General features: G+C 57.6%; 47 protein-coding genes (2 of these 47 cut by a window edge). 25 read left to right on the plus strand and 22 right to left on the minus strand.

Going from position 1 to position 57,671, the window contains the following annotated elements; translation table 11 throughout:
* Window positions 1-194: the 3' portion of an IS30 family transposase gene (locus HA399_RS10735; RefSeq protein ID WP_404324953.1), read on the plus strand. Its footprint begins 130 nt before the window's first position; only the last 194 of its 324 coding nucleotides appear in the window; its start codon lies beyond the left edge, outside the window; the stop codon is at window positions 192-194.
* Window positions 195-362: 168 nt separating this feature from the next.
* On the opposite strand, the gene HA399_RS10740 is transcribed toward HA399_RS10735, so the two are convergent.
* From HA399_RS10740 to HA399_RS10780, 9 genes are all read right to left on the minus strand, one after another.
* Window positions 363-1,799: an O-antigen polymerase gene (locus tag HA399_RS10740; protein WP_404324954.1), complete on the minus strand. Its 1,437-nt coding sequence runs from the start codon at window positions 1,797-1,799 to the stop codon at window positions 363-365.
* Window positions 1,800-3,186: 1,387 nt separating this feature from the next.
* Window positions 3,187-4,425: a lipopolysaccharide biosynthesis protein gene (locus HA399_RS10745; RefSeq protein ID WP_404324955.1), complete on the minus strand. Its 1,239-nt coding sequence runs from the start codon at window positions 4,423-4,425 to the stop codon at window positions 3,187-3,189.
* Window positions 4,413-5,054, minus strand: coding sequence for a hypothetical protein (locus HA399_RS10750; protein WP_404324956.1), 642 nt, complete (start codon window positions 5,052-5,054; stop codon window positions 4,413-4,415). The genes HA399_RS10745 and HA399_RS10750 overlap by 13 nt, the downstream gene beginning before the upstream one ends.
* A gap of 28 nt (window positions 5,055-5,082) precedes the next feature.
* Window positions 5,083-5,817 carry a hypothetical protein gene (locus HA399_RS10755; RefSeq protein WP_404324957.1) on the minus strand — a complete coding sequence of 245 codons (735 nt, stop codon included), beginning with the start codon at window positions 5,815-5,817 and terminating at the stop codon, window positions 5,083-5,085.
* Between the two features lie 19 nt (window positions 5,818-5,836).
* Window positions 5,837-7,000: a glycosyltransferase family 4 protein gene (locus tag HA399_RS10760; RefSeq protein ID WP_404324958.1), complete on the minus strand. Its 1,164-nt coding sequence runs from the start codon at window positions 6,998-7,000 to the stop codon at window positions 5,837-5,839.
* Window positions 6,997-8,100, minus strand: coding sequence for a glycosyltransferase (locus HA399_RS10765; RefSeq protein WP_404324959.1), 1,104 nt, complete (start codon window positions 8,098-8,100; stop codon window positions 6,997-6,999). Before HA399_RS10765 ends, HA399_RS10760 begins: the two co-directional genes overlap by 4 nt.
* 324 nt (window positions 8,101-8,424) lie before the next feature.
* Complete coding sequence (locus tag HA399_RS10770; RefSeq protein ID WP_404324960.1) at window positions 8,425-9,720, minus strand: exopolysaccharide biosynthesis polyprenyl glycosylphosphotransferase; 1,296 nt, start codon at window positions 9,718-9,720, stop codon at window positions 8,425-8,427.
* 49 nt (window positions 9,721-9,769) lie between these two features.
* Window positions 9,770-11,998, minus strand: coding sequence for a polysaccharide biosynthesis tyrosine autokinase (locus tag HA399_RS10775; RefSeq protein ID WP_404324961.1), 2,229 nt, complete (start codon window positions 11,996-11,998; stop codon window positions 9,770-9,772).
* Window positions 11,999-12,079: 81 nt separating this feature from the next.
* Window positions 12,080-13,243: a polysaccharide export protein gene (locus HA399_RS10780; protein WP_404324962.1), complete on the minus strand. Its 1,164-nt coding sequence runs from the start codon at window positions 13,241-13,243 to the stop codon at window positions 12,080-12,082.
* 1,891 nt (window positions 13,244-15,134) lie between these two features.
* Here HA399_RS10780 and HA399_RS10785 point away from each other — a divergent pair.
* The 4 genes from HA399_RS10785 (at window position 15,135) to HA399_RS10800 (ending at window position 20,241) form a co-directional block, all read left to right on the plus strand.
* A complete protein-coding gene (locus tag HA399_RS10785; protein WP_404324963.1) occupies window positions 15,135-16,124 on the plus strand; it encodes a hypothetical protein in 990 nt (329 codons plus the stop codon).
* Window positions 16,099-16,869 carry a hypothetical protein gene (locus tag HA399_RS10790; RefSeq protein ID WP_404324964.1) on the plus strand — a complete coding sequence of 257 codons (771 nt, stop codon included), beginning with the start codon at window positions 16,099-16,101 and terminating at the stop codon, window positions 16,867-16,869. Before HA399_RS10785 ends, HA399_RS10790 begins: the two co-directional genes overlap by 26 nt.
* Before the next feature lie 121 nt (window positions 16,870-16,990).
* A complete protein-coding gene (locus HA399_RS10795; protein WP_404324965.1) occupies window positions 16,991-17,947 on the plus strand; it encodes a hypothetical protein in 957 nt (318 codons plus the stop codon).
* 65 nt (window positions 17,948-18,012) lie between these two features.
* Entirely contained in the window at window positions 18,013-20,241 is a 2,229-nt protein-coding gene (locus tag HA399_RS10800; protein ID WP_404324966.1) for a YjbH domain-containing protein, read from the plus strand.
* Between the two features lie 186 nt (window positions 20,242-20,427).
* Here the strand turns inward: HA399_RS10800 and HA399_RS10805 are convergent, their stop codons facing one another.
* The gene (locus tag HA399_RS10805; RefSeq protein WP_404324967.1) at window positions 20,428-22,158 is read right to left on the minus strand and encodes a thiamine pyrophosphate-dependent enzyme; all 1,731 of its coding nucleotides are present in this window, start codon (window positions 22,156-22,158) and stop codon (window positions 20,428-20,430) included.
* Window positions 22,159-22,351: 193 nt separating this feature from the next.
* Between HA399_RS10805 and HA399_RS10810 the strand changes: the two genes are divergently transcribed.
* Window positions 22,352-23,494 (plus strand): NAD(P)H-dependent flavin oxidoreductase, encoded by a 1,143-nt coding sequence (locus tag HA399_RS10810; protein WP_404324968.1) that lies wholly within the window; start codon window positions 22,352-22,354, stop codon window positions 23,492-23,494.
* Between the two features lie 9 nt (window positions 23,495-23,503).
* Here HA399_RS10810 and HA399_RS10815 read toward each other — a convergent pair whose 3' ends face one another.
* The 3 genes from HA399_RS10815 to nhaC are packed head-to-tail and all read right to left on the minus strand — an operon-like array spanning window position 23,504 to window position 26,542.
* Window positions 23,504-24,163: a GntR family transcriptional regulator gene (locus tag HA399_RS10815; RefSeq protein ID WP_284891999.1), complete on the minus strand. Its 660-nt coding sequence runs from the start codon at window positions 24,161-24,163 to the stop codon at window positions 23,504-23,506.
* Between the two features lie 19 nt (window positions 24,164-24,182).
* Window positions 24,183-25,100 (minus strand): aminotransferase class IV, encoded by a 918-nt coding sequence (locus HA399_RS10820; RefSeq protein WP_404324969.1) that lies wholly within the window; start codon window positions 25,098-25,100, stop codon window positions 24,183-24,185.
* Between the two features lie 2 nt (window positions 25,101-25,102).
* Window positions 25,103-26,542 (minus strand): Na+/H+ antiporter NhaC, encoded by a 1,440-nt coding sequence (gene nhaC / locus HA399_RS10825; RefSeq protein ID WP_404324970.1) that lies wholly within the window; start codon window positions 26,540-26,542, stop codon window positions 25,103-25,105.
* Between the two features lie 654 nt (window positions 26,543-27,196).
* Here nhaC and HA399_RS10830 point away from each other — a divergent pair.
* From HA399_RS10830 to HA399_RS10845, 4 genes are all read left to right on the plus strand, one after another.
* Window positions 27,197-28,960, plus strand: coding sequence for a BCCT family transporter (locus HA399_RS10830; protein ID WP_404324971.1), 1,764 nt, complete (start codon window positions 27,197-27,199; stop codon window positions 28,958-28,960).
* Between the two features lie 169 nt (window positions 28,961-29,129).
* Window positions 29,130-30,506, plus strand: coding sequence for an NAD(P)/FAD-dependent oxidoreductase (locus tag HA399_RS10835; RefSeq protein WP_404324972.1), 1,377 nt, complete (start codon window positions 29,130-29,132; stop codon window positions 30,504-30,506).
* 145 nt (window positions 30,507-30,651) lie between these two features.
* On the plus strand, window positions 30,652-31,032 hold the full coding sequence (locus HA399_RS10840; protein WP_216060339.1) for a nuclear transport factor 2 family protein: 381 nt from the start codon (window positions 30,652-30,654) through the stop codon (window positions 31,030-31,032).
* Window positions 31,033-31,282: 250 nt separating this feature from the next.
* A complete protein-coding gene (locus HA399_RS10845; RefSeq protein ID WP_404324973.1) occupies window positions 31,283-31,906 on the plus strand; it encodes a helix-turn-helix domain-containing protein in 624 nt (207 codons plus the stop codon).
* 113 nt (window positions 31,907-32,019) lie between these two features.
* Here HA399_RS10845 and HA399_RS10850 read toward each other — a convergent pair whose 3' ends face one another.
* A complete protein-coding gene (locus tag HA399_RS10850; protein WP_054556160.1) occupies window positions 32,020-32,748 on the minus strand; it encodes a FadR/GntR family transcriptional regulator in 729 nt (242 codons plus the stop codon).
* Window positions 32,749-32,972: 224 nt separating this feature from the next.
* Between HA399_RS10850 and HA399_RS10855 the strand changes: the two genes are divergently transcribed.
* From HA399_RS10855 to HA399_RS10910, 12 genes are all read left to right on the plus strand, one after another.
* The gene (locus HA399_RS10855; protein WP_404324974.1) at window positions 32,973-34,001 is read left to right on the plus strand and encodes a 4-hydroxythreonine-4-phosphate dehydrogenase PdxA; all 1,029 of its coding nucleotides are present in this window, start codon (window positions 32,973-32,975) and stop codon (window positions 33,999-34,001) included.
* Between the two features lie 60 nt (window positions 34,002-34,061).
* The gene (locus HA399_RS10860; protein ID WP_024952543.1) at window positions 34,062-35,234 is read left to right on the plus strand and encodes an L-rhamnonate dehydratase; all 1,173 of its coding nucleotides are present in this window, start codon (window positions 34,062-34,064) and stop codon (window positions 35,232-35,234) included.
* Between the two features lie 10 nt (window positions 35,235-35,244).
* Window positions 35,245-36,258, plus strand: coding sequence for an AraD1 family protein (araD1, locus tag HA399_RS10865; RefSeq protein ID WP_404324975.1), 1,014 nt, complete (start codon window positions 35,245-35,247; stop codon window positions 36,256-36,258).
* A gap of 163 nt (window positions 36,259-36,421) precedes the next feature.
* Window positions 36,422-37,420, plus strand: a complete 999-nt coding sequence (locus HA399_RS10870) for a TRAP transporter substrate-binding protein (RefSeq protein ID WP_404324976.1) — start codon at window positions 36,422-36,424, stop codon at window positions 37,418-37,420.
* Between the two features lie 38 nt (window positions 37,421-37,458).
* A complete protein-coding gene (locus HA399_RS10875) occupies window positions 37,459-38,493 on the plus strand; it encodes an amidohydrolase family protein (protein ID WP_404324977.1) in 1,035 nt (344 codons plus the stop codon).
* 68 nt (window positions 38,494-38,561) lie between these two features.
* Entirely contained in the window at window positions 38,562-39,590 is a 1,029-nt protein-coding gene (locus tag HA399_RS10880; protein ID WP_404324978.1) for a TRAP transporter substrate-binding protein, read from the plus strand.
* Window positions 39,591-39,748: 158 nt separating this feature from the next.
* Window positions 39,749-40,453, plus strand: coding sequence for a TRAP transporter small permease (locus HA399_RS10885; RefSeq protein ID WP_404324979.1), 705 nt, complete (start codon window positions 39,749-39,751; stop codon window positions 40,451-40,453).
* Complete coding sequence (locus HA399_RS10890; RefSeq protein WP_192837780.1) at window positions 40,450-41,730, plus strand: TRAP transporter large permease subunit; 1,281 nt, start codon at window positions 40,450-40,452, stop codon at window positions 41,728-41,730. Before HA399_RS10885 ends, HA399_RS10890 begins: the two co-directional genes overlap by 4 nt.
* Before the next feature lie 178 nt (window positions 41,731-41,908).
* The gene (locus tag HA399_RS10895; RefSeq protein ID WP_404324980.1) at window positions 41,909-42,961 is read left to right on the plus strand and encodes a TRAP transporter substrate-binding protein; all 1,053 of its coding nucleotides are present in this window, start codon (window positions 41,909-41,911) and stop codon (window positions 42,959-42,961) included.
* 101 nt (window positions 42,962-43,062) lie between these two features.
* Window positions 43,063-43,998 (plus strand): YncE family protein, encoded by a 936-nt coding sequence (locus tag HA399_RS10900; protein ID WP_404324981.1) that lies wholly within the window; start codon window positions 43,063-43,065, stop codon window positions 43,996-43,998.
* A 43-nt stretch (window positions 43,999-44,041) separates the two neighbouring features.
* Window positions 44,042-45,106, plus strand: a complete 1,065-nt coding sequence (locus HA399_RS10905; protein WP_404324982.1) for an amidohydrolase family protein — start codon at window positions 44,042-44,044, stop codon at window positions 45,104-45,106.
* A 43-nt stretch (window positions 45,107-45,149) separates the two neighbouring features.
* Window positions 45,150-46,730, plus strand: coding sequence for an aldehyde dehydrogenase (NADP(+)) (locus HA399_RS10910; protein ID WP_404324983.1), 1,581 nt, complete (start codon window positions 45,150-45,152; stop codon window positions 46,728-46,730).
* A 128-nt stretch (window positions 46,731-46,858) separates the two neighbouring features.
* Here the strand turns inward: HA399_RS10910 and HA399_RS10915 are convergent, their stop codons facing one another.
* The gene (locus tag HA399_RS10915) at window positions 46,859-47,779 is read right to left on the minus strand and encodes a LysR substrate-binding domain-containing protein (RefSeq protein WP_404324984.1); all 921 of its coding nucleotides are present in this window, start codon (window positions 47,777-47,779) and stop codon (window positions 46,859-46,861) included.
* 175 nt (window positions 47,780-47,954) lie between these two features.
* Between HA399_RS10915 and HA399_RS10920 the strand changes: the two genes are divergently transcribed.
* Window positions 47,955-48,923 carry a DMT family transporter gene (locus tag HA399_RS10920; protein WP_404324985.1) on the plus strand — a complete coding sequence of 323 codons (969 nt, stop codon included), beginning with the start codon at window positions 47,955-47,957 and terminating at the stop codon, window positions 48,921-48,923.
* Between the two features lie 214 nt (window positions 48,924-49,137).
* Here the strand turns inward: HA399_RS10920 and HA399_RS10925 are convergent, their stop codons facing one another.
* From HA399_RS10925 to HA399_RS10950, 6 genes are all read right to left on the minus strand, one after another.
* Window positions 49,138-50,421 (minus strand): TRAP transporter large permease, encoded by a 1,284-nt coding sequence (locus tag HA399_RS10925; protein WP_404324986.1) that lies wholly within the window; start codon window positions 50,419-50,421, stop codon window positions 49,138-49,140.
* Window positions 50,418-51,047: a TRAP transporter small permease gene (locus HA399_RS10930; RefSeq protein ID WP_404324987.1), complete on the minus strand. Its 630-nt coding sequence runs from the start codon at window positions 51,045-51,047 to the stop codon at window positions 50,418-50,420. The genes HA399_RS10925 and HA399_RS10930 overlap by 4 nt, the downstream gene beginning before the upstream one ends.
* 3 nt (window positions 51,048-51,050) lie before the next feature.
* Window positions 51,051-52,025, minus strand: a complete 975-nt coding sequence (locus HA399_RS10935) for a TRAP transporter substrate-binding protein (RefSeq protein WP_404324988.1) — start codon at window positions 52,023-52,025, stop codon at window positions 51,051-51,053.
* 473 nt (window positions 52,026-52,498) lie between these two features.
* Window positions 52,499-53,398 (minus strand): GTP cyclohydrolase FolE2, encoded by a 900-nt coding sequence (gene folE2, locus HA399_RS10940; RefSeq protein WP_404324989.1) that lies wholly within the window; start codon window positions 53,396-53,398, stop codon window positions 52,499-52,501.
* Window positions 53,399-53,537: 139 nt separating this feature from the next.
* Window positions 53,538-53,966: a DUF4440 domain-containing protein gene (locus HA399_RS10945; protein WP_404324990.1), complete on the minus strand. Its 429-nt coding sequence runs from the start codon at window positions 53,964-53,966 to the stop codon at window positions 53,538-53,540.
* Window positions 53,967-54,046: 80 nt separating this feature from the next.
* On the minus strand, window positions 54,047-55,078 hold the full coding sequence (locus tag HA399_RS10950; RefSeq protein ID WP_404324991.1) for a zinc ABC transporter substrate-binding protein: 1,032 nt from the start codon (window positions 55,076-55,078) through the stop codon (window positions 54,047-54,049).
* A gap of 126 nt (window positions 55,079-55,204) precedes the next feature.
* Between HA399_RS10950 and HA399_RS10955 the strand changes: the two genes are divergently transcribed.
* Both HA399_RS10955 and HA399_RS10960 read left to right on the plus strand, forming a co-directional pair.
* Window positions 55,205-56,053 carry a metal ABC transporter ATP-binding protein gene (locus HA399_RS10955; protein WP_404324992.1) on the plus strand — a complete coding sequence of 283 codons (849 nt, stop codon included), beginning with the start codon at window positions 55,205-55,207 and terminating at the stop codon, window positions 56,051-56,053.
* 29 nt (window positions 56,054-56,082) lie between these two features.
* The gene (locus HA399_RS10960) at window positions 56,083-56,910 is read left to right on the plus strand and encodes a metal ABC transporter permease (RefSeq protein WP_404324993.1); all 828 of its coding nucleotides are present in this window, start codon (window positions 56,083-56,085) and stop codon (window positions 56,908-56,910) included.
* 139 nt (window positions 56,911-57,049) lie between these two features.
* Here the strand turns inward: HA399_RS10960 and zigA are convergent, their stop codons facing one another.
* Window positions 57,050-57,671: the 3' end of a zinc metallochaperone GTPase ZigA gene (gene zigA, locus HA399_RS10965; RefSeq protein ID WP_404324994.1), read on the minus strand. The gene runs 635 nt beyond the window's last position; the window shows 622 of its 1,257 coding nt (coding positions 636-1,257); its start codon lies beyond the right edge, outside the window; the stop codon is at window positions 57,050-57,052.

Consider the following 57,671-nt stretch of genomic DNA (forward strand, 5'->3'; position numbering starts at 1 on the left):
TCTGCGATCCCTACTGCTCTGGACAGCGTGGGACCAACGAGAATACGAATGGCCTGATACGGCAGTACTTCCCCAAAGAAACGGATTTCCACCAGGTCAGCAATGCAGAGCTACGCAAGGTGGTCGAAAAGCTGAATGACCGTCCTCTAAAACGACTCTGCTACCTGACACCGGCGCAGGTGTTTTTAGGGTAAGACTCAGGAGGCCCGGATACCGCAGGTACTGCGCTTATTGCTTAAATTCAGAACCAAGAATATACAAAGAGGAAAGCTCGCTAAAGGCAATGTTTATGCAACATCAGTAAAATCCAATGACTGTAAAACTCAAAAACTACTTCTAAATATAATACCTACAATATAAGCCTAACTATATCTCCAAGGTAATAGCCTCTTTAGTAACACTGGTAATAATAAGAAACATATAGACCAGTAAAAAGTGACCTGTAATAAACCACTAAACTCATTTCTAATCCACAATAATAAAGCAAAGAAAACAGTTGCATAAAATGCGACCTTAATTGCACTAATTCCTAGCTTGTGCATGCTGTATTGCATCCTAGTAGTCAAATACCCTAAAATTAAATGGCCGAAAATCACACCTAGAACATGAAAATTAATAAAAAACTCGGCTACAGCCATGTAACCCGGACCACCTTTACGGTCTGGGATCAAATAATTATGTATTTGCATACTATTATTAGGTGCCATAGAAGAGTTGAATGGTATCGCAGAAAGAAGTGCAAAAATATAATCACTACCTAAACGAATAGCTTCTCCACCATCATATTTCATGAGGGTGCCCATGAAGGTCATTAGTGATGGAGAAAATGGACCTAACATTGCTAAAAGTGTACTTCCACTAAATTTCTCGTTAGATGATACATTTATTGCGGTTGATATAACATTAGAAAAAGACCATTCGGAGAATGAAAAGTTACGCATAATCTCCATAGTTGGTATAAATATCATCACCCCCACACATACCCATACTAACTTTCCAAAACTTATATTTTTACAAATTAACTGATGCAATATTAACCAAGATGCACACACAGCTAAAAGAGTACCTCGATCACCAGATACAATAAATACAAGAGCTCCCAATAGGAAAATAATGTCTGTATACCCACAAGATTGTAATCGCCATTTGTCGAGTGCGTTAAGTGTGATAATTGACATAGGCATAAACCATGTCATAGTAGCTACAAATAACCGGCTTGCTTCACCAGACTTTCTATTCTCGGAATAAACGTGGTAATCACCATTAATCATTGGCATCAATCCCCCCCCCGAAATAGTCTCAATTATAATCACAGTTATCGAAAAAATAAAGACCGACCAAGCTATATATAAAGCGAGCTTATCATGTCTAGACAGGACTCTTTTATAATCCTTGATTAAGGGCCCCCGTGCCTTGAAACTGATAATTGCGATACCTGCCCCTAAAACAAAAGCTATAACCGACAACATTAGATAAGGAATGGTTTTAGCAATATAATCTAAACTTATATACCTCCAATAAAATAAACCATCAGCACCGGACTCAAGATACAACACAAGCGGACTAATCATATATACCGACATTACAATAGAATACAAGAAAGGCATCGATACTAATTTAAAGTCCAAAATCCAAGCTAAAATTAATATGTGGAAAACAAATAAAAAAACACAACTCGACGACATCACTACTAATAAATCCCCGTTAACATCCTCAACAAACAACAAAGCGAATAATAAAAAACATATAACCTCAAGAAAAAGATAAACCAATATTTTTGATAGTACGGATTTAGTCAACTTTGATCTCACTTTCAAAATAGTTATTGACATAAAACAAGTGGGAGGCTTTTACTTACTTTAACTAAAGTTAAATGCAATTAATCTATATAACATCGATATTCGTGCTATCAACTATTTAAAAAATTAATTTTTTAATGTACCATATATATATCGGAATTAGAAACTCCATAATCAGTTTAGTTCTAGGAGATTGAAGAGCTCAGAGTAGTGCTTCAACCGAAAGAGCGAACATATTCTGAACTGTAAAGATGAACTGTTACTCCTGATCTTGCCAGAACTATGAGCCCTCGCCTAAGCGCTTATCCGGATTTCGAAAACCACTGGGCTAATCACTCCTATGGCACTGCGCCGACGATGCCGATTGTAATTGAACTCAATATATTCATACACCTGTCGTTTCATAGCCCCCTCCCCGGGTTCGAAATCGCTCGCCGCTAATCGACTCGAACTTGAGGTTGTGGAAGAATATCTCGGCACAGACATTGCCATAGCAATTTCTCTTGGCGCTCATACTGGATTGAGAGTCGTATCAGATTCGCAACAATTAATAGATGACCGAGCAATACAGGCTACATTTCTTGGCATCTTTGGACTCCATAGTGCCATCTTCAGGGTGTTACTGGACAAGTAGGCGGTCAACCGTTCATTCATCGCTCAGCCGATGACCTTGCGTGAGTACAGATCGATCAATACTGACAAGTAAAGCCAACCTTCGTAAGGCACCAAGCACGTGATATTATCAGCCCATTTCTGGTTTGGCGCGTAGGCCTTGCCGAGGGAGACTGGCAATAACGGTTTAACGGCAGCCTCTCATCACGCAGATCCAAAGCAAATCTGGATCGCCTAAGCGCCCTTTTCGGTGGTGATAGGCCTAGGCCACTCGCTGAACGATAACAGTCAGCTGGCGTAGCCACCGACATGGTTTCCACTATGCCGTCGTCAAGCGTAGTAACTACTACGAGTGATGCCAAGAGTGGCGCAAATGCGCTGAAAATAGAATGTCTGACGACCCCGCTTAATGAAGCCTTACTTCACTTCAGGCTTGGGATAAAATACACCGGTTTTTTTGATTTCAAGCTCTTCCGATTTCTCAGCTTCCTACTCTCGGCCAAGGTACTTTGCTTCTGTTGAGACTTGGTGCGCCACTGATAGACCTGGTTGGCTGCAATCAAACTCTTGAGCGACTGCGCTGATACCGATGCTGGCAGCGAGAGCCAGAACCTCATCTTTGTGGGCTTGGGTGTAAGGGTTACGAGTCTTCTTTATCGACACTGATTACCTTGCCATGGGTTACCTAGTTCAGTGTCTTTCCTTAATAGGTTTCCGTTGTCATTAGGCAGTGATAAGATGTCGAGAATTCTTATTACTTTAGTTGAACTGTATATTATTCAGAACTTGATAAGAAATTAGATCTTACTTTCCACCATAACCCCATAGAAACTGCCATGCCATAAACAACCATTACAATGCCTGACATTAGTATGCTTTGAGTTTTCCCGGCAATTATTAACCCTAGAGAAAATAACGACAGTGCAAATAAGTTATAATTCCTTACATAAATTTCTGAATCTTGTAAAATGGCAACTATTTGTACAGGCCCGAAACCTGAAATACAGACTTTAAATAGTATCACCAAAATGAAAATAGCATTTAATAAATATATGTTATTATACTCTGATAATGGGCCAGTTGCTGCTCCACTCAAGTAAATCACTGCTGTATAAATAAATAACGACGCAATTATTGCTATACCAAAAGAAAAGATGGCGGACAATTTAAAATCTCTATAAGCACTTGAATATTTTTTTTCTTTTAGTTTTTTATTAATTCTTGCTCCAAAGTAAGCTCGACTTGCAATTACTCCAAATCCAATAGGAGCAGTAAGTCTTATTGCAATCGCTAAATAGGCTAAAGTCTCTGGTATAACGAAGAAGCCAGTGATGAATATTGGGAGATGGTTACCAATACTACGTGACATAGAAACTTGGAAATGCGCTGAGTTACTTCTAACGCCTTTACTTCCCATCAGGCTTTTTCTGAATGATCTTAAGGCAGGATAAATGAATATTGCAGCAGATAATAATGAAGCAACACAATAAGTCATGAAATAAAAAATGATGTTGTTAACACTAAAACAGAATAAGAAGCCTACTCCTATTAGTAGTAACATTGTCCTTATAATTTGATTTGCTACCTGAGCCTTTAGTGCGAGGTTTGCGCTTCTTAAAACTGCATCCGCAATAGTTGTACATGCTAGAGATATACCAATCGGGATACTCCATAACAATTCTATTTGTGGCAAGTAGGCTATTATAGGTGTTAGTAATGTTGTAACAAGAAGAACAATAGAAGCAGATAAAAAGTACAAACCTAATGTTCTGGTGACTGAAGAGGGCGATTTAAGAGAAGAAATATCAAAAGGAGCGTATATTTTTAATATTGATGTTGGCAGCCCTCTTTGAAAAATAAGGGAGAGAACACCACCTATCGATACTACCCAAGCATATTTACCGAAATTTTCTGTGCCAAGCACACTAGTTAATATTACGACATATACTAAAGACAATAAGGCACCAAAACCTTGTATACTCACCAAAGATAGTAAATTTTTTATTGATCCCATTGACTATTCTCAGCTTTATTAAATAAATGCACAGCATATTCATATTTTGAATGCTTAACGATATCGTCTTTGTGATTTTTCTTACCTATCTCTTTTACTGCATTAGGTAATGAACTTCTCGACTTTTCATTCCTTTTATCGGTCGTGTTTATCTTAATAAAATCCTCACTTACCTCTTTATCAATTCCCAAAACATTAAGAATGTTACTTGATATATGTGCCGAGTTAATGATCAAATTATCAAAAGTTATAATATATAGATTTTTATAATCTTTGTAGACTAAAACTTCCTCAGCGAAATTTATGTAACTTTGAACACATTCATCTACTGATAAACCAGGCTCTCTCACTAAATAAGAAGAGATGCAGTCTAATGGATGCCTAAATAGTACGAATGTTGGTATTTTATAACGCATAGCCATTTTTATTTGCTGAGCCCTATGTACATGATTAGCTATTAATAATTTATTATCCGTAGCAGCTCTAATAATTCTGTGCAAATAAGTATTTGCTGACCGAGGAAATCCTTCAATAACTAGATCTGCTTTTGGGGTAACCCATTGATATCTACCAAGCTGATAATTTCTAATTTTTGCTACAAAATCGAATACTATTTTATATTTTAACATGAATCTATATTTCTCAAGAGAATGATATTTAAAAACCTAACAATTTGTACAGCAATTTATCAAACTTGCTAATCTCTTGCTGACCTCTTTTTTTTGAGTATTCACTGCTAAAATTTGGAGTCCCAAACATTTCACAGCGTATATAATTATCGCCTAATTCTTGGGCATCAATGAAACACTTCATATCAAGGTTCAGATTATCTAAATTCTCTTGTTTTATAACATAATACTCACCGCTATTATTATATCTTTTAAACGCTGTATTAAATTTTATATAATTAAATAACAACCTTGCAAGGCTAATTTTATTTAAACCATACTCGGACTGATACTTATTCATGGACCTAGCCCATGTAGTAAAACCTCGAATAGTGTGTATAACAACTACTTTACATCCCAGGGATCGATAAAAAGCGATACCATTATCATTCTTAGACGTATCGACTAAGCTCTTTGATTTATTTTTTGCCTCTTTAATCAATGAACTATATGGTTCCGTATTGTCTTGTAATAAAACAGCATTCCAAAAAGGATTTACATTAATCTCTTTATTTTTTTCCTCTCTAGCTTCTGCTTGTACCCAACGACCCCTACTATTCTCAAAGTCAGCGTCATGAACCAATTTTAGAGACCTAAAGGTTTGCCAAACCTCACCAGCATTTATAGTATTTAACCTTCTTGCTAGCCAATCACCTACAAAGGTACTTCCTGATCTTGGCTGACCTACAACATAATAAATAGTTATAGATTCTTTATTTTGCATCATTGTATTAATCTTAATTTTAAGTGAATTTTAATGCTTCCAACAATTGAAGCTTAACTGCTGAAGGACTGAACTCTTGCTCAAAGTGTTTTAGTCCTGCTTGAGACATGCGCTTAATTTCTTCTGGGGTTAAGGAAGAGAGCGCATCAGCGAGCAACTTAGGAGACCTATAATCTATCAACAGACCTGTTTCTTCGTGAATGACCATATCCGGGATGCTCCGGAATCGAGTCGACACTACAACACATTCATTCGACATAGCTTCAAGAATTGAGCGCGGCTGAGCCTCTGCAGCATAACTTGTTGGTAGACAGAAAACATGATTTTGCGCATAAAGAGATTGTACATCTGCTCTAGAACTGATACTCCCCCCAACATGTACATCTAGGCCATTATCAGTCAGAAATTCAGCTTGCGACTCAAATGTGATGCGATCCTGTGAACTTAGCCACTTACCGTGAAATGTGAATATGAACTCTTCAGCTAACCCATTTTCAACAAGTATTTTTCCGGCTTCAAGTAAAGTTAAATAGCCTTTATCTTCAATAAAATTAGAAAGGTATAGTACTTTTATTGGCCAAGGTTTTTGAAGCTTGTCTGTACTGTTCGTACTTTTACTAATAATCTCACTATCTATAGTATTTGGTAATATAAATATACAGTCGTCATCGAGACTATTTTTAATTTTATTGTCTGGCAATAATAAACGACTAAGTACGATAATTCTGTCAGCGCATTTATTAACATACTGAGTTATATGATTTAAAATATTCGCTTTTTCTTCGAAATAATTCCCATTACGTATATGATATACAATACGTACTTTACGATAAAATATTCGCACTAATAGGACAGTTATAAGATTTCGTAAGATTCCAAAAGTAGAAGCTGCTGGCAGCATATAAAATATATCAACTTTTGGTTTTTTTAAACCTCGCTTCACTAAATTGAATAAAGCTTCAAAAGAAATAAAAGTAGCGGACAATAATGAACAAAATTTAGCTCGTATGCCTTCCTTGCTCAATTGAGAAAGGCCATTTGTTCTTAATGTTATTGTTTCAATTTTATGTGTGTCTTGCATACTATTAATGACTATCTCAGTACCAATAGCAGCACCCGTGATACCATCTTTAGCAATATTATTTGCTGCAAAAATCAATATTACAGGCTTATTATCCATCATGATGACTCCTTTAATGTGGAGATAATATCATGATCAGATATTAAATCTTCATAAACCGAGTCATATTGCTTTGTCATTCTTTCTACTGAAAAATTTCTTAGTTCTGACTGCATGACTCTAACCTTCTCCTGTATTACAGCTCCTTTTTGAGAGCGAATTTTATTAACCTCTAGTATCAAAGTTGAAGCGTCTCGATGATTAATCATACCTGGAAGCTGTGACCAAGACTCCAATATTTTGATAAGCTCTTTACTCTTACTTACTATTGGATAAAATCCCCAAGCGATAGATTCAAATAGCGTATTAGACATTCCCTCTGAAGCACTAGGTAACACCAAAATATGGGTTGAAGGTTCAAATCTAACACCCCAGTCCTTTAACCTACCATGAAGTATCACCTCTTTTTTAAGATTCAACTCATTAATCAGTTTTGAAATACTACTTCCTTCAGGCCCTTCCCCCACTATGTCCAAGCCAGTAATGCCCGTTTCAGACATTAATTGTGGCATAGCTTTTACTAGCATTTTTACACGCTTTTGCTCAACTAATCTACCAACAAATAGTAACCGATGAGGGATGCTATCAATATCCCTTTTTCTTTCTATCAACTCCATGCCATTAAGGATTGTATGCGTATAATTGTTAATCCCCAACATTCTTCTCAAAGATAGACAAGGTAAAAAATGTGGATAATTTGGTATTACTATATCCGAACCAAGGTGGTTGATATAAGGTAGTCTATCTCGCACCGCCCCCTTGCCATAGTTACGTACTTTTCTTCGATCACTACTAACTATCTTACAATTTTCTTTTTTAGCAGCAAACATTGCAGGAATAGTTAAACGATCAGGCAACCATAGCTGTACAATATCTACTTGATATTTTTTTACTAGCCAACGTACCTTTTTATATATACTAAAAGGGCTAAGGCTAGGCAACAACTCAACTAATGCTGTCGATTCAGATTCATTACCAGCTAGCACTGCTATTATATGTTGATATCGAGAGTCACGGGCTAGCAGTGAAAGCTGCCTCTCAGCACCGCCTTTTTCAATATGTGCTATGACATGTAATACTGTGATTCCTTTTTCTTCATCCATTATCATAGTGCAGAACCTTGTAATATAAAGATGAGTTTTATATAGCTAACTAAGTGCAGGAAAAGATAAAGCGCTTATCTAAAAAATTTAATCACAGAATTTAATTACTAATACAATATTCCCTAAACTCTATCGCATATCATTTAGGCTTAAACAACTACAGCTTTAAATATAAAACTTACGATAATTAAATTTACTCTTATTGCCGTTATTAACATGAGTTATGATATAAAACTTTCACTTTAAGGGTTATCAAAAATAAAATAGCATCACCCACAGTAGGTATTAGACTATATACCTTAAAGCCTTTAACTTGCTTATATATCATCGACTACCATCACCGCTTACTATCACTTTTATAGTGCGAAACAGAATTAATATATCTAGCCATAGAGAAAAGTTTTTAATGTAATAAAAATCATATTCTAATTTTTCTATCATTCCTTCAATTTCTGCAGCATAACCCTGCTCCACCTGAGCCCACCCCGTAATACCCGGACGTACTACATGCCGATAATTAAAGAATGGTACATCTTTTTCATACCATTCTGTTAAGTTTAAGGATTCTGGTCGCGGTCCAATTAAACTCATATCGCCTTTCAAGACATTATACAATTGTGGCAGCTCATCAAGACGGCACTTGCGAATGAAACGACCAACACGTGTGATGCGAGGATCATGGCTTTCTTGAGTAAAGCCAGTACCCTTTACATCAGTATACATGCTACGGAACTTGTAGACCGTAAATGGGCGACAATGGAAACCCATGCGGAGCTGGCAAAATAGTGCTTTGCCGGGACTATCCAAGCGAATAGCGAGGGCTGTGAGCAGCATAATGGGGGTCAACAACGGGATCAGGATCAGGGCAGCGAGGATATCCATACCTCGCTTGATGACTTCGTAGTCTTCACGTGGTGTCAGTGAGCCAAACTCATTGGCGTAGAGGTGATCCAACAGTACCTTACCGGTAATCATTTCATGCGCCTGGGTGGCGTGATAGACCGGGATACGGTGAATCGTACAGTCAGCAAGAAAACGTTGCCATTCTCCCGGGAGATCCGCACGCAAATCTGCGACAACTGCATCGATTCGTTTCATACCGACAAGTGTCGGGGCCTCCAGCTGATACCAATAGACTGACTTGCTGTGATCATCACACAATGCTGGCGCCTTGCCGAAAGGCACTACTGCCATGCGCTTGGTGGTCAACTTGCTATCGACATAATAGAAAGCCCCGCCAAAGATGATCGCCAGAGCAAATGAGATACCGATCTGGAGCCGAGAGACTTCAATTTCTAAAACTCCGCAGATGATGATAAGCAAGGTGTAAGATGCTGCTACTGTCGGGATAACATAGGTAAAAGAGCGTGTTCCCGGTAGCTGGCACAGACGATTGATCAACGTCAAAGATAAAGTAAAGGCGGCCGCAGTGCCCAGAATAGCGTTCCATTGTGCAAGCGTAGAGGTATTCCAGAAATCAAATCCCCATCGATACATGGCAGGCAGTACGACTACCACCAGCACGCCGAAGAACGTCTGCAGGCGTTTGCTGGCCAGCAAGCGCTCGTAATGGCGTGAATAGCGGCGTTGATGCTCCATAGTAGAGCTCACTTTATTCATGGCTAGTACCCTTGCGGTTCAAGACGGCTGTTAGCGAAATCAAGCGAGGTTATTTATAGCTGTAGTTGTAATAGCCATAATTTTCGCCATAGGCACCGGCAGCCTTGCGTTCCATCGCATTGAGTATGCCGCCTTTCACTGCAATGCCAGAGGCTGCCAGGCGCTTGAGTGAGACTTCCACTTCTTTAGGCGCGTTTATCTCAAAACGAGTCACCAGCAGCGTCGTCCCTACGTGCTTGCCGATGACGGCAGCATCCGTGACAGCCAGGATTGGCGGGGAATCAATGATAACTAGATCAAAGCGCTCGCTGACAGCAGCCAGGAATTCCTGGAAACGTGTACTCATCAGCAGCTCGGAGGGGTTAGGGGGCGCAATGCCACGCGCCACATAGGATAATGTCTCAAGCGCGGAAACCGTGCGAATAACATCTTCCAAGGACTTCTTGCCTGCCAGGTAATCACTCAAGCCACACTCGGAGCGTTCATCGAAGATGGAGTGCATATGGCCCTTGCGCATATCGGCATCTACCACCAAGACTCGCTGGCCGGCTTGAGCACAGACAGCGGCCAGGTTGGCAGCAACGAAGCTCTTGCCGATGCCTGGGCTGGGGCCAGTAATCATCAGCGTATTGGAAGAGGATTCCATCATCGCGAAGTGCAGGCTGGTGCGCAGGCCGCGTAGCGCCTCGATAGCTAGGTCAGCCGGATTGCGCGCGGCAAGCAAGCCATTGGGAATCTGACGTGAGTGCTTGTCCGTCGCACGCTTTACCTTGCGACTCAGCTTGCCCTGCTCATCCGAGAGCGGAATGGTGGCATACATTGGCAGACCCAGCGCTTCCAACTGATCTGGCGATTCCACTCCACGCCGAAATGCCGCACGCAACAGGATGAGACCCACTGACAGCATGCCACCCAGCAGTGTAGCGATGACCACGATCATGGCTTTCTTGGGTTTGACTGGCTGCGGCAAGATACCGGCATCGTCCAAGATACGCACATTGCCGACAGTACTTGCCTTGGCAATCTCCATTTCCTGCACTTTGTTCAACAGTTGAACATAGATGGCCTGGGTCACTTCTACACTGCGCGTGAGGCGCAGCACTTCCTGCTGTGTTTCAGGCAGGTTCTTCACCTGGGCATTCAACTTATCCATCTCACGCTTGAGCTGCTCCTTCTTCTCGAGCAGTGCTTTGTAAGTCGGGTGGCTAGGCGTATAACGCTTGGCGATCTCTGCTTCGGTCAGTTCCAGCTGATTGACCTGAGCTTCCAGATTCACGATGCGCTCCAACACCGACTGGGTTTCCAGCGAGAGATCCACACTGTCACGCGAGGTTCTGAATTCATTCAAGCGCGATTCCGCTGCATCCAGCTGGGCCCGCACCTTGGGTACCTGGTTATCGAGAAACTCAAGACTATTGCGCGCTTCTTCGCTCTGGCGCTGTACATTCTGCGAATAATAGATATCCGCGATGGTATTCAGGATACGCTGCAGCTTACGCGGATTCTCACCTGTCATCGACCAGGAAAGAATGCCGGTTTCCTTGCCCTGCTCTGCAACGGAGAAGGAGTTACGCAGATCTTCAATCGCCTGCATACGGCTGATATGGGTCAGCTCGAATTCCGCACCTTGCGCAGCACTCAGTGAGGTCACACGTAGATTGAGCTGACCATCGGCGAAGGTGTCCAGTTGGTTGACGCTCCCCTTACCCAGCGACTCCCCCTCAAGAAAGAGCTCGTAATTTGTTTCATCCAGTACGCGCAGAGTGATGGTGCTGCCAAGCATGGCATCATCGACTGGCATTTCACTGACATCAATGCTCTCCCCTGCCCAGGTACTTGCCCAACCTTGCGCAAAATCAGGCCGTTCTACTCCTCGCCGCACGAGGAAATCACCCAACAGAGGCAGGCGCTTCGGGGAGATAGTGATATCCAGGTTGAGCAGATCGACCGCGCGGCCCAGCACCATTCGAGAGCGAATGATCTCGATCTCGGATTGGGAAGGCGGCTCCTTGCCCAATATCGAGTTGACATCTGCCAGCGGGTTGGTCGAAGGCGCATCATCAATCTGTATCAGGGCATCGACCTTGTAGATAGGCGTCGCCAACAGTGCATAGATCACCCCGATGACGGCAAACAGACCAGTAATCGCGATGATCCATTGCTTGTGATCAACCAAGATGCCAAACAAGCGCCCCAGATCAATCGCATCGTCATCGTTGTCGCGAGTGGCTGCCGTTGGCATCGCCCCAGTGGCCGTATGTTGCGGGGTCTGATTCATGAAACACCCTTCGAGTGCTGCGGCTCTCGTGAGAACCAGTGGTAGATGGTAATGAAGAGGGAAATGAGATGCTGGCGCGAATCAATCATCACTGCGCAGATCATCGAAATCACTGGCGGAACGCGTTACCTGATAGACGGCGGTCAGGGTCGGCATCAACTGATTGACGACACGGTTCCAACGACTGAGCGGCGCGGCAGTGACGTAGACCACATCGGAAGGCTGCAGCATGAATTCGGCACCGATCACGAAGGCTGCCGAATCGCGGGCATCCAGCTGATAGACGGTCGCCAGCTTGCCTGTGTTGGTATCGGCACGCCGAACGACGAAGATGCCCTTGGCATCGGCCTGGCCTTCATCGATACCTCCTGACTGGGCAATGGCATCTGTCAGCGAAATACGCGAATTGCCCATTGCCAGGCTGCCCGGCAGTTGCACTTCACCCATCACATACACTTTCTGATTGCCCACATCCGGGATGTGCAGTACATCACCGTCGCGCAGCAGGCGGTTGTTACTCAGTGCACCATTCTGCAGCAAGTCATACAGCGAGAAGTGTTCATCACTGTCATCACGTGTCAGCACCACGACGTGCCAGTTGGCCAGTGGCGACAGGCCGCCTGCCTGATTGACGGCATCGAGGATGGTCAGCGGCACATTGGTGATCGGCAGGATTCCCGGCGTTTGCACCTGGCCGGTGACGTATACCTTCTGGGATTTGAATGCCGCCACCTGCACATCGATCTGCGGTGAAGCGATATAACCCGACAGACGGCGCTCGATGACGGCGCGCAGTTCCTTGACCGTCAGTCCCGCTGCTTTGACGCGCCCGATGTAGGGATAAAAGATGGTGCCGTCGCTGTGCACGCTGTTGCCGGATTCGATGGCACTGCGTTCAGAGCCGGCCGGGATGGTCAGTTCGGGGTGATCGTAGACGATGATGTTGAGCACATCACCGCGACCGATGCGGTAATCGTAATCGGCCAACTGCTGCTCAAGCAGCTGATTGTCACGCTGGCCCTGGCCACGACTGTCATTCAGGGCATCTACCATGCCGAAGGTGATCGGCTTGACCTCAAGCGCATCATCCAGCGGGGCCGTTTCTGTCTGATAGTCCATATCGCCACCGGGGGCGAAAGCACAGCCCGTGGTAGACAACATGGCAATCAACAGCGCGGTGGTCATTGCCAGGCGGGGGCGCGGCGACAGCGCACAGCCCTTGCCAAACATGGTGACCTTGATCATGTAAAACCCCCGAAAACTGCAAGATGGAATGGGCAGCCTCATGCTGCCCTGGAAGAGAAGGCGTCGTGGTCAGGCCGCGACGTAGTCAATCGAAAGTCGTCAACCGAAAATAGGCTCAGCAGCCCAGACCCGACATGCCAGTCAGGGTGAAGAGTCAGGGTGAAGAGTCAGGGTGAAGAGACAAAATGTAGAAAAGGATGCGCAGGGTGAATCTCGAGGACAGCCAGAGAGCTGTCTGATGTTGGCCTGCATTGCGCAAGGCCTGCGATGTGTCTTCCCGACTCAATCGGCTTCGTGAGCGTGAGCTGGTTTTAGGCACGCTACCGCCCCAGGGTGGTTGACGGCGCATCCCTGAGGCCCTGACATGAAGATCTTGATGTCTTCCAGCTTGTGTCGTGCCTGGCCACCTGTTTCCCAGCCAGCATCAATCCTTCACTGACGCAAGAAAGCCTTGCTACGAGTGGCGCCTCGAATTCAAGACAAGATCATTCCCCTTGAGGAAAATCCGGCGCACTGAACTCGTGGACAGATATCGAGCACAAAATTCAATTAGCTAATACTTAACAACCAGAAAGGTAATCCCGAAATTCAAGACGCAACAAACCCTAGCAGAGCAATCGTCTTGTAGATCGCCAGTGCTATCAGATGAGGACTTGTTTTTGTTCAAATGAGTACAGGATTCAGGTTTCGAACTAATAAGACTTGTACAACCCTATCGGCTCGCACTGGCTGGATGGTACCAGTCACTACAAATCCAATGGCTGACACGCCATGACAGCCTGTTACCGACACTGCTGAGGAGAGAATCTATCGGGCGTTGGTAGAGACACCAGCACCGCAAGCGCAAGATCCTTCCTGCGTATCGTCAACACGGCATGACGTTCCACCGGTGACCCATCCTTCCCGTGTCGCAAAAAAGAAACACAGCCTTTTCAATAAGGGACGCATGATACTGCATTCTGGGACTCTCGTTCCACCCTTTATTCATATTCCCCTGCCGCCCACCAAGGCATGAAAGCGAGACGATAACACCTAAATGACTGATATTTTTAGTATTATGTGGACCACTGGGCACCAGGAGCCGCATTGCAGGGCATTAGATCATGAATCACTGCGTATCCAAAAGGAGACGCCCAGCTCGACCACAGCTGATCGCGATACGAATCAGCATCAATCAGAAACAAAAATTTACACAAAGTACCAATTAACCAATAACAGAATGACTAGCCTTACCATCAAAGCATCATCAATCAGTATTAAAATGGGCTTACCGATAAAGATAACGAGTTTCACGACCCAGAATTCAAGCCCGTATGCTCTCTTCCGAGATTGGCCAATTTTTACCAACTCGCATTTCTTGCGATTATTGTCGAGAGCCCGAGGCCATTCTTGTCAAGCATGATGCCGCGATCATCATATTCGATGGTTGTTTACGGTTAGATGTCAGTCGACCAACAACCTGAACTCTGTTAATTTCCACAACATTCGCGTATTGAAATCTGTCTCACGAGGCGATAGAACGTTGTGCACGACAAGTCTCCAATACCTTCTATTGTTTCTCATATAGAATCAATCGCCCAGCAAGTCATATCAGCGCCTGTGCCAACACAGAGAGCGTGAGAATTTCCTACACGGGAAGACAAGGGAACGCACATGAAACGCACTGCTACAACATTGGTCATCGCGGGACTGGCCTTATCCCCATTGGTTGCCGGGATAGCCCGTGCCGAAAGTGAAGCACCGGCTCAGACAGGTTCGGCACCTTCCAGCACTGGATCTACCAGCACAGGAAGTAGCAGTACTGGCGGTGCGGCAGCAGGCGCTGGTGCCGCTGGTGGCATGGCCGCTGGCACCATTGCAGCTGTCGCCGCTGGCCTGGCGGCGGCGGTCGGTGTCGCTGCTACCGTCGCCTCCGGTGGTGACGGCAGCAGTGGCGGTAGCACTGGCGGCGACGCCGGCACTGATCCGGGTGACGGTGGCGATGGCGGTACTGATCCGGGTGATGGCGGCGACGGCGGTACTGATCCGGGCGATGGTGGCGACGGCGGTACTGATCCGGGTGACGGCGGCGATGGTGGTACTGATCCGGGTGACGGTGGCGACGGCGGCACTGATCCGGGTGACGGTGGCGACGGCGGCACTGATCCGGGTGACGGTGGTGACGGCGGCACTGATCCGGGTGACGGTGGCGATGGCGGCACTGATCCGGGTGACGGCGGCGATGGCGGCACTGATCCGGGTGATGGCGGCGACGGTGGTACTGATCCGGGTGATGGTGGCGACGGTGGCACTGATCCGGGTGACGGTGGTGACGGCGGCACTGATCCGGGTGACGGTGGCGATGGCGGCACTGATCCGGGTGACGGCGGCGATGGCGGCACTGATCCGGGTGACGGTGGCGATGGCGGTACTGATCCGGGTGACGGTGGCGACGGCGGCACTGATCCGGGTGACGGTGGCGACGGCGGTACCGATCCGGGTGACGGTGGCGACGGCGGCACTGATCCGGGCGATGGCACGGACCCGGGTGACGGCGACGGCACGACTGGGACTACCGGAACGACTGGCACCACCGGCACGACTGGCACCACAGGCTCTACCGGCACCACCGACCCTGATGACGGCAGTGATCCGGATGAAGGCGGCGAGCCGGGTGATGGCGACGGTACAACGGGCACGACAGGCACCACCGGTACCACCGGCACAACGGGTACGACCGGGACGACTGGCACCACAGGGTCTACTGGTACGACTGGCACCACCGGCACCACAGGTACCTTCTGATCACCATGAAGCCGACATCCATCATGATGGGGGGCCGCCTGGCGGCCCCTTTGCTTGTGTCCGGCGCATTGATGCTTGGGGGCTGCTCCGCACTTGAGCAGGGGCAGCTGGGGCAGACAGCCAGCGCAATACTCGGCAGCGACCAATTCGATGCCGAGCGTGCGCGCGCCCTGCCCTATGCCACGCTGCGTTTCAGCTATGACGGCAACACCGGGATGGTGGTGCTGGCGTCTCTGGAGACAGCGACCCGCAAAGACATGGACGCAACGGACGCGACCTATCAGCAAGAACACACAGGGCTGATACCTCTGGCAGCCCTGCCCTCTTCCGCCACGCCTGTTGAGTCGAAGGCAAGACAGCCTTCGAGCACGACAGAGCTGGCACGTTTCGAAACCGCGGATCATGCCTTCGTGCGTCTGGAGAACGGCTGGCTGAGCGGTACCGCCGGCTTCGATACTGACCTGCTGGACATGCGACGCGATGTATCGCTGACCACGCTGATGTCTGCGCTGGACAGGGGCGATTCCACGCCCAGCTACGTGATTCACTCACGCTGGCAGCGCGCCGATGGCATAGAGGGCTATGCGCAGGGCCAGACAAGCTGGCAATGCTCGGCTCCCGCCGTCCAGGCCTTACCGTTGGGCGATCAGACAGTGGCCCAGTGTGAGGAAAACATCCTCTGGCAAGATGGCTCGCGTAGCGTCAATCGCTATGCGGTTGCTACTGTGAATGATCCCTCCGCGACTGATGCCAATGCGGCACCAAGAATCTGGGCGGCGGATGTTCAACCCTGGCCGGATTCTCATTATTGGAGCTGGGAGGTCGCGCGTGGCTGGTGGTAAATGCCAAGAAATTTTCTTTCAGCGCCATGATCATGCCGCCCCGGTTGCACGGGTCGGCAGTGTGTCTTCTGTCCATCGAGGTGCCGTGTCTCTTGCCCGTCGAGGTGTCGTGAAAAGCTATATGCATGAACGTCTGAAGGCCGCCCTTGGCGTAGCGATGCTCACGTCTGCTTGCGGTGCACTCCTGCTGCCTGGCGCAGCGCTGGCCAGCGAGACTCCGGCAGCATCGTCAGCCCCATCCCAAAACCGGGATGCCAGCGCCCAGACACTGACCATCAGTGAGGCGCTATCGCGCCAGCTCGGCGTGCTGACGAATGCCAATGGTATCGAGTGGCCGCATGCGTTCGTGGCCACCCAACAGACACGCGACAGGGCTCGTCAGCTGGGGCGTCGCCTGTTCTTCGAGCTGCGTCAACTGAGCTCGCAGGCCGTCTTTGATGATCGGCTGTCGGCTGAAGGCCTCAAGCACTGGATGCGCATCATCGGCCGCACGCCGGTCGAGGGGCGTCAGGTCGGGCGGATCGACCCCATCGCCCTGTGGCGTTTTCCGCGCCTGGACATCCCGCTCACGACGGGTGACTGGATAGGCCAATGCCAGGCCGAGACGCGCATTCAGCTCTGGAGTGCCGTTGGCGTGCGCCAGCTGGACTGGCGCCCCGGCCTGACGCTGCACAACGCCATCGCTGGCCTGCCGGGCGCGCAGGCGGACTCGGAACACGCCAGTGTCATCACGCTGGGCGGCAGAATCATCGTCCGCGGCATCAGCGCCAGGAATGACCAGCCCTATACGCTGGCGCCGGGCGACCGTGTCGTGGTCAACATGCCGCGTATCTCGGCGGCCGCCGCCTGGGTCAATCGCAGCCTGCCCGAGTGGTTGAGTCTGCAATGGCCGGGCAAGGAGTGCCGCAGCGTGGACGCCATCTCGGGAGAGCCACAGCAGCGCGACTACCTGCAGGTAGCGCGGCAATACGCTGACAGTGATGACCGTGATAACCGTAATGACAGTGATCACCGTCATGACAGCGATGACCTTGATGACACGGACAGTGGCTCGCTCCCTCAGGGCAACACTCCATGAGCGACGTGACAATGACACAGCAGGACGCCTCGTGCTCAGGCAGGCAAAGGATGGCAGCAGACAGCATGGATCATTCGCACTTCTCTTCCATGGCGCCGGCGCGTGCCCGGCTCACTCCCTTGACGCGCGCCATCCGGCAGCTGGCCATGCTCAGTGCGGGCGTGCTGCTGGCCCCGATGAGCTATGCCGGCCTGCTGGATGGTCCGCAGCCGATCGAGACGCGTCTCAGTGGCCTCGGGCATGGGCAATCGGATTTCGGTGGCGTCGGCCTGATGCAGACCCCGACCGCGCGCATGCAGAAACCGGGCAGCATTCACTTCTCCTATAGCCAGGTCGAGCCTTACCGGCGCTATAACGTCAGCCTGCAGCCGCTCGATTGGCTGGAGGTCGGCTTCCGCTACACGGAAGTCACCAACCGCCTGTACGGCGAAGCCATCGCCGGCGACCGCGATTACCTGGATAAGGGTGTCGACGCCAAGTTCCGCCTGTGGGAAGAGAGCCGTTATCTGCCGGAAGTCGCGGTCGGCCTGCGCGACATGGGCGGTACCAGCCTGTTCGGCAGTGAGTACCTGGTCGCCAGCAAGCGCTGGTATGACCTCGACTTCACGTTGGGCCTTGGCTGGGGCTATCTCGGTTCACGCGGTGATATCAGCAATCCGCTCGGCTGGGTGCGTGACAGCTACAACGACCGCCCCGGGCGTGGCGAGACTGGCGGTGATCAGGGCGGTGAGTTCTCCCTCAACAGCCTGTTCAAGGGTGATGTCGGCATCTTCGGCGGCGTGGAATGGCAGACACCGTGGGACCCGCTGGTATTGATGGCAGAGCTTGACGGCAATGACTATCAGAGCGAGCCGCAGGACAACGATCAAGAGCAGGATAGCCCGATCAACCTGGGCGCCCGCCTGAGCGTGACCGACAACCTGACCGTCAAGGCCGGCTGGGAGCGTGGTAATACCGCGATGTTCGGCGTCAATTTCGGGGTAGATCTCGCCGGGCTCTCGCAGGCCAAGCTGGATAGCCCGCCGGAGCGTCTGAATGCCGAGGCCCCCACGCGCAACCAGGTCAGCTGGCCAGAGCTCTCCCGCGAGATTCAGGCGCAATCGGGCATTCGCGTTGATAGCCTCTCGCGTGAGGGAACCGCCTTGATCGTCAGTGGCGAGAGCACGCGTTTCCGCTCCACCGCTCAGGCCGAAGGGCGTGCCAACCGCGTGCTGCACAACCGGCTGGATGACTATTTCGAGAGCTTCCATTACCGCCTGCGTTCTGGCGGCCTGGACACGCGCGAAGATGTCCACTCGCGCGCCGATGTCGTCAGCGCCGGACACGATGCGCGCCAGCAGCTGCGCTATACCCACAGCGTCTATGCATTGGCGGCCACCGAGCCGTCCGATGAGCATGGCGAAGGCGCGGCCCGCTACACCGGGGAAAAGGTGCTGCTCGAGAATCCTGATGATCGCTGGAGCGTCGGCTTCTCGCCCGGCCTCAACCAGAACATCGGCGGCCCGGATGGCTATCTGTATCAGGCCTATCTGCGCGGCTCCGCTGCCTGGCGTACCGATCGCCATGGCTGGCTCTCGGGTTCGGCACAGCTGACCCTGTTCGACAACTTCGACAAGTTCGATTACATCTCGGACTCCAAGCTGCCCAGGGTTCGCTCCTATATCGGTCGCTATATCGAAGAGACCGACGTCGGTATCGACAACCTGCAGTACACCCGTACCCACCAGTTCGGGCGTGATTGGTACGGCATGGCCTACGGCGGCATTCTGGAGATGATGTATGCCGGTGTGGGCGCGGAGGTGCTCTATCGCCCGCTGGGCTCGCCACTGGCCTACGGGGTCGATGTGAACTGGGTCAAGCAGCGCGAGTTCGATCAACAGTTCGGCCTGCGCGATTACTCGACCACCACAGGCCATGCCAGCATCTACTGGGATACCGGCTATGAAGACGTGTTGGCCAAGGCCAGCTTCGGCCGCTACCTGGCAGAAGATGTCGGCATGACGCTGGATCTCTCACGCGGCTTCGCCAATGGCGCACGCATGGGCGCCTGGGCCACCTTCACCGATGCCGGCGACGACTTCGGCGAGGGTAGCTTCGACAAGGGCCTCTACATCGTGCTGCCACTGGATGCGTTCTTCATGCATTCCAGCCGTGACACTGTCGGCCTGGCCTGGAATCCGCTGACCCGTGATGGTGGCGCACGTCTCAGCCGCAAGTTCAGCCTGTATGACATGACCAGCTATCGCGACATGGATGACTACTGGCGCGGCTTCGCTTCCCAGGTCTGGAAGTGAGCGACGCCATGAGCTGTTCTTTGCCGCGAAGCGGTCTACGTAATGAACTGAGCTACGTAATGAACCGACCTGAGTCATAGGGCAATAGCCGCACCCACAAGAAGGCCCCGATCCACAGGATCGGGGCCTTCTTTCGCATCAGCTGCGCACAGATAACTGAGCAGTTTACCGGCTCATGTCATTTGCTCAGCGCTTGGTGAAGTTGTTGCGCACCAGGTCGACCACATCATCCATGCGACCATTGAGCACCGCCTTGGCGGAGTAAAGCGCGGTGGAGGCGACCTGCCCGGCCTCCACATGCGGTGGCATCACCAGCTCCATGCGGTTGACCTTGACCTCGAGCACCCCGGGGCCGTCCTGGGCCAGCAGGCTCTGCACCGCCTCATCCAGCTCGTGCTTCTCCTCGACGCGACGCCCCCACAGCCCCATCGACTGTGCCAGCAGCGAGAAGTCGGGATTCTCGAGCTCGGTGTAGGTATCCAGGATGCCCTCGACCTTCTGCTCGAGCTCGACGAAGCCCAGCGTGCTGTTGTTGAAGATGACGATCTTGAGCGGGATCTTCTCCTGCTTGAGGGTCAGCAGGTCCCCCATCAGCATGGCAAGACCGCCATCGCCGCACATGGCGATCACCTGACGCTGCGGGTAGGCCTTCTGGATGCCGATGGCCTGAGGATAGGCATTGGCCATGGTGCCATGCATCAGGCTCGGCAGAGTGCGGCGCTTGCCGTTGGCCCGAATGTGGCGCAGGCACCACACCATCGGGCTGCCGCCATCGGCGGTGAAGACGGCGTCTTCGCTGGCATGGCGATCCAGCGCCAGTGTCAGCTCCTGCGGGTGGATGAGACGCTCGTCATCGGAGGTGACGGCGGCATCGTCACGCGCCTCGAGATACTTCTTGCGGCAGCTGTCGAGCCAGGCGCTGTCATCACGCGGGTCGACACGGGTCAGTAGCGCCGCGCAGGTGTCCTTGACGCTACCGACGACCCCGAGGTCCACCGGGTGGCGAATACCGATCTTGCCGGGGTCCAGATCGACCTGAATCACCGTCGCCTTGTCCGGATAGAACTGGGTCCAGGCGAAGCTGCAACCGAGCAGCAGCAAGGTGTCACACTCCGCGACGGCCTCGTAGCCGCCCTGCAGCCCGAATACGCCGGTCATGCCGACTTCGAGCTCATTCTCGGGCTCGATGAAGTCCTTGGCGCGCGACGTCCAGGCGATTGGCGCCTTGAGCCGCCGTGCCAGCGCCAGCACTTCCTCCTGCGCGTGCTGACAGCCGATACCGGCATAGATCGAGACCTTGCCCGGCGCATTCAGTGCCTCGGCGACGGCGGCCAGCTCCTGCTCGCCGGGGCGAATCACCGGGGCGAAGCGATGGGCACGCCACGGCAGCGAGCCCTTGGGCTTCTGAGTAAACAGATCCCCCGGCACGATCAGCACCGCGACCCCGCCTTCCGCCAGTGCCTTCTGCGCCGCAATGGCGACCATGCGGCGGGCATTCTCGGGATTGGTCAGGTACTCGCAGAACACGCTGTACTGGGAATAGAGCGCCTTCTGATCCACATCCTGCGGGAAGCCGACGCCCATCTCGGCGGTATCGATCTGCGAGGCAATGAACACCACCGGCGCGCCATTGCGGTGTGATTCGATCAGACCATTCAGAAAGTGCGTGCTGCCCGGCCCACAGGTACCGGCACAGCAGGAAAGCTCGCCACTGATGAAAGACTCGCCCCCTGCCGCGAAACCGGCCACCTCCTCATGCCGCACATGTACCCACTCCATCTCGGAGCGCCGAATGGCGTCGGTGAAGTGGTTGATGGTGTCACCCACGATGCCGTAGCAACGCTTGGCGCCGGCCTCAAGCAGTGAATCGACGATGATCTCGGAGACGGACGCTGACGAAGATGTGGTTAGTGCCATGGAGGTGCTTTCCTTTTCCGGTGAACTTTCGGGTCAGGATGAGCAATGCATTCACTCATTCGAATAAACAGTGAACAAGACCTTGGGTCCAAGCCGCGGAAAACAATGGACAGCCCCGAAACTCACGCTGGCACACGGCGTTGCGTCAAGCGTACGATGAGGCCATACATCCTGGAGGCTTGAGGAGAACACCATGCAGCAAGCAGCGGGAAGCAGTGGCTCAATCAGCCTCAACCCCGACAGCAAACGCACGTCCATGGGCGAGCTGCTGGGTGTCGAGCTGCCGATCATCCAGGCTCCGATGGCCGGGGTCTCGACACCGCAGTTGGCAGCCGCTGTCAGCAATGCCGGTGGACTGGGCTCGCTGGGAGCAGGAGCCACCGATGCAGCAGGCGCACGCCGCATGATCCACGAGTTGCAGTCACTGACCGACAAGCCCTTCAACATCAATTTCTTCGTGCATCAGGCCCCCGTTCATGACACAGAACGTCAAGCGGCATGGCTCAAATGGCTGGCCCCTCACTTCCAAGCCTTCGACACAGAGCCTCCTGCCCAGCTCGATGCGCTCTATACCAGCTTTGCCGATGATCCTGACATGTTGGCGATGTTGCTCGAGACTCGTCCGCCGATTGTCAGTTTCCACTTCGGACTCCCCTCTTCGCAGGCCATTGCTGCCTTGAAGACAGCGGGAATCTCGCTCTTCGCGACGGCGACCTGTCTTGAGGAAGCCATCGCCATTGAACGAGCTGGTCTGGACGCCATCGTGGCGCAAGGGTTTGAAGCCGGGGGACATCGCGGCATGTTCGATCCACAAGCCGCGGATGCCGAGCTGAGTACTGCCGCACTGACACGGCTGCTGGTACATGAGACGCACCTGCCGATCATCGCCGCGGGCGGCATCATGGATGGTGCGGGCATTGCCGCTGCTCTCGCATGTGGCGCCGTGGCGGCACAGCTCGGCACTGCCTTCATCGCCTGCCCGGAATCCAGCGCCGATGACGCCTATCGAGACACACTCACCGGGCCCGCAGCGCATCACACGCGAATGACCTCGATCGTCTCGGGCCGTCCCGCGCGCATTCTCGCCAACCGATTCGCCAGCCTGATGGAGGAGCAATCACGCCCCACGCCACCGGACTACCCTCTGAGCTACGCAGCAGGCAAGGCGCTCAACGCCGCAGCCAGATCAAAAGGGGAAACCGGTTTCGGGGCGCAGTGGGCGGGACAAGGGGCCCCGCTGGCCAGGGCGATGCCAGCAGGCCAACTTACACAAACGCTGGGAGAGGAATATCACAGGGCATGCCAGGCGATGACATGTCCGGCGATACGCTGTTGAGTCACCCGTTCACTCGACCAGCTCCAGCACCTTGCTCATGCCCTGGTGCATATGCTCATCGATATGCGCGAGCATGTCCGGCAGCGAGTCACCGGTGGCAAGCGCCACATAGCGGTCATGGGCTTCACGCGATGGGCCGGGCCGCTGATGGGCCCGCTGGTGAAGCACGAAATAACACTGCAGATGCGGACGTATGCGCTCCCAGTCCGCCAGCAGGAATTCATTGCCCGAGACCTCGTGGCACCATCCATGCAGATGCAGTTCGGCGATGATGGCGCCTTCGCTGTCACGCCGCCCGATGGCGTCGCTCAAGGCGTGCTGACGCCGAATCAGCTCGTCAGTCATCTGCGCGGTCTTGATCGGCCAGAGAATATTGAAGGCCATTCTCTCCAGCCCAGCGCGATAGGCGTACAACTGGGCGAGATGGGCATGATCGAAATGACGGACTCGCACGCCCTTGTAGGGCTCACTGACCAGCAACCCCGTACTCAGCAGATGGCGCAAGGCCTCTCGTACCGGCACCCGGCTGACGCCGAGTGCCTTGGAGAGATAGGCTTCAGTGAGCTTCATGCCCGGGACAAGAGTGCCCGACGCGATGAGGTCCTGGATCTGCTCAGCCACGCCCGACCACAGGGTGTCAGGGCGATGCAGCTTGCTGAAATCATTCATGCCTTGCGAGTCCCTCTGGTCACTTCGTCTCCTCAAGATAGGCTTCATAGAAGGCATTCAACTGCCGATATGCCGGCCCCATTTCCCCTGTTCCGATCGTGCGACCATCAATGCACACGACGGGGGTCAGACCGCCCAGGGTACCGGTCACGAAGGCCTCTTCGGCACTATACACTTCAGCCAAAGTGAAGTCCTTTTCCCGCACTACCAGGCCGTTGCTGGCCGCCAGGTCAATCACTGCCTTGCGGGTCAGGCCATTGAAGTTGCAAAGGCCGGTGGAGGTCCAGACTTCACCCTTGCGCACGATGAAGAAGTTGGTGGAGTTGCAGCTGGCCACGAAGCCACGGCTATCCAGCATCAAGGCTTCATCCGCCCCGGCGTGCAATGCCTGAATCAATGCCTGGATGAAGTTGAGACGACTGTGGGAATTCAGGCGCAGGTCGAAGACATCCGGTGTGCTGCAGCGGAAGGTCGAGGTGAACAGCTTGATACCCTTCTGCTTGCGGGCCTCGTCGATCTTCTTGTATTCCGCGACGACGACGACCGTCGGGCCCTCGAGCACGAAGCGCGGGTCCTGGTTGGGCGTGCTCTTCAAGCCACGCGACACCATCAGACGGATATGAACACCATCGTGCATGTCATTGACGCGCAGCGTCTCGCGGATGATGCCGATCATGTCGACGCGGCTCATGCCAAGGTCCAGATCGATCGAATTGGCGCCCTCGAACAGACGATCCATATGCGCATCAATCGCCAGCAGCTTGCCATTGATGAGACGCATCCCTTCCCAGATGCCATCCCCGAGCACGAAGCCACTGTCAAAGATGGAAACCGTCGCTTCGTTGCGCTTCTTGAACTCGCCATTGACGTAGATGAGGACGTCGTCGTTGCGCGGATCGGAGGCATACGCCTGAGAACTGATAGTGGACATGGCCATGATCAAGCTTCCTGAGAAAGAGGTGAAGTTGTGACGGAATGTGTGGAATTCAGGGCGCGGCGCCCCTTCCAGAACGCGAGCCCGGTCATAGCGCTGATGAGACAGCCAGCCATGAAGGCGAAGTGATAGAACAGGTACGGGAGGTAATCGAGGGTCGCCACGCCGGTGGTGGCCGCCATGAAGACAGCACCGCTGGTCCAGGGAATCATCGGGCAGGACAAGGTGCCGCCGGCCTCGCAATTGCGCGAGAGCACCCGTCGCTCGATATCCTGCTGCTCATAGAGATTGCGAGTCATGGCCGAGGCCGTGAACAACGAGACATAGGCGGCGCCACCGAAGACTGAGCCGAAGAATCCGCAGGTCACGGTGATGAGGGTAAGGCTGACGTCTCCCTTCACCATCCGCGACAGACGATTGCCCACCGAACGGATGACGCCGAGGCTTTCCATCAGCCCGCCGAGCCCGAGCGCGAAGATGACGATGACGACCACCGGCAACATGGACTGGATGCCACCGCGGCTGAGAATCCCGCCGATCGTGGAACCTTCCAGCGTCTGGGAATAGCCCTGATACAGCGACATGGCAGCTTCGAGAGGCGTTGCGCCCTGCACCCACCAGGCACACAGCACACCGAGGAAGGCCCCTATCGCGATCACCGGAATGGCAGGCTTGCGCGCCATCAGAAGGCCGAGGGTGATCAACAGCGGCAACAGCAACATCGGGCTGATCACGAACAGGGCATCCAGGTCACTCAACATCACCTGAGCGGACTGCATGGCCTGGCTGGATGCCGCGGAATCCATGCCCAACAGGTAGAAGCCGCCCAGCACGAGCACACCGGCAGGCAAGCCAACCCAGGCCATGGAGCGCACGTGATCGATCAAGGAGACATCACACAGAGAGGACGACAGGATGGTGGTATCGGACAGCGGGGAGATGGCGTCACCGACATAGGCGCCAGAGATCACGGCCCCTGCCACATAGGGCAGCGGAATCTCGAAACCCGCGCCGACGCCCATCATCGCGACGCCGACAGTCCCCACCGAGGCAAAGGAGGTACCTGTCACCAGGCTGGTCAAGGCGCAAGCCAGAAACGCGATGGGCAGGAAGGTACCCGGGTGGACGAGACTCAGGCCGTAATAGATGACGGTCGGCACAATGCCGCCCGCGATCCAGGAGCCGACCACCGCGCCCACACAGGTAATGATCAGCACGCCTTCCATGCCGCGCATGATGCCTTTCATCAGGCCCGCCTGCAGGCTGGGGTACGGCACCTTCAGCATCCAGCCACACAGAATCAGCAGGAACCAGGCAGCGAACAACGCCAGTGCCACCGGCACCTTGAGCAGCAGGACGCTGGACATCAATAGACAGAATGCCAGGAAGATTCCCGACAGGGATGCCCCGTTCAACTCCGGGACGGAGGGGTTTTCAGTTGTCATGACTGCACCTTTTTGGAATTGTATACAGTACACATTAACTCTATACCGACCTTCCCGAGAGGCGCAAGCAACTTGTGTGAGCCCATAGACTCGAGCCCCTCATCAGGGAGTGATGAGGGGCTCGCAGCATGCTGACCTTGTTGATTCACGCCATTGGCTTATCCCTTGGCTGCCTTTCGCTTTCTTGCTCCAGTCACTGCTGCCCCCTCTCTGCTGCCCCCTCTCTGCTCTCTTCTCTACTCCCCTCTCTGCTCCTACCTCTACTCCGCTCTCTACCCCCCTCTCGCCTCTGTTCGCTGGCCTGCCACCATCGAGCCAGGCTGCGCATCGGCGTTATTTTCTTTGTATTTCAATAAGTTAATGCCGTAAGACAATCACTTTACATATGAATGAAAAAATACTGAAAAATTTCACTTGCGCGATTTTACTCGCCGTCTATTTTCATTTGTGACGCGAGAAGATTCATCGAGTGCTGTATCAGCTGCAGCGCATTCACTGACGATGGATGGGGACCTTGCCAGTTCGATGAAGACGATGTCCCAGCCCCCGCTCCCATGACAACAATAAAATCTGCTCTCGATATTCCTGTCGGCTTGTCAGGTGCCTGACGAGATCTGGCGTGGAGCATCAGGGCCCCTTCCTGGAGGCACCCCAGTGACAGCAACACGCAATCCCGCAGCGGCTGAGCGCGCTGGCAGCAACGGCGTTCCGCGCTCATCCGGTCTGCTTGGCGACTACGATAAAGGGCTGTTCTGGCCCGTCCTCAGCATCTACACCCTGATCATGATCTATGCGCTCGCGGCGCCGGAGCAGACCGGCGCGGCGTTGTCCGGCATACGTGACTTCCTGATCTTCAATTTCGGCTGGAGCTTCGTGCTCGGTGTCGCCGCGACGCTGATCTTCAGCTTCTATCTGTTGCTCAGCCCCTTCGGCGGCATCCGCCTGGGGCCGGATGATTCACGTCCTGAGTTCAGCTATGTGGCGTGGATCTCGATGATCTTCAGCTGCGGGCTGGGCATCGGCTTCGTGTTCTTCAGCGTCGCCGAGCCATTGACGCACCTCTACACCTCCTCGCATGTGCAGGACCTCAATCAGGTCGGCCAGCAGGCCGGGGTATCAACCGCGATCCGCAACACCCTGATGGACTGGGGCATGAATGGCTGGGCATTGTTTGCCGTGGCCGCCTGGGCCATCGCCTTTCCTGCATATCGCCTCGGGCAGCCGCTGACGGTCGCCACCGGTCTCTACGGTCTTCTGGGGGAGCGCTGCAACAGCAGTCTGTGGGGCAAGCTTGCCAACGGGCTTGGCGTGATCGGCACCATCGGCGGCAATGCCACCATGATCGGGCTGGGCGTCACCTCCATCAGCTATGCCTTGAAGGTGCTGTTCGGGCTCGAGTTCGGCGCCTTCGGTCAGGCCATGGTGATGCTGGTGATCATCATCGCCTATGTGGCATCGGCGGCGACCGGCATCGAGCGCGGCATCAAGTACCTCAGCCTGCTCAACATGATCATGGCCGGCGCCATATTGCTGGCGCTGCTGGCCTTCGGCCACGCCCCGGCGCAGTACCTGCTGAACATGATTACCCAGCAGTTCGGTGACTACTTCGGCTCGGTGTTCGTCAACCAGTTCTGGACCGACGCGGGCAGTTTCGAACAGCGTGAGTGGGTGGGTTGGTGGATGATCTTCTACTGGCTCTGGTACATCTCCTACATCCCCTTCTGCGGCGGTTTCATCGCGCGCATCTCCCGCGGCCGCACCCTGCGCGAATTCGTGTTCGGCGTGGTGGTGGTGCCGATGCTGCTGTCGATCGTGTGGTTCAGCATCTGGGGCGGCTCGGCCGGCTATGCCGAGGTCAATCAGATCGTGCCGCTGTGGGAAAGCGTGCAGGGCAATCCGGAATCCGGCATCTACCTGTTGCTGCAGAGCATGCCCGGCGGCTGGTGGCTGTGCCTTGCGGTGCTGTTCAACATCATCGTCTTCGCCGTCACCACCTCGGATTCGGCCTCGTTCTTCTCGGCCATGCAGGTCTCCAATGGCAACGAGAATCCGAAGATCCTGATGCGCCTGCTGTGGGGCGTGATCATCGGCGTCACCGGCATCGTCTTCCAGCTCGCCGGCGGCTTCAACGCCATCAAGAGCCTGGCGATCGTGGTCGGCGCGCCCTTCTTCCTCGTCAGCATCGCTTACATGTTCTCTGTCTATCGCATGCTCAAGGCGACCCATGAACAGCCCGCGACGGCCATGCAGCCGGCCCCTCAGGTAAAGCCGATGCCTGCCGAAGCCGCTGAGCCGGAAGCCTCCAGCGCTGTGGCACCCGCCACGCCAGCTAGCACGCCGAGTACCTCGCCAAGTACCACGGCTACGCCACCCGCCCTCCCGGGGTCGGGAAGCCAACCCATCCCGGGCGCGACCTGAGCGGCATGACGGGCTCACGTCGTCTCGAGCAGGCAAGCCAGCAGAGCGCAACGAACATGAACCAACACCGCCATTGATCGCCAATGACAACGATCACCAACAACGATCACCAATGACAACGATCGCCAATGACAACGATCGCCAACAACAAGACGGATGGTGACCCACGATGACTGTCAAGCAGCCTTACAATCCTCACTACGACCCTCTCAAGGACAGCTCTCCGGGCGAAGGAGTGGATTATGCGCCGAGCTACTGGCGCTACCACGCAGGGCCGCCGCCCGAGGATGATGGCCCGGTCACTGACGACATGGAGGCCGACGTGGTGCTGATCGGCGCCGGCTTCACCGGCCTTGCCACGGCGATGTTCCTGGCGCGTGAGCATGGCATCAAGGCGGTGGTGCTGGAGGCCAATCAGATCGGCTGGGGCTGCACCAGTCGCAATGGCGGCCAGGGCCACTTGGCCTGGGGGCGTCTGAGCCGCAGCCAGTGGGTCAGGAAATGGGGCGTCGACATGGCGCGCCAGCTGCACGCCAATAGCCTGGAGGGGTTCGAGGTCTTCAAGTCCCTGACCCAGGACCCGGAGGTGGACTGCGAGCCTCAGCCATTGGGCAATCTGCTGATCGCCCATAGCCCGCAGGCCATGCAGCATCTCGAGGCCGAATCACGTCTGTGCAACAACATCCTCGGCTACCGGACCCGAACGCTGGACCGCGCGTCAGTGCATCGCGACTTCATGGGCGATCAGGAGAGTCACGGTGCGATGCTGGAGCCCGAGGGCATCGCCGTGCAACCGCTCAAGCTGGCCTACAGCTATGCGCGTATCGCGCGCCGCCATGGCGCCCGAATCCACACTAGCAGCCCGGTGCAGCACTGGACGACCGAGAACGGCATCCACTATCTGCAGACACCGGGCGGCACGGTCAAGGCGCGCGCGGTGGGCATCGCCACGGCGGGCTATACCAGCCCCAATCTTCACTCGCTGACCGCCTATCGCAACATGCCGATCATGGCCAACTCGGTGTGGACGCGCACGCTGACCGACGATGAGATCGAGGCTTGTGGCCTGCATTCCACCATCTTCGCCACGGACACCCGCAAGCTGCGCCACTACTACCGACTGCTGCCCGAGAAGCGCCTGCAGATCGGGACGCGCAGTGCCATCAGTGGCGCGGATGCGCAGAACGCCCGGCATCTGGATGTGGTGCATGAGGCCATCGCGCGCAAATTCCCGGCGCTGGCCGGCATCGAGACGCCGTGGTTCTCGCATGGCTGGATGGATATCTCCCACGACATGATGCCGCGCATCGTGCAGCCGGACCCCAAGCAGCAGATCTTCTACTCCCAGGGTTACAGCGGCAACGGCGTGTCGTTCTCGGCCTATGCCTCCAGGCAGCTGGCCGCGCTGATCGCCGGGAAGTCGCTGCCGGAGGTTCATCTGCCGATCTTCAACTCGCCGCTGCCCGCCCATCCGCTCAGGCCTATCCGGCGCATGGGGCAACACCTGCTCTACAAGTATTTCCAGGTGCTGGACAAGGTGAGCTGAGTCACGCGCCGCGCGAGTTGCGCCACTGATCGCTCCTATCACTTCCCGCTATCACTTCCCGACACGCCGCGGCGCTCTCGAATGCCGTCGCGGCACCTCCCACTGACATGCCTCCTTCGGCGTGCAAGCACCAGAGAGACGCACCATGAATCGTGAACAGATGACCGCCATGTTCGATGCCTTCAATCGCCACGCCATCGATGAGGTCATGGAGTACTTCGCCGACGATGTGGTCTTCGATACCGTGTCCGGCGATGAGGCGCACGGCACGCGTATCGTCGGCAAGGCCGCCGTACGCGATGCCTTCGTGAATACCTGGACGACCATGCCCGATGTGCAGTGGGCCAAGGGCGAGTTCTTCTTCGCTGATCAGCGCGTCGTCTCCGAATGCACCTTCATGGCGACCCAGCCCGATGGCCTGCGTGTCGAGGCCGATAGCGTAGATCTCTTCACCCTCGAGAAGGGCAAGATCACCCGCAAACAGGCCTTCCGCAAGCAGCGACCGGCCTTTACGCCAGCCGCGTGATTTTCACGCGCAGTAAAGACGCAAAAGGCCAGTCGCGATGACTGGCCTTTTGCGTCTCAAGCGTTATCTCAGAAGTCTCGACCTCAACCCCCTATCAAGACCCGCCTCGACACGACGATTTGATAACGACACAGGCTTATCTCTCGACGCCGCATGCTGATAATCTTGCTGATGAAAACCGCTGCATGCTTTTCATCCACATGAAATGTCACTCATTGACCGCCAGCGCCCATTGCCAAGAGGAAACCGGATGACCACGGACTCAGACTCCTCACAGGCATCAACCGGCAGCACACTCAGCAATGCAGAACAGGAAGACCGCCGTATCGGCAGGCAGCTGCGCGACCTGCGCAAGTCCCGCCAGCTGACCCTCAGCCAACTGGCGGAACGCGTCGGCAAATCCGTCGGTTATCTGAGCCAGGTGGAACGCGGCGTCTCCTCGCTGCCCATCGGGGTGTTGCAGACGCTGAGTGACGCCCTCGACGTGCGCGTCAGCTGGTTCTTCCAGCCGGGCGGCAGTGATTCGGCGGTCGAGCAGGAAACCATCGTGCGCGCGGATCAGCGCCGCGCCATGAATCTCGGCGCCATCGGCGCGCGGGAAGAATTGCTCTCCCCTCGCCTGAGCGGTCAGCTCATCCTGATCATGACCCGCCTTCAGCCCGGTGGCAGCGGCGGCGAGACGCCACGTGAGCGGCGCGGTGAGGAAGCGGGGTATGTGGAAAGTGGCCAGCTGGAGCTGACCCTCGGCGAGCAGGTCTTCCTGCTCAACTCGGGCGACAGCTTCTCGCTGACCGGGGAAGAACCCCACTGGATTCGCAACCCCGGCGAGACCGAGACCCGTATCGTCTGGGTGATGACGGGCGTCGAGTATTGAGGCTTCGCGCTCAGAGTCCGCTTGTTCGCGCCCTTCTATTTATTATCACTTATATACATCCCGCTTATGCATGCCCCGCTCTGTTTCATACCCCTCGTGATTCATCTCCCCTCTCAATGGGGCATCTTGTCGCGCGTGGTGTAATAGACGCTGTCGATATGCGAGAGCATCGCGCGTTCGGCGGCGTCCGGGTCACCGGCACGTAGCGCCTCGACGATACGCACATGCTCTTCATAGCTGCGCTTGATCGAGCCGTGTTCGGCCATGACCTGGCGGCGGATGTTGAGCGCGTAGGTATAAAGCTCATCGGCATAGCGGATCAGGATCTCGTTGCGCGAGTATTCGGCGATGACGTGATGGAAGTTCTGATCCGAGAGCTGGAAGTTCACCGGCGAGTCGAAGTGCTGTGACTGGGCCTCCAGCAAGGCGTCGAGCTTCTTGAGCCCCACCTCATCGATATGTCGCGCGGCGCGGCGGGCGATGGCGGATTCCACCACGATCCGGCTCTCGAAGACGCTCTCGATATCCAGGTTGTTGAGCTCATCGCCCTGCTGACGCGCGGGATGATTGCGGAAGCTGTCGATCACGGCCTCACTGGCGCAGACCCGTGACTTGCTGCCGTGCGAGACATTCAAGAGGCCATAGCCCGTCAGCAGCGCCAGCCCCCCGCGCACCGTCTCACGACTCACTTCAAACAACTGCGCCAGCTCACGCTCGCTGGGCAGCTCATCTCCATCGCGCAGCAGCCCCGTCAGGATCATCTCGATGAGCTTGTCGGCGAGAATTTCCTTCTTGGTCTGATTCTTCAGCGCTTTCTCGAAGGCGAAAGGCGTCTGCTTCATGCAGCCTCCACTGGTATATATTTCATACCAGCATAACCGACAACCGCATATCACGCATCCACAAACCGACCATGGTCGCAATTTTCGAGAAAACCTTGACCGATCAGCGTGGCCTCGGCTAATTTTTATCTCAACTGGTCTGGTAAACCAACCAGCAGACCATAAAATGCGAATTGATTGAAGAAACCAACAACAACGCCAACTCTCACAAGGCTGGAATTCACATGTCCGCAACACGCCCTGTCATTGCCCTAACCCTTGGTGACCCCGCCGGTATCGGCCCGGAGCTGATCGCGCGCCTGGTCGCGGAACCCGAGCAATTCGCCGAGACCCACAGCGTGCTGGTCGGCGATCAGTGGCTATGGGAGCAGGGCCAACGCCAGGCCGGTCTCTTCACCCAGCTGCCACGCGTCGCAAGCTTCGCCGAGGCCCGCCAGCATGAAGGCCTGTCATTGATGCTGGTGGAAAGCGTGGCGCGAGAGGACGTGACGCTGGCCGAGGAAAGCGCCGCCTGTGGCGCCTCGACCCTCGCGGTGCTGTCTCGCTGCCTGGAAGCGGCCCAGAACGAGGAAGTTGACGCCATCTGCTTCGCGCCGCTCAACAAGCTGTCGATGAAGAAAGGCGGTCTGGGGCATGAGGATGAGCTGCACTTCTTCGCCGAGAAACTGGGAGTCGAAGGCTATTTCTGCGAGTTCAACACCCTGGGGACGCTGTGGACCTCGCGCATCTCCTCGCACATTCCGCTCAAGGACGCCGCCGAGTACGTCACCCAGGAGCGCATCATCGCCGCCAGCCAGCTGATTCATGACTCGCTGAAACTGGCTGGCTTCGAACGCCCGCGCATCGCCGTCGCCGCCTTCAACCCCCACGGTGGCGAAGGTGGCACCTGTGGCCGCGAGGAAATCGACGTCATCGCGCCGGCCGTCGCGCGCTGCAGTGAACAGGGCTACCCGGTCGAAGGCCCCTTCCCGGCTGACACCATCTTCCTCAAGGCGCGCGATGGCGAGTACGACGCCATCGTGACCATGTACCACGACCAGGGGCAGATCGCGATCAAACTGCTGGGCTTCAAATCCGGCGTCACCGTCCAGGGCGGCCTGCCTATTCCCATCACCACGCCGGCCCACGGCACCGCCTTCGATATCGCCGGTCAGGGCAAGGCGGACGTCAACCCGACCCGCAATGCCTTCGCGATCGCCAAGCGCATGGGCACCAACCTGCGTGCGCTGCGCCTCGAGACCGCTTCTGCCTGATGCGCTTGTGCCTCTCGCTCATGAACCTGAATCAACGCCATCCACAACAAGGATAATTCGATGAAGATCACCAACGTCAGAACCCGCGTCTTCGAATGGAAAGGCCACACCGTCCCCCCGACCGCCCACTTCTGCTCCAACGCCATGGACGAGCTGTGGGACAAGGGCGACTCGATGGGCACCTTCCGCTTCCACGGCTGGACGGTAGTGGAGATCGAGACCGACAACGGCCTGGTCGGGCTGGGCAACGTGGCGCTGGCGCCGCGCATCGCCAAGGCGATCATCGATCAGTACCTCACGCCGCTGATCATCGGTCAGGACCCCTTCGACTACGAATACCTGTGGCAGCGCATGTACCGCTCCACCCACGCCTGGGGCCGCAAGGGTATCGGCATGGCCGCCATCTCCGGCGTCGATATCGCCATCTGGGACATCATGGGCAAGGCGGTCGGCAAGCCGGTCTTCAAGCTGCTGGGCGGACGTACCAAGGAGAAGATTCCCTGCTACGCCTCCAAGCTCTACCGCACCGACCTCAAGGGCATGCAGGAAGAGGCCCAGTCCTATCTGGATCAAGGCTTCACCGCCATGAAGATGCGCTTCGGCTACGGCCCGCGTGATGGGGTCGAGGGCGTGCGTGCCAACCTGGATAGCGTGGCTGCCGTGCGCGAAGTCATCGGCGAGGATGTCGACCTGATGCTCGAGTGCTACATGGGCTGGAACCTGGACTACGCCAAGCGCATGTTGCCGAAGCTGGAACGCTTCCAGCCGCGCTGGCTGGAAGAGCCGGTGATCGCCGATGACATCGATGGCTACGCCGAACTCAATCAGCTGACCAGCATTCCCATCTCCGGTGGCGAGCACGAATTCACCCATTACGGCTTCCGCCAGCTGCTGGAAAAGCGCGCCGTCTCCGTCATCCAGTACGACACCAACCGGGTCGGTGGCATCACCGCCGCGCGCAAGATCAACGCCCTCGCCGAGTCATTCAGCGTGCCGGTCATTCCGCACGCCGGCCAGATGCACAACTACCACCTGACCATGGCCTCTCTGGCCTCCCCGATGAGCGAATACTTCCCGGTGCATGATGTCGAGATCGGCAACGAGCTCTTCTACTACATCTTCAAGGGCGACCCGGAGCCGGTGAACGGCTTCATCGACCTCGACGAAGAGACCCCGGGGCTGGGCCTCGAGCTGAACAGCGACTACTTCGATCAGTTCAACATCATCGAGTGAGGAAGCCATCATGAGACTCGTCCAACTTCGCACCGCCAATGGCCCGCGGGTCGCCGTGGTCGAAAGCCGCGACCAGCTGCGCCTGCTCGACTTCCCCGGTGGCACCTATGAGCTGGCCTCCCGCGCCATCGAGCTGGGCATCGGGCTCAGCGCGCTGATCGAACAGCACTACTCGCACACCCTGGTCGACTACAAGCAGGCGATCGATCGCCGCGAACTGCTGCCGCCGGTCACCCACCCCGACCGCGCGCGCTGCACCGTCACCGGCACCGGCCTGACCCATCTGGGCAGCGCCGATACCCGCGACGCCATGCATGCCGCCGCCCAGGCACAAAGCGAGAATGACGCCAATGTCACCGACTCGATGCGCATGTTCCGCATGGGCCTCGAGGGCGGCAAGCCCGCCGCGGGTCAGGTCGGCGCGCAGCCGGAATGGTTCTACAAGGGTGACGGCAGCATCGTGGTCGCGCCGGAAACCGCGATCAGCGTGCCGGCCTTCGCCGAGGATGCCGGCGAAGAGCCCGAACTGGTCGGCCTGTACCTCAACGATGCCAATGGCCAGCCGCACCGCATCGGCTACGCCGTGGGCAACGAATTCTCCGACCACATCACCGAGCGCGCCAACTACCTGTGGCTGGCCCACTCCAAACTGCGCGCCTGCAGCTACGGGCCTGAGCTGCTGATCGGCGAACTGCCCCAACACCTGGAAGGCACCAGCCGTATTACCCGCGAAGGCCAGACCCTGTGGGAGAAGCCCTTCCTGACCGGTGAGGCCAACATGGCCCACAGCCTGGCTAACCTGGAACACCACCACTTCAAGTACGCCCAGTTCCGCGCGCCCGGTGACCTGCATGTGCACTTCTTCGGCACCGCCACGCTGAGCTTCGCCGATCAGATCAAGGTGCAGGAAGGCGATCGCTTCGAGATCGAGCTGCCGGCCTTCGGGCGCGCGCTGCGCAACCCGGTCGCCTTCGAGTCCCACGACAACCAAGCGGAGCAGCAATCCGCAATGGCAGTGCTGTGATCACTGCCGATCAGCACAAGAAGTAGAGAAGGATCAGGGTCTTGAGAACCCCGCCATCACACGGCCCTGATCCCGGCAGCACCAGCAGCACCAGCAGCACCAGCAGCACCAGCGTCAACACGCCGCCAATGCATCACGACAATAACGAGAAAAGGGTTTCGCCATGACAACCTCACGCCACCACACCACCGCCACCCTCCTGTCCGCCGCCCTGCTCAGTCTGGCGATGTCAGGCACTGCCACTGCCGCCACCTCGCTGACCTTCGCGCATGCCCACCCGGTCACCGATTCGCAGCATCTGGCCGCCGAACGCTTCGCCGAACGTCTCGCCGAGCGCAGCGCGGGAGAATTGACGGTCAAGATCTTCCCCAACGGCCAGCTGGGCAATGACCAGGCGATGATTTCCGGTGTCCGCAGCGGCACCATCGACCTGGAGCTCTCCGGCAATCCCTATTTCAGTGGTCTGGTCAGCGAGCTCAACGTGCTGGACCTGCCCTTCCTGTTCGACACCCGCGAGCAGGCCTATCAGGTACTGGACGGCCAGGTCGGTCAGGACCTGCTCGGTCGCATGGCACCTCAGCAGATCGAAGGGCTGGCTTTCTGGGAAATCGGCTTTCGCAACCTGACCAACTCGCGCCGCGCGGTAGAGACTGCCGATGACATCAGCGGCCTGACGCTGCGCACCACCCCGAACCCGGCGCATATCGCTGCCTTCCAGGCCCTCGGCGCCAACCCGACCCCGATGCCCTTCGCGGAGCTTTATACCGCGCTGGAAACCCGCACCGTGGATGGCCAGGAGAATCCGGTCAGCCTGATTCGCTCCGCCAACCTGTATTCGGTGCAGGACCATCTGTCACTGACCGCGCATGCCTATACCGCCGCGCCCTTGATCATGAACAAGCAGACGTTCGACAGCCTGGCACCCGAACTGCAGACGCTGATCAAGGAAGAAGCCCACGAAGCGGCCCGCTATCAGCGCCAACTCAATCATGACAATGAGCAGGGCGATCTGGCCTTCCTCGAGGAACAGGGCATGCAGGTCGTGCGCGAACCCGATACCGCCAGCATGCGGGCCAAGGTCGCCGAGCCGGTGCGCGCCGAGTTCACCGCCAAGCACGGCAGCGAGCTGCTGGAACGCATCGACGCCGCTCTCGCCCACTGATCACGCTCGCCTGACTCGCCACTGGAAGGAAGCTCGCCATGCTCTCTGACTCACTCCAATCCCCGGTGATGCCTGCGTCTCTTGCCGAACTGGGCGAGCAACGCGAGCGCTATCTGGCCACGCAGCAGGATGAAGACCTGCCGATCATCGATGCCCACATGCATGTCTGGAACCCGACGCGCAATTACCACCCCTGGCTGTGCGATGAGCCGATGATCCCCTTCCGCTACGGCGACTATGCCGCGATTCGTCGCCCCTACCTGCCCGCCGAGCACCTCAAGGCGGCGGGAGAATCGCATCGCGTGATGGGCTGCGTCTACATGGAAGCGGAATGGGCGCGGGGCGATGCGCTCAAGGAAGTGCGCTGGGTCGAGGAGACTGCCCGCGAGACCGGCTGGCCGAATGCCATGATCGCCCAGGCCTGGCTGGATCAGGACGACATCGCCGAGCAACTCGCAACGTTGTGTGAGCCACGTGCCCCCAGAGGCAGCCTGGTCATGGGCATTCGCCACAAGCCGGCCGCGCTGGAACGTCACGATCCGAGGCTTGCCACCCACGCCATGCCCGGCTCGCTGCGCTGCCCGCGTTATCAGTACGGCGTCAGTGAAGTCGCGCGGCGCGGGCTGATCTTCGAGCTGCAGGTGCCCTGGTGGCACCTCGAGGAACTGCTGCCACTACTGGACCGACACCCCGAGATGCCGGTGGTGATCAATCACGCCGGTGTGCCCGGTGACCGTCATCCCGACACCCTGCGTCAGTGGTCACGGGCCCTCGCCAAGGTCGCCGCCTGGCCACAGGTGATGATCAAGTTCTCGGGGCTTGGCATCGCGGGTCAGCCCTGGCGGCTGGAAGACAACCGTGAGGTCTTTGCCATCGTGCTGCGCCATTTCGGGGTCCACCGCGTGATGTTCGCCAGCAACTTCCCGGTCGATGGACTGGTGACCTCACTCGATACGCTGCTGCAGGCCTTCAAGGACCTCAGCCGCTCCTTGAGTCCCGAACACCGCCTCAAGCTGTTCTGTGACAACGCCGTGCGCCGCTACTGCTTGAACGCTAGCGCCTGGCCAGAATGACGACGATCGCCACGCCAGCGATTGCCATGAGAACAGTATCTATAACAACAACTTGCAAGGAATTCGCCATGCTTACCCGCCACGCCCTTTCCCATAAAGCTCTGATCAACAAAGCCCTGCTCAAGACGGTCTCCGCGCTGGGACTGATGCTGACCTTCGCGGCCACTGCCCACGCCGAGATCACCGCCCGCATGGGCACCAGCCTGCCGGATGCCCACCCCCAGACGCTGGGGGCCAAGAAGTTCGCACAACTCGTCGAGGAAAGATCCGACGGCGAGATCACCGTCAAGGTGTTCTCCAACGGCATTCTGGGCAACGACGTCAACATGACCTCGATGCTGCAGTCCGGGACCCTGGATTTCACCGTACCGTCCACCGCGACCCTCAGCAGTCTCAATCCTGACTTCAACATCGTCAGCCTGCCCTTCCAGTTCGACGACAGTGCACATGCGGATTCGGTGCTGGATGGCGAGGCCGGCCGAGCCCTGCTCGCAAGTCTCGATGACAAGCAGCTGGTGGCACTCGAGTACTGGGAGAACGGCTTCCGTCACATGACCAACAGCCGCCGCCCCATCGAGACGCTCGAGGACATCGAAGGTCTCAAGATTCGCACCATGCAGAACGCGCTCTACATCGACCTCTTCAATGGGCTGGGTGCCAACGCCGTGCCCATGTCGGTCAATGAGCTGTTTACCGCCATGGAGACCCGCACGGTGGATGGCCAGGAAAACCCCTACACCGTGATCGACGCCAAGCGCTTCTTCGAAGTCCAGAAGTACCTCTCGCGCACCGCGCATGCCTATGACGCCCTGGTGCTGGTCGCCTCGGCAGGCTTCATGCAGTCACTCGATGAGGCGCAGCGTCAGCTGGTCCGCGAGGCCGCCCGCGAAGCCACGCTCTATCAGCGCGAACAGAGTCGCGCCCTGAACGAAGAGCTGCTGAGTTCCCTTGAGAAGAAGATGGCCGTCAACGTGGTCGCGGATAGTGAGCGCCAGCGCATGCGTGAGGCCCTGGCACCGGTGATCGAGCAGCACACCCAGGCACTTGAGGCAGACGTGGTGACGCAGTTCCAGACTGCCCTGGCCGACGCGCGCTGAACACTTTCATCAGCCCCGGTCATCAGCGCCTGTGTCATCAGTCCCTGACATCAGTCCCAGCCACCGACACGCGGCAGTGCCCTTTTCGCTGCAACCAGAGGGGCGCAATGACAGCGCTGCCGCACCGTCATCGAGATGCCTCCTTCGGGGATGACACCATGAACAAACTGACCCAAGAGATGCCGTTATCCATGTCGATCAAACCGCCCTCTGCCACGCACGCCGAGTCCCGCAAGACCGCTGGCGCTGCGCAGGACACGGCAGCTCCGCAGGACAAGACCACTGTGCAGGAAAAGACAGCTCCGCAGGACACGGCCGCCCCCTCAAGCATTGCCGTCGGCATCACGGCGCTGTTCAAGGGACTCGAGAAGACCCTGACCCTGCTGATGGTGCTGGCACTAGTGGCGATGATCGCGCTGGTGTTCGTCAATGTGGTGCTGCGCTACGGCTTCAACAGCGGCATCTCGATCAGTGTCGAGCTGTCCCGCTTCCTGTTCGTGTGGGTCACCTTCATGGGCGCGGTCACGGCGCTGATCCGTCAGGAGCACCTGAGCGTCAATACCTTCGCCGACAAGCTGCCTGCGGCCATGCGCGCCGGGCTTGATCGGCTGGTGACCCTGGCAATGCTCGGCTGCTGCCTGATGCTGCTCAAGGGCAGCTACGCCCAGACGGTGCTCAACTGGAGCAACCTCTCTCCCATCAGCGGCATTCCGGTCGGCGTCTTCTATCTCGCCGGCCTGATGGCGGGCGTGCTGATGTCACTGATTCTGCTCTGGCGTCTGCTGACGCCGCTGGCACTGCATGCTGTCACGCCGCGCGTCGCGCCGAGCCACGCCTCTGATTCGCAAGGAGATACGCCATGACCATCGGGCTCTTCCTAGGCTCCCTGCTGGCCGCTATCGGCCTGAGCCTTCCCATCGCCTTCGCCCTGCTGGTCAGCGCCATCGTGCTGATGCTGCATCTGGATCTGTTCAATTCGCAGATCCTGGCCCAGAACCTCGTCAATGGCGCCGACAGCTACACCCTGCTGGCCATTCCCTTCTTCCTCACCGCCGGCGAAGTGATGTCGCGCGGCGGGCTTTCCCAGCGCATCGTCACGCTGGCGATGTCACTGGTGGGCCACCGCAAGGGCGGGCTCGGCTTCGTCGCCATCTTCGCCGCCATCGTCATGGCCAGCCTGTCCGGTTCTGCCGTCGCCGATACCGCGGCGCTGGCCAGCATGCTGCTGCCGATGATGCGCAAGGCCGGCTACCCGCTGGGTCGCTCCTCCGGCCTGATGGCCGCCGGCGGGATCATCGCGCCGATCATCCCGCCCTCCATTCCGCTGATCATCATCGGGGTCGCCGGTGGCATCTCCATCGGCAAGCTGTTCCTCGCCGGCATCGTGCCGGGGCTGATCATGGGCGTGACCCTGGTGGTGATGTGGCTGTTCATGACCCGCAAGGAAGACCTGGTGGTCACGAAGAAGGCCAGCGGGCGTGAACGCCTCAAGGCACTCAAGGACAGCTTCTGGGCCATCATGCTGCCGGTCATCATCATCGGCGGCATCAAGAGCGGTATCTTCACCCCGACCGAGGCCGGTGTGGTCGCGGCGGTCTACGCCATCTTCGTCGCCACCGTGGTCTACCGCGAACTCGACCTCAGCCAGCTCTACGCCGTGCTCGCCCAGGCCGCCCGCAGCACCGCCATCGTGATGTTCCTGGTCGCCGCGGCGATGGTCGCCTCCTGGCTGATCAGCATCGCCCAGCTGCCGTTGATGGTGGCCGGTCTGCTGCAGCCGCTCGCCGATGATCCGCGCATCCTGATGCTCGCCATCATGGGCATCGTGCTGGTGGTCGGCATGGTGATGGACCTGACGCCGACCATTCTGGTGCTCACGCCGATCCTGATGCCCATCGTCAAGCTGGCCGGCATCGACCCGGTCTACTTCGGGATCATGTTCGTCCTCAACTGCGCCATCGGCCTGATCACCCCGCCGGTCGGCAACGTGCTCAACGTGATCACCAGCGTCGGCAACCTCAAGTTCGAGAAGGCAGTCAGTGGCGTCGCGCCCTTCGCCCTCGCCTATGTGGTGATTCTGCTGCTGTTCGTCGCCTTCCCGCAGATCATCACCGCGCCGCTTTACTGGATGACCGACTGACCCCGTGCCAACCACAACCACGAAGCCGCAAAGGAAGACTGAAAGAAGGCAAGACGCCAACGACACGCCGCTTGCTTAGACAGTCGCCCGCTAAGACAGCAGCCCGCTAAGACAGCAGCCCGCTAAGACAGTAGCCAACAAAGACAGCCGCCAACAAAGACAACAAGAGAGCCATTCAATGACACACATGATCAAGACGACCCTCGCCAGCCTGCTGTTGATCGCCCCGCTGAGTGCCGCCCATGCCCAGATGACGCTCAAGCTGGCCCACGCCGCCCCGACCACCGATACCCAGCAGCAGGCGGCCGAGCGCTTCGCCGAGCTGGTCAAGGAAGGCACGGATGGCGAGATCACCATCAACATCTTCGGCAATGGTGTGCTCGGGGGGGACCAGCAGATGATCGCCGGCGTGCGCAGCGGCACCATCGATATCGAGATGTCCGGCAACCCCAACTTCGCAGGCCTTAAGCCGGCGCTGGGCGCCTTCGATCTGCCCTACATCTTCCCGGACCGCAAGACGGCCTATCAGGTGCTGGACGGCAAGGTCGGCGACGATGCCCTGGCTCTGCTCAAGGAAGACAACCTCAAGGGCCTGGCCTTCTGGGAAGTCGGCTTCCGCGCGATGACCAACTCCAAACACCCGATCAAGACGCCCGCCGATGTCGATGGCCTGGTGATGCGCACCAACTCCAACAAGTCGCTGATCGAGGCCTTCTCGTTGCTGGGGGCGAATCCGGTGCCGATGCCGCTGGGCGAGCTCTACACCGCGATGGAAACCGGCACGGTCGACGCGCAGGACCACCCGATCAGCATCGTCTGGTCGGCGGGCTTCTATGAGGTCCAGGACTACCTGTCATTGACCAACCAGGCCTACACCTCACTGCTGATGGTGATGAACGACGACAAGTTCGAAAGCCTGTCACCAGAATATCAGCAGGTACTGGTAAGCGCGGCGCGCGAGGCCGGCGATTATCAGCGTGAACTGAACGCGAAGAACGAGCAGAAGATTCTCGCTGAACTGGCCGACAAGGGCATGAAGATCGAGACCGATGTCGATACCGCCGCCTTCCAGAAGGTTGTGCTACCGACCTGGGACAGCTATATCGCCGCCAATGGTCGCGACTGGATCGATGCCATCCAGGGTGCCAGCCAGGCCAGTGCCGATGACGATGTCGATGACAAAGCCGAACCGCAAGGCACGCAGAAGACCACGGCCGCCGTGACTCAGTAACGCACAAGCGCTTTTTCGATTTCCCTATCTGTCACCCCAGCGAGGGTGCAAGTCCTTGATAACCAGGCCCTGACGGCACCCTCGCTGATTGGAGAAATGTCATGTCCCGAGATGTTCTGCTGCTCAACCAGAAATGTGCGCACACCCTGAGTCTGTTCGACGCCACCAGCGGCGAGGAACTCCACCACCTGCGCCTGCCGGATTACCCGCATGAGTTCGTGGTGGATTCCACCGGCCGCTACGCCTTCGTGGGTCACTACGGCATCCTCGGTGCCGACTGTATAGGCGACCAGGGCGGCTGCTCGGTGTTCGTGGTCGATCTCGAGACCTTCACGCTGATCAATACGCTCAGCACCTGGCCCTACTATCGTATCCACGGCCTGGGCATCGATGACCAGGACCGCCTCTACGCCATGAGCGAAGGCCACAACACCCTGCTGCTGTTCAACACGCCCCTGACCCAGACCACACCAGACCTGGCCGTGTCCTCCGGTGGCTACAAGACCCACCTGTTCGCGCTCACCAAGGCCGGCGACTGGGCCTACGGCATCAATCTGCTCAGCAATACCATCACCAAGTTCAAACCTCACGATGCCACCTTCACGCCCATCGCGATGATTCCGGGCCGCAAGCCGGAGGGCAACAGTCTGTCCGCCGATGGCCGCACCCTGTTCATCAGCAACCGCGATGACGACAGCATCGTGGCGGTGGACACCGAATCGATGACCGTACGCGCCTCGGCGACCACCGGTCGAGACCCCAACCGTATCTACCGTGACCCCAAGGGGCGCCTGATCACCACCAATTACGGGGAAAGCTCGCTGTCATTGTTCGATGAGGCGCTGGCGCCGCTGGGCACCATCCAGCTTGAGGCGATTCCCATCGCGATGAGCTTCCACCCCGATGGCGAGCAAGCCTTCGTCTCGCTCAAGGGCGATCGCATCGCGGTGCTGGATCTAGAGAGCGGCCAGGTACGCAGAAGCTTCGCGACACGCGCCGAGCCGGACGTGTCCTGCCTGCTGGTGCGTGACCACTGAGTCAATCGGCACTTGATGCTTCCAACCAGGACACGAGCCAGTCATGACGGATACCACATTCAGGCACGAGCCTTCACACAGTCAGCCGCTGATCGATGCGCACCATCACTTCTGGGCACTGGATGGCCAGGTGGCATACCCCTGGCTGGAAGAGTCACCGGTGGAGAACTTCTTTCTCGGCGATTACGCCGCGATCCGCCGGCCCTTTGTGGCCGCGGACTTGAAGCGCCTGGTGCCTGAGGGCTTCCGGCTGGTGGGCAGTGTGCACTGTGAAGCCGAGGCCGCACGCTCGCAGGCACTGGAAGAGACGCGCTGGATCACCCGACAGCAGGCCACTCATGCACTACCGAGCGCGCATGTCGGCTGGGCCGCCTTCGGCACTGACGAGTGCGCCGCACAGCTGGACGCTCAATGTGAATCGGCGCTGTTTCGTGGCGTGCGCGCCAAGCCAGTCACTGCTGCCACGCCGCAGACCCGCCAATCGGTGGCGGGCACCAGCGGCAGTCTGCAGGACCCGCGCTGGTGCGAGGGACTGGCGCTGCTCAAGGAGCGTGACCTGAGCTGGGACCTGCGCGTGCCCGCCTGGCATCTAGAAGAGGCGGCCGCGACGCTGGAGGACTTCCCCGGCTTGCGCGTCATCCTCAACCACAGCGGACTGCCGTGGGATCGCACGCCAGAAGGCCTTGCCCAATGGCGCGCAGGCATGCGGGCGCTTGCCGACAACGCGAATGTCGCCGTCAAGCTGTCGGAATTGGGCACTCCCTGGCATGCCTGGGATGCCGGCGCCAATCGTGAGCTGCTATGTGAGGTACTGGATATCTTCGGTGCCCAGCGCTGTCTGTTCGCCAGCAACTTCCCGGTCTCCGGCCTCAAGGTCAGCTATGGCGACTGGCTAGCGCTGGTGACCAGCGCCATTGAACAGATGACGAGCGCCGACCTGCGCCAGTGCACGCTCGACAAGGTACTGCACGACAACGCCATTCACTGGTATCGGCTACCGATTGCCGCTATCGCATCGCCTACGGGTGCTGCCGCTGTTCCCAGCTCCACCGCTACTACACCTTCTATTACGTCCTCTACTGCAACCCACAAGACACCCACGGCCTGACTCAGCCTGCCTCAGGGCTTCACTTACTCAAGGAGAAGACACGATGTCACTCAACGGTCATCAGCTTATCGGACAACGCAGCTTCGCCGCTCAGGGCGAGGCGATCCACGCCATCAATCCGGCCACGGGTGAGCGTCTGGAGCCCGCCTATCCGGGCGCCGACGCGAGTACGGTGGAAGAGGCCTGCCAGCTGGCCAGCCAGTCCTTCGATGCCTATCGCGCCACGTCGCCCGATGCCAGAGCCGTCTTCCTCGAGACCATCGCCGAGGAAATCGATGCACTGGGCGATACCCTGACCCAGCGCGCCATGCAGGAGACCGGCTTGCCCGAGGCACGCCTGAACGGTGAACGCGGCCGCACTTGCGGGCAGCTCAAGCTGTTCGCCAAGGTACTGCGTCGCGGTGAGTGGCAGGATGTGCGCGTCGACCCTGCGCTGCCGGAACGTGCGCCCCTGCCGCGTGCCGACTTGCGCCAGCGTCAGATCCCGCTGGGCCCGGTGGCCGTCTTCGGGGCCAGCAACTTCCCGCTGGCCTTCTCGGTGGCCGGTGGCGATACCGCTTCCGCGCTGGCCGCGGGCTGCCCGGTGGTGGTCAAGGGACACTCGGCCCACCCGGGCACCTCGGAACTGGTCGGTCAGGCCGTGGCGCGCGCCGCCAAGCGTTGCGAGATGCCGGAAGGCGTCTTCTCGCTGCTGTTCGGCCCCGGCAATGAGGTCGGCCAGGCGCTGGTCAAGCACCCCGAGATCCAGGCGGTCGGCTTTACCGGTTCGCGCAGTGGTGGCACCGCCCTGCTGGCTCTCGCTCAGGCTCGCCCGCAGCCGATTCCGGTCTATGCCGAGATGAGCAGCATCAACCCGGTCATCCTGATGCCGGCCGCACTGGAAGCCCGCGGCGAAGCACTGGGCAGCGCATTCGTCGGCTCGCTCAACATGGGCGCCGGTCAGTTCTGCACCAACCCGGGGCTGGTGCTGGCCATCAAGGGCGAAGCACTGGAGCGCTTCAAGCAAGCTGCCATTCCCGCCATCCAGGCAAGTCCGGTGCAGACCATGCTGACGCCGGGCATCCACAAGGCCTATGCCGAGGGCGTGGCGAGCCTGTCCTCACAGGCCGGCATCACCTGCCTGGCCAGTGGCGAAAGCGACTCGCCCATCGCCAGCCCCTGCCAGACCCAGCTGTTCAGCGCCCAGGCGAGCGACTTCCTGGCCAATGAAGCCATGCAGGCGGAAGTCTTCGGCTCCAGCTCGTTGATCATCGAATGCGATGATCTCGCTCAGCTCAAGCAGGTCTGCAGCGCGCTGGAAGGCCAGCTGACCGCCACTCTGCACCTGGATGACGCCGATCACGACGCCGCACGTCAGCTGCTGCCGGTGCTGGAGCGCCGCGCCGGACGCATCCTCGTCAATGGCTGGCCGACAGGGGTCGAAGTCTGTGACGCCATGGTCCATGGTGGCCCCTGGCCCGCCACCTCCGACAGTCGCACCACCTCAGTCGGCACCGCCGCGATTCACCGCTTCCTGCGCCCGGTCTGCTATCAGGACCTGCCGGATGCCCTGTTGCCGCCGGAACTCAAGCACGACGCGCCCTCCGACATCAGTCGACTGGTGGATGGAGTGCGGGAGGGCTGATACCCCGCCATTGAACAAGGTGTAGTGCAGTTCACGCCTGCCAGAAGAGCCGCCCCACGGGGTGGCTCTTTCACGTTCAGGACTCATGTCTAGACACTGTGCTCAAGGCTCATGTTCAGACATTCTGCTCAGTCCTTCTGCCTAGTCACACCACCCTCCCCAGCCTTGGCGATCAGCCAATCCCGGAACAGCCGCGCGGAGGCCGAGAGCGGTCTATCGAGATCAAACACGAGATGCTCCGCGAGGCCGGTGATCGCGCGATGATTCGTGACACGTACTAGCTCGCCCTTGGCGATGGCGTCCGCCGCCATGAAGTCCCATGCCAGTCCGATGCCGGCGCCTCGTTGAATGGCGGCGTAGGTCAGCGTGAGCTGATTGAAGGTGATGTCGGACTTGGGCGCACGGTAGCGAATACCGAAGTGGGCAAACCAGTGAGACCAGTCCATGCAGTTCCAGGAGGAGTCCAGCTGAATCAACGGCCGCTGGGCCAGCTCTTCGAGCGAAATTCCCTGCTCCTTGATTACATCCGGGCGCGCCACCGGATAGATATCTTCGTGAATCAGCGGCGTGGCACCCAGAGCTGGCCATTCGCCGTCGCCATAGAGGATCGCGAGATCATGGTCCGGCACCATGCTGGCATCCATCTCGTTGCTGGCGTGGATGTGCACGGTGATTTCGGGGTGCTCGGCGCTGAAGCTCAACAGACAGGGGAACAGCCAATACTGGGAGACGGCATGCGTTGCCAGCACGCTGACGGTGTCAGGATGCTGCAGCGCGCGCAGGCGCTGTCCGGCCATCTCGAGCCCTTGCAGCGCCGGGAGAATGTGTTGCTGGTAGAGCATTCCCGCCTTGGAAAGCGTGACTCCGCGCGCCTTGCGCACGAACAGCGGCGTGCCAAGTGACGCCTCCAGCGCGCGAATCTGCTTGCTGATGGCGCTCTGGGTCAGGCACAGCTCATCGGCGGCCTGGGTGAAGCTTCCCAAGCGACTCACGGACTCGAAGGCCGCGAGTCCCTCCAATGAGGGAAGATGGCGGAAACGTCCTGCCATGGGGGCTCCCTGTATTTGGAATTGTGTCTGTGTTCGTCATTGCGCTCGCGCGGATGCTCCAGGAAGCTCTTCGCCATGCATTCCTTGACGGAATAGCTTAATGCGGCAAAGTCGCTGCTTGATCACGAAGTAACGCATTAGAGTGGCCCCTTGATCAAGACAAGAGCGACTCATCATGAAGAAAGCAATAGTCCATGCCGGCATGGCAGGCGCCCTCTGGGGAGGCGTCATCGTGTTGCCCTCACTGCTTGGTGACATCCATCCAGTGGTTATCAGCTGCGCACGTTTCGGGCTCTATGGGCTGTTTGCCGCGGCGATCGCGTTGCCCCATGCTCGCCGCCTGTCCGCTCGCCTCACTGCGCGCGATACCCGCTTGCTGCTGGAGTTGGCGCTGACGGGCAATGTGGCGTACTTCATCCTGCTGACGGCGGCCGTCCAATATGCCGGCGTGGCCATCGCGGCATTGCTCAACGGGCTGGTGCCGGTGGCGGTGATGTTGATCGGGAGACGCCATATTCAGGCGAGCCGCCTGTCCGTGAGCCTGTCTCTGACGTTGATCGGGGTGGGGATCGTCTGCATGAACGTGCCTGTTCTGCTTCGCTTCCTGCAGGGCGCAGGAGAGTGGCGAGACCTGATCGGCGTGCTGTGTGGCTCGCTCGGCGTGATGTCCTGGGCATGGTTCGCGTTGCGCAATGCCCAGCAGCTCAAGGCCGGTCGTTTTTCCGCGCGAGAATGGTCCACCCTGCAAGGCATCGCGACCGGGGTCGTGGCAGTGATGATTCTTGTACTGGTCGCCGTCTTGCAGCCGCGGATATTGCCGCTGGAGCTCTCGTCTGAACGCTGGCTGGCCTTCGCTGCCGCAGCCCTGTTCATGTCGGTCGGGGGCTCCTGGATCGCCAACGCCCTGTGGAATTCCTCGGCCCAGCGCCTGCCGGTGTCAGTAGGCGGACAGATGATCGTCTTCGAGACCTGCTGCGCGTTGCTCTACGGATACCTGCTTGCCTGGCAATGGCCGCAGCGCAACGAAGTGCTGGGCATGCTGCTGATTCTCGGCGGTGTGATGTGGACGCTGCGCGCCGAGCAGCGTGTGGCCGGCCCTCGAAAGGCTGTGGGTGGCGTACCTGTTACGGGATCAGAGCAGTGAAATACCCCACCTGATGAAGCCTGGGTTGGCCGATGGTCATCCCCCGCACATTTCACTCGCCTATTTCACTCGCCTATTTCACTCATCTAATTCAGACACGCCAAGGCCGCCTCAAAGGGCGGCCTTGGCGCGTCTGGTGAGCAGTCTCCATCACTGCCCTATCTGCCTATCATTCAAACCGTCAGTGAACGCATCACCGCCTACTCTCGCCCTCTCAACCATAGAAGTGCTCGACAAGACTCATGGGAATCGCCGGCACGTAGGTGACCAGCATCAGCACCAGGAAGAGCACGAAGATCATCGGCAGATTGACCTTGGTGGTTTCCCACATGTCCGTCTTGGCGATGGAGCATGAGGTGGCCAGTACCGAGGCAACAGGCGGCGTCTGCTGACCGATGGCCAGATTGAGGGTCAGGATCAGGCCGAAGTGGATGGGGTCGATGCCGATCTGCTGGATCAATGGCATCACGATCGGTACCACCAGAATGATGGCAGCGGCACCATGCAGGAACATGCCGAGCAGGAGCAGCAGGATGTTGAGCAACGCCAGCACCGCCACCGGGTCCGTGGTGATCGCGGTGATCTCCTGGGCCAGCTGTTGCGGCAGCTGCATCTCGGTCAGGAACAGCCCCAGCACCGCGGAGGTGGCGACCAGCAGCATCACGACGGAGGTCTGGATCACGCCATCGATCACCGCGCGATACAGCACCTGCAGGTTCAGCTCACGATAGACCAGACCCCCGATGACCAGCGCCGCCAGCACGGCGATGCCTGCGCCTTCGGTGGCGGTCACGAAGCCACCGAAGATGCCGCCCAGAATGATGACCGGCAGCGTCAGGGCCCAGAAGGCCTCGCGAAACGCCTTGCCGAGTGTCGACAGCGAGAAGGCATCCTCGCGCGGCATGTCGTACTTGCGGGCGTAGTAGTAGCAGAGCATCGCCAGCCCCAGACCACCCAGAATCCCCGGGATGATGCCGGCGACGAACAGCTTGACGATGGACGTGTCCGCGATGGCCCCGTAGAGAATCATCGACAGCGACGGCGGAATGATGATGGCAAGCGACGCCGAAGACGACGTGATCGCCGCCGAGAACTGCGGCGTGTACTTGCGCTTCTTCATCTCGGGAATCAGCACCGAGCCCGTGGCTGCCACATCGGCCACTGCGGAGCCGGAAATCTCGGCGAAGAACAGCGATACCCCGACATTGACCATCGCCAGACCACCGCGCACGAACCCGACCATGGCCGTGACGAGGTTGATCAGCCGCATGGAGATGCCCGAGGTATTCATCAGCGCGCCGGCCAGAATGAACAGCGGAATCGCGATCAGCGGGAACTTGGTGGCGCCATTGAAGAGCGTCAGTGGCACGTTCACCAGCGCGTCCACGCCCATGAAGATCACCACTCCGACGACCCCGACGGTGCCGATGGCGACCGCAATAGGCACGTTGATCAACACCAGTGCGAACAGCGCCGCGATAATGATCAGTAACGTCATGAACGGTGCTCCTTGAGGTCTTGCTCGGCGAGACGGATGGCTTCCGCGATCTCTTCCTCTTCGCTGTTGACGCCTGCACACATCTTGCGCCAGGCATGAGGCAGACTCAGCAGTTCACACAGAATGAAGAGCGCCGCACTGATCGGAATCACCGACTGGGTGACATCCAGACCGATGGCCGGCAAGGCGATGAGGGAGTCCCAGGCCAGCACGTCCAGCACCTGGTAGCCGAACCAGCCCACCACGGCAAAGAATCCGATTACGATTAGCTCAGAGGTAATGAACAGCGTACTGCGCAGTGCGATGGGCGCCTTGGTGATCAGCCCCGGGAAGCCCATGTGGGAACGCTTCAGAGCCGCCAGACCAGCGCCATAGAAGCTGAGCCAGGCCAGATTGATCGAGGCGACCTCGTCATACCAGGGCAAGGAGCCACCGAAGGTACGCAAGGCCACCGCCGCCAGCACGATCACCGTCAGCGAGAGCAGCAACCCGACGGTGAACACTTCCAGGCAGCGCTCCACCACCTGGTTGACTCTGTCCAGCAGGGTCACATCAGCCGTGGCCGTCAGTCCTTCCCCACTCTCGGTGGGGAAGGTTGCCTTGGCCGCATGGGAATGCGAGCTCATGACTTACTCCTTGGCCAGTGCCATGGCCCGGTCGACCATCGCCTGACCACCGTCGACCTTGTCGGAGAACGCCTGATAGACCGGCGCACTCGCGATGACGAAGGCATCCCGGTCCACCTCATTGACGGCCATGCCGCCCGCCTTGAGGCTCGCCAGCAGCTTGTCATCCAGTTCTGCGCCCTTGGCGAAAGCCCAGCTCTGGGTCTCGGCGGAAACCTCGGCAATCGCGGCCTTCACGTCCTCGGGCATCTTGCCCCAGCCGGCCTGACTGCTGGTCAGCCAGATGGGCGAATAGACATGATTGGAGAGTGACAGGTACTTCTGGACCTCCTGGAACTTGGCGCCATCGATGTTGGACAGCGGGTTCTCCTGGCCATCGACCACCCCGGTCTGGAGTGCCACGAAGACTTCCGAGAAGGCCATCGGTGTCGGATTGGCGCCCCACGCCGTGAACATGCCGGTACGCCATTCACTCTGCGGGGTGCGCAGCTTCAGCCCGTCCAGGTCTTCCGGCTCCACCACGGGATGTTCATTGTTGGTGATCTGGCGGAAGCCATTCTCCCAGGTGGAGACCAGCTTGAGGCCCTTGGCCTTGGCATCCTCGGCCAGGTCCGTCATCACGATCTCGTCATCGATGCGCTTGAGATGCTCGCGATCCTTGACCATGAACGGCATGTCAAACAGTGCAAAGCTTGGCGAGACGGACGACATCACCGAGGAAATCGCGGCCAGATCGACCGTGCCGAGACGCAGCTTCTGGATCAGCTGGCGCTCATCGCCCAGCTGGCCACTGTGGTAGTACTCGACCTGATGCTCATCCCCGAGTCGGGCCTGCAGGCTATCGGCGAAATGTTGCGCAGTCTGGCCCTGCAGACTGTTGGGGCTACCGCCGATGGCAAACACGATCTTCTCGGCATGCGCAGTGGTGGTACCCAAGGCGGCGGCTAACAGCGTGGCGGCAAGCATGGCTCGCTTCATTGTCGAATCCCTTTGATTGTTCTGTTGTGGGGTATGGACGTATCGGGTCTGGCTTGCCTCTTGATCGCTCCGGACCTGAGTCTGTGTCGGCGAGACTGAATCACGTGCGTCACGTTCAAATTCCACTCCCTAAAGTGGACTGCAAACCATACCAGATGAAGCAAAACTTAGTCGTCCACTGCCGCATCGGTCAATCATAGCGCCGCAGAAATAGACCTTTGTCTAGCGAAACACGCAACAATCCTCCATCCACAGCTTCATCTGGACTGGATGGCAAACCACATACCGACATCAATCATCTGATGTCGTCATCCGCGGTGTCTGGAGGTTTTTCAGCCCTGCAAAACCAAAAACCCCACCGATTTCCTCGGCGGGGCGTGCATGCGGATCAAAGACGTAACGCTTCGAAATAGGGCGTAACTGAGGAACGAAGCTGAAGAACCAAGCTGGACGTCACTCAGTCACGGCGTCGCTCAGTCACGGCGCCCCCAGGCCACGGCGTCGTGGGGATGAAGGCTTTCGATATGCCGCACGTGGACATGTGCCTCGCCGTCTGAGATCGCCAGGCCATTGATCAACCTGCGTGCGGCGTCTTCGACGAACATCAGGTTCTGGCCATTGAGCGCCGCGAAGGCTTGCTCATCGGCGCGTTTCACGGCCGTCTGGACCGGCGTGGCCACGGCCTGTTCGATGGCATTAATCAGTGCGATCAGCCCCAGATCCTGCGCCGTGGGCTTCAGCTCGATCTGGACCTGCGCCTCGCTACGCTGGCTGTGGGGCGTGGCCAGGGTGGCGTTATGGGTGAGCCACTCGGCGACCTGCTCAGGCGTCAGCGTGGTGTCATTGCGATGAGCCGCCAGGAATGCCTGCTCGATAAGCTGGCGCGACAGGGCCGCCGAGCACGGACAGGTGGAGGAATACCTCACCGTGACACTGGCCTGCAGCGTGAACCTGCCCTCATGCAGACTGGCCTCCAGCGTGACGGGGTAGGACTTCCAGCCAGAGAGCTTAGGCGTGACTAGCGCCGGACGCTTCACCAGCAGCGCGAATTCCAACCTGACACGGGCATTGCGCGAGGCGCAGTCGTGATGGCTTGCCACCATCGCGGCGAGCACCTCCTGCAGATTGCCAGGGGTCAGTGGCTTGCCCTCTGCCAGCCCATCCAGCAGGCGGTAAAGGCGCGACATGTGAATGCCCTTGGTGTGCGGCATCGGCAGGTCGACCTGCGCATCCACGCGGGCATGCAATTCACGGCGATAATCGCCCTCCTCGATGAGTACAGGCAGATCGATCCCCTGCATGCCCACCCATTCCAGGGGACTCAAGGAGCGCGAGCGCTCGGTCAGGGAAACGTCGGGGAGTATTGCGGTCATTCGTCAGATATCCAAAGCGGCCCTCGTCAGTGACCGCCTCCCTCACGATGCAGGAAGGCGGCACTGAGCTCAGCCGAAGTGTGGGGTGTGTCAGGAGAGCTGAAGAGCAGAGCGCGGACGGCTCCTCGTCAGCGCAGAATCATCCCGCCAGTCGCGAGGAATGATGACCGGTGATCTTCCACTCGCCGAGAATCTCCTCGAAGGTGAACAGAAAACGGGCCGCAATCGTGACCGTCTCGTCAGCGGTGCGATACTCGAAGGTGTAGTGCCCTCCAATCACCACGGTACCCAGCTTGCGACTGACTCGGGGTGAGTACTCCCCCAAATCGCAAGCCAGTGCTTCATTGGCGAGAAAGCCATCGAAGTAGGCCTGGCGTTGCTGGCGATTCTCACGCACATCATCGGCGACCGTCGGCACCAGAATCGCGTCCTCTGCATACAGCGAGAGAAGCGTCTCCTTCTCCCCGCGCGTGACGGCGATCGCCCAGCGCTCCAGCGTGCGCGTCGCGGCATTGATGCAGAACTCTGCGTCACGCTCACTCAGCGGTGGCGATGTCGGGTGGGGCATGCGGTGGCTCTCCCTTGAGGATGAGGCGCTTGAGTAAAGACGGGGGCCGACAGCGCCCCCGTCGATTTGTCACGGAGCGATCAGGCGTCGGCACACCGCAGGATGCCCTGTCCCAGGCGCTCGATCAGCTGCGGATACAGCGTCTCGCCCAGCGGCAGCCCGACACCCAGCGGCTCGAAGACGATGGAGGTCTTGACGCCGGTCCCCTCAAAGACGCTCTCGATCAACGCCGGGTTGTACTGTGGCTCTCGGAAGACGCACTGGATGTCGTCCTGCTTCACGCGCGCCTGGATCTCCTTGACGCGGGCCGGGCTGGGGGTGGAGGCATCGCCCAGCGAGATGGCACCAGACGCCGGCACATCGAAGCGGTGCTCGAAGTACTGATAGGCATCATGGAAGACGATGTAGCGAGTGCCCTGCACCTGAGCCAGACGCGCTGACAGTGACTCGGTCAGCGCCTCGAGCTCCTGCTGCCCCGCCTGGGCATTGCTGCGATAGGTCGCCGCGTGCTCCGGGTCCTGTGCCGCCAGTGACTCCGCAATGGCGCCCAGCCAGGTGTGAGCATTCACCGGGTCCAGCCAGCCATGGGGGTTCTCGCCGTCGTGGCCATGCTCGTCGTGATGCTCATCGTCATCCGCATGGGCTTCGTGATGCTCGTCATGGTCGCCGTGATGCTCGTCGTGGCCACCATGCTTGTCGTGCTCTTCGCCATGTGCGGAAGACGCCTCATCAGCGTGATGATGTGCCTCGAAGGTGGGCCCCTCGCGATAGGTCAGGTGCAGGGTGCCGGGCACCTCCATCAGCTCGACGGCATCGGCATCCGCGGCCAGCGATGCACGCGCCTTGGCAAGCCAGGGCGTCAGCTCATCACTGACGAAGAACATCACATCCGCATCGGACAGTGCCCTGGCCTCGGAGGGACGCATGGAATAGCCATGCGGTGAGGCGCCTGACTGGATGACCAGATCGGGGCTGCCCAGCTCCCCCATGACACGTGCCACCAGTGAGTGCACCGGGGGAATGTCCACCGCGACCGATGGCACCTCGGCCACTGCCACGGCAGGTGCCAGCATCAGGGGCAGAGAGAGGGAAGACAGTAACCGATGGCGCATGGCGGTTCTCCAATAGAGGCGATATCACGGAAGGAAGATCGAAGGCTGCAATGATCAGACTCAATATGTTATAACATAACATTAATGGTCACTGCCCCGTCAACTCTTCAGCGCCAAGAGGTCCCCATGTCGCTGTTATCGATCAAGAATCTATGTGTCACGCTCGGCAGGCATCGCATCCTCGATGCGATCGATCTCGAGGTTGAGCGCGGCGAAATCGTTACCCTGGTAGGCCCCAATGGCTCAGGCAAGTCCACGTTGCTGCGCAGCATCATCGGGGCGGTATCCCCGACGAGCGGGCGGATACATCGCCAGCAAGGCTGCAGAATCGGCTACGTGCCCCAGCGCCTGAGCCTGGACCCGACACTGCCGATGACGGTGGTGCGTTTCCTGAATCTGCCCCATCGCCATTCGCGCGCGGCGGTAGCACATGCCCTGGCGCAGGCCGGCATCCCCGGTGTCGAGCAACAGCAGATCGCCGATCTTTCGGGGGGACAGTTCCAGCGTATTCTGCTGGCCCGTGCCCTGATGGATTCGCCCGATATATTGCTGCTCGATGAGGCAACCCAGGGGCTGGATCACCGTGGCATCGCGGATTTCTACCGTCAGATCGATCGCGTCCGCCACACCCTCGGCTGCGGGGTACTGATGGTCAGTCACGAGCTGCATGTGGTGATGCGCGCCTCCGATCGTGTCGTCTGCCTGCATGGCCACGTCTGCTGCCAGGGCACGCCTGAGCGCGTCATGGCCTCACCGGCCTACCAGGACCTGTTCGGGCTCGATACCGCTGACGCCCTGGCCTTCTATCGCCATGAGCATTCTCACGATCACTCTGACGCTGCGCCCACCTGTCGGCCCGCGTCCAGACCTGCACCTGCACCCGCGCCTGCAGCCAAGCCTGTGCTCAAGCAGACAACGCAGAGTCGGGAGCCAGCGCTCCAGCTCATCGCACCGACCGCAGAAGGGTGTCACTGATGTTGGAGGGACTGATACTGGATGACTTCATGCTCCGCGCCGCCCTGGCCGGGATATTCGTGGCGCTTGCGGCAGCGCCGCTGGGCTGTTTCGTCGTCTGGCGACGCATGGCCTATTTCGGCGACGCCACGGCCCATGCCGCGATCCTCGGCGTGGCGCTGTCACTCTTGATGTCCACCTCGATTCTGGCTGGCGTGCTCGTCGTCTCGCTGATCATGGCGACACTGGTCACGCTGCTCAGCGGACGCGGCTACGCCATGGACACCCTGCTTGGCGTGATGGCGCACTCCGCACTCGCCTTCGGTCTCGTGGCCGTCTCCTTCCTGCCCGGCGTGCGCATTGACCTGATGGCCTATCTGTTCGGCGATATTCTGGCGGTCAGCAAGACAGACCTCGCAATCATCGCCGCAGGTGGCGTGTTGGTCATCGGCCTCATCTACTGGCGCTGGTCGGCACTGCTCACCGCCACCCTGAATGAGGACCTGGCGCGTGCCAGCGGCATCAACCCGCGACGCGAGCAGCTGGTGCTGACACTGTCGCTGGCCGTGGTGGTCGCGGTTGCATTGAAGGTGGTCGGTGCACTGTTGATCACCGCGCTGCTGATCATCCCGGCAGCCACGGCGCGCCGCTTCTGTCACACCCCGGAGCTGATGGCGATCGCCGCCGCCATCATCGGCGGAGTCTCCACCACCGGCGGACTACAGGCGGCTTACTGGCTGGATACGCCCACCGGCCCCACCATCGTGTGCCTCGCCACCCTGCTGTTTGCCCTGAGCAGTGCAGCGGCACGCATCTCTCGCCTTGTCTCATGCCTTGTCTCACAGACCAGCAGCGAAGCGTCTGCTCGAGGAAAGTGACGGCCCCTCCCTTCTTGATCAGCACGACTGTGCCGATCAGGAGCGCCAAAGACGCGCCAGCAATGAAGACACCCCACTGATCCGCGATCAGTGGGGTGTCTGGCGAGTGTCAGCAGATCAGGGACTCAGAGGCCGTCGCTCATTCCCAGGCGGGGAACGGGTCTGGCAGATCACGCCAGGCTTCCTTGCCCGCCAGCAGCGTGGCGTCATCGAGCAGACACTCGTCCAGCGCCTGGCGGATACGGGCTTCATCCAGATTCTGACCGATGAATACCAGCTCCTGGCGCATGTCACCGAACGGCTCCTGCCACTTTTCCCGGATCGACTCCAGGTACTCGGGGTCTTCTGGCCATTCGACCTCCGGCACTGCCTTCCAGAACATGCCGCCGAACCCGTAGTGCGCGATGCCACCGGCCTGGTTCCACTGTCCGGCAAACTGCGGCCGCGTGGCCAGCCAGAAGAAGCCCTTGGAGCGCAGCAGCTTGCCGCCGAACCAGTCTCCGTGGAGCAGCTGGTGGAATTTCTCGGGATGGAACGGCACGCGCGCATGGTAGGAGAAACTCGAGATGCCATATTCCTCGGTCTCCGGCACATGCTCGCCGCGCATCTCCTTCAGCCAGCCCGGTGCCTGTTGCGCGCGATCGAAACTGAAGCGGCCAGTGTCCAGCACCTTGGAAAGTGGCACGGCGCCCTTCGTCATGGGCAGAATCTCGGCCTCCGGGTTGAGCGAGCGCAGCACCGCGCTCAGCTCGGCAAGCTGC

This window comes from Cobetia sp. UIB-001, from assembly GCF_044789135.1.
In the GTDB taxonomy this organism is placed as follows: Bacteria; Pseudomonadota; Gammaproteobacteria; order Pseudomonadales; family Halomonadaceae; genus Cobetia; species Cobetia amphilecti.

What these genes read in the sequence shown, in the direction of transcription:
- HA399_RS10815 (WP_284891999.1), bottom strand. Translation starts at nt 24,163, where the DNA reads ATGAATGATTTCAGCAAGCTGCATCGCCCTGACACCCTGTGGTCGGGC.
- HA399_RS10810 (WP_404324968.1), top strand. Translation starts at nt 22,352, where the DNA reads ATGCAGCAAGCAGCGGGAAGCAGTGGCTCAATCAGCCTCAACCCCGAC.
- HA399_RS10925 (WP_404324986.1), bottom strand. Translation starts at nt 50,421, where the DNA reads ATGACGTTACTGATCATTATCGCGGCGCTGTTCGCACTGGTGTTGATC.
- HA399_RS10745 (WP_404324955.1), bottom strand. Translation starts at nt 4,425, where the DNA reads ATGGGATCAATAAAAAATTTACTATCTTTGGTGAGTATACAAGGTTTT.
- HA399_RS10755 (WP_404324957.1), bottom strand. Translation starts at nt 5,817, where the DNA reads ATGCAAAATAAAGAATCTATAACTATTTATTATGTTGTAGGTCAGCCA.
- HA399_RS10760 (WP_404324958.1), bottom strand. Translation starts at nt 7,000, where the DNA reads ATGATGGATAATAAGCCTGTAATATTGATTTTTGCAGCAAATAATATT.
- HA399_RS10835 (WP_404324972.1), top strand. Translation starts at nt 29,130, where the DNA reads ATGACTGTCAAGCAGCCTTACAATCCTCACTACGACCCTCTCAAGGAC.
- HA399_RS10855 (WP_404324974.1), top strand. Translation starts at nt 32,973, where the DNA reads ATGTCCGCAACACGCCCTGTCATTGCCCTAACCCTTGGTGACCCCGCC.
- HA399_RS10910 (WP_404324983.1), top strand. Translation starts at nt 45,150, where the DNA reads ATGTCACTCAACGGTCATCAGCTTATCGGACAACGCAGCTTCGCCGCT.
- HA399_RS10955 (WP_404324992.1), top strand. Translation starts at nt 55,205, where the DNA reads ATGTCGCTGTTATCGATCAAGAATCTATGTGTCACGCTCGGCAGGCAT.
- HA399_RS10890 (WP_192837780.1), top strand. Translation starts at nt 40,450, where the DNA reads ATGACCATCGGGCTCTTCCTAGGCTCCCTGCTGGCCGCTATCGGCCTG.
- HA399_RS10845 (WP_404324973.1), top strand. Translation starts at nt 31,283, where the DNA reads ATGACCACGGACTCAGACTCCTCACAGGCATCAACCGGCAGCACACTC.
- HA399_RS10750 (WP_404324956.1), bottom strand. Translation starts at nt 5,054, where the DNA reads ATGTTAAAATATAAAATAGTATTCGATTTTGTAGCAAAAATTAGAAAT.
- HA399_RS10770 (WP_404324960.1), bottom strand. Translation starts at nt 9,720, where the DNA reads ATGAATAAAGTGAGCTCTACTATGGAGCATCAACGCCGCTATTCACGC.
- HA399_RS10900 (WP_404324981.1), top strand. Translation starts at nt 43,063, where the DNA reads ATGTCCCGAGATGTTCTGCTGCTCAACCAGAAATGTGCGCACACCCTG.
- HA399_RS10870 (WP_404324976.1), top strand. Translation starts at nt 36,422, where the DNA reads ATGACAACCTCACGCCACCACACCACCGCCACCCTCCTGTCCGCCGCC.
- araD1 (WP_404324975.1), top strand. Translation starts at nt 35,245, where the DNA reads ATGAGACTCGTCCAACTTCGCACCGCCAATGGCCCGCGGGTCGCCGTG.
- HA399_RS10860 (WP_024952543.1), top strand. Translation starts at nt 34,062, where the DNA reads ATGAAGATCACCAACGTCAGAACCCGCGTCTTCGAATGGAAAGGCCAC.
- HA399_RS10840 (WP_216060339.1), top strand. Translation starts at nt 30,652, where the DNA reads ATGAATCGTGAACAGATGACCGCCATGTTCGATGCCTTCAATCGCCAC.
- HA399_RS10875 (WP_404324977.1), top strand. Translation starts at nt 37,459, where the DNA reads ATGCTCTCTGACTCACTCCAATCCCCGGTGATGCCTGCGTCTCTTGCC.
- HA399_RS10950 (WP_404324991.1), bottom strand. Translation starts at nt 55,078, where the DNA reads ATGCGCCATCGGTTACTGTCTTCCCTCTCTCTGCCCCTGATGCTGGCA.
- HA399_RS10850 (WP_054556160.1), bottom strand. Translation starts at nt 32,748, where the DNA reads ATGAAGCAGACGCCTTTCGCCTTCGAGAAAGCGCTGAAGAATCAGACC.
- HA399_RS10800 (WP_404324966.1), top strand. Translation starts at nt 18,013, where the DNA reads ATGGATCATTCGCACTTCTCTTCCATGGCGCCGGCGCGTGCCCGGCTC.
- HA399_RS10790 (WP_404324964.1), top strand. Translation starts at nt 16,099, where the DNA reads ATGCTTGGGGGCTGCTCCGCACTTGAGCAGGGGCAGCTGGGGCAGACA.
- HA399_RS10765 (WP_404324959.1), bottom strand. Translation starts at nt 8,100, where the DNA reads ATGGATGAAGAAAAAGGAATCACAGTATTACATGTCATAGCACATATT.
- HA399_RS10945 (WP_404324990.1), bottom strand. Translation starts at nt 53,966, where the DNA reads ATGCCCCACCCGACATCGCCACCGCTGAGTGAGCGTGACGCAGAGTTC.
- HA399_RS10780 (WP_404324962.1), bottom strand. Translation starts at nt 13,243, where the DNA reads ATGATCAAGGTCACCATGTTTGGCAAGGGCTGTGCGCTGTCGCCGCGC.
- HA399_RS10895 (WP_404324980.1), top strand. Translation starts at nt 41,909, where the DNA reads ATGACACACATGATCAAGACGACCCTCGCCAGCCTGCTGTTGATCGCC.
- HA399_RS10885 (WP_404324979.1), top strand. Translation starts at nt 39,749, where the DNA reads ATGAACAAACTGACCCAAGAGATGCCGTTATCCATGTCGATCAAACCG.
- HA399_RS10930 (WP_404324987.1), bottom strand. Translation starts at nt 51,047, where the DNA reads ATGAGCTCGCATTCCCATGCGGCCAAGGCAACCTTCCCCACCGAGAGT.
- nhaC (WP_404324970.1), bottom strand. Translation starts at nt 26,542, where the DNA reads ATGACAACTGAAAACCCCTCCGTCCCGGAGTTGAACGGGGCATCCCTG.
- HA399_RS10915 (WP_404324984.1), bottom strand. Translation starts at nt 47,779, where the DNA reads ATGGCAGGACGTTTCCGCCATCTTCCCTCATTGGAGGGACTCGCGGCC.
- HA399_RS10820 (WP_404324969.1), bottom strand. Translation starts at nt 25,100, where the DNA reads ATGGCCATGTCCACTATCAGTTCTCAGGCGTATGCCTCCGATCCGCGC.
- folE2 (WP_404324989.1), bottom strand. Translation starts at nt 53,398, where the DNA reads ATGACCGCAATACTCCCCGACGTTTCCCTGACCGAGCGCTCGCGCTCC.
- HA399_RS10935 (WP_404324988.1), bottom strand. Translation starts at nt 52,025, where the DNA reads ATGAAGCGAGCCATGCTTGCCGCCACGCTGTTAGCCGCCGCCTTGGGT.
- HA399_RS10805 (WP_404324967.1), bottom strand. Translation starts at nt 22,158, where the DNA reads ATGGCACTAACCACATCTTCGTCAGCGTCCGTCTCCGAGATCATCGTC.
- HA399_RS10795 (WP_404324965.1), top strand. Translation starts at nt 16,991, where the DNA reads ATGCATGAACGTCTGAAGGCCGCCCTTGGCGTAGCGATGCTCACGTCT.
- HA399_RS10880 (WP_404324978.1), top strand. Translation starts at nt 38,562, where the DNA reads ATGCTTACCCGCCACGCCCTTTCCCATAAAGCTCTGATCAACAAAGCC.
- HA399_RS10905 (WP_404324982.1), top strand. Translation starts at nt 44,042, where the DNA reads ATGACGGATACCACATTCAGGCACGAGCCTTCACACAGTCAGCCGCTG.
- HA399_RS10920 (WP_404324985.1), top strand. Translation starts at nt 47,955, where the DNA reads ATGAAGAAAGCAATAGTCCATGCCGGCATGGCAGGCGCCCTCTGGGGA.
- HA399_RS10775 (WP_404324961.1), bottom strand. Translation starts at nt 11,998, where the DNA reads ATGAATCAGACCCCGCAACATACGGCCACTGGGGCGATGCCAACGGCA.
- HA399_RS10960 (WP_404324993.1), top strand. Translation starts at nt 56,083, where the DNA reads ATGCTCCGCGCCGCCCTGGCCGGGATATTCGTGGCGCTTGCGGCAGCG.